48 protein-coding genes and 2 tRNA genes (1 of these 50 running past the window's edge) are annotated in these 57,530 nt (G+C 64.3%); 33 read left to right on the plus strand and 17 right to left on the minus strand.

From position 1 onward, the window contains the following. The 17 genes from ACODS0_RS23405 to ACODS0_RS23485 form a co-directional block, all read left to right on the plus strand. A partial coding sequence (locus ACODS0_RS23405) for an EF-Tu C-terminal domain-related protein (protein ID WP_019923558.1) occupies positions 1–149 on the plus strand: 149 nt, incomplete at its 5' end. Between the two features lie 14 nt (positions 150–163). Continuing rightward, positions 164–239: transfer RNA gene (locus ACODS0_RS23410), tRNA-Trp, on the plus strand. A 91-nt stretch (positions 240–330) separates the two neighbouring features. After that, positions 331–717 carry a preprotein translocase subunit SecE gene (secE, locus tag ACODS0_RS23415; RefSeq protein WP_121422025.1) on the plus strand — a complete coding sequence of 129 codons (387 nt, stop codon included), beginning with the start codon at positions 331–333 and terminating at the stop codon, positions 715–717. Next, positions 714–1,310, plus strand: coding sequence for a transcription termination/antitermination protein NusG (gene nusG, locus ACODS0_RS23420; protein ID WP_082437456.1), 597 nt, complete (start codon positions 714–716; stop codon positions 1,308–1,310). Before secE ends, nusG begins: the two co-directional genes overlap by 4 nt. Positions 1,311–1,473: 163 nt before the next feature. Continuing rightward, the gene (rplK, locus tag ACODS0_RS23425) at positions 1,474–1,905 is read left to right on the plus strand and encodes a 50S ribosomal protein L11 (protein ID WP_010467238.1); all 432 of its coding nucleotides are present in this window, start codon (positions 1,474–1,476) and stop codon (positions 1,903–1,905) included. Beyond that, positions 1,906–2,601, plus strand: coding sequence for a 50S ribosomal protein L1 (gene rplA / locus ACODS0_RS23430; RefSeq protein WP_055398510.1), 696 nt, complete (start codon positions 1,906–1,908; stop codon positions 2,599–2,601). Positions 2,602–2,834: 233 nt separating this feature from the next. Continuing rightward, positions 2,835–3,359, plus strand: coding sequence for a 50S ribosomal protein L10 (gene rplJ, locus ACODS0_RS23435; RefSeq protein ID WP_055398511.1), 525 nt, complete (start codon positions 2,835–2,837; stop codon positions 3,357–3,359). Positions 3,360–3,399: 40 nt separating this feature from the next. Further along, entirely contained in the window at positions 3,400–3,777 is a 378-nt protein-coding gene (rplL, locus tag ACODS0_RS23440) for a 50S ribosomal protein L7/L12 (RefSeq protein WP_008907085.1), read from the plus strand. A gap of 267 nt (positions 3,778–4,044) precedes the next feature. Then, complete coding sequence (gene rpoB, locus ACODS0_RS23445) at positions 4,045–8,157, plus strand: DNA-directed RNA polymerase subunit beta (protein ID WP_055398512.1); 4,113 nt, start codon at positions 4,045–4,047, stop codon at positions 8,155–8,157. A gap of 21 nt (positions 8,158–8,178) precedes the next feature. After that, positions 8,179–12,414 carry a DNA-directed RNA polymerase subunit beta' gene (rpoC, locus tag ACODS0_RS23450; RefSeq protein WP_055398513.1) on the plus strand — a complete coding sequence of 1,412 codons (4,236 nt, stop codon included), beginning with the start codon at positions 8,179–8,181 and terminating at the stop codon, positions 12,412–12,414. Between the two features lie 156 nt (positions 12,415–12,570). Continuing rightward, positions 12,571–13,155, plus strand: a complete 585-nt coding sequence (locus tag ACODS0_RS23455) for a LemA family protein (RefSeq protein WP_488837475.1) — start codon at positions 12,571–12,573, stop codon at positions 13,153–13,155. A 190-nt stretch (positions 13,156–13,345) separates the two neighbouring features. After that, a complete protein-coding gene (gene rsmB, locus ACODS0_RS23460; RefSeq protein ID WP_488837477.1) occupies positions 13,346–14,656 on the plus strand; it encodes a 16S rRNA (cytosine(967)-C(5))-methyltransferase RsmB in 1,311 nt (436 codons plus the stop codon). A 61-nt stretch (positions 14,657–14,717) separates the two neighbouring features. Beyond that, a complete protein-coding gene (locus tag ACODS0_RS23465; RefSeq protein ID WP_055398521.1) occupies positions 14,718–15,275 on the plus strand; it encodes a DUF4390 domain-containing protein in 558 nt (185 codons plus the stop codon). Next, on the plus strand, positions 15,272–17,569 hold the full coding sequence (locus ACODS0_RS23470) for a sensor histidine kinase (RefSeq protein ID WP_488837479.1): 2,298 nt from the start codon (positions 15,272–15,274) through the stop codon (positions 17,567–17,569). Before ACODS0_RS23465 ends, ACODS0_RS23470 begins: the two co-directional genes overlap by 4 nt. Before the next feature lie 39 nt (positions 17,570–17,608). Then, positions 17,609–18,292 (plus strand): response regulator, encoded by a 684-nt coding sequence (locus ACODS0_RS23475; RefSeq protein ID WP_121422031.1) that lies wholly within the window; start codon positions 17,609–17,611, stop codon positions 18,290–18,292. Positions 18,293–18,358: 66 nt separating this feature from the next. Beyond that, positions 18,359–18,434, plus strand: a tRNA-Phe gene (locus ACODS0_RS23480). Between the two features lie 223 nt (positions 18,435–18,657). Then, positions 18,658–19,914 (plus strand): Hsp70 family protein, encoded by a 1,257-nt coding sequence (locus tag ACODS0_RS23485; RefSeq protein ID WP_488837481.1) that lies wholly within the window; start codon positions 18,658–18,660, stop codon positions 19,912–19,914. Positions 19,915–20,046: 132 nt separating this feature from the next. Here the strand turns inward: ACODS0_RS23485 and rsmI are convergent, their stop codons facing one another. Next, complete coding sequence (rsmI, locus tag ACODS0_RS23490) at positions 20,047–21,006, minus strand: 16S rRNA (cytidine(1402)-2'-O)-methyltransferase (RefSeq protein ID WP_488837483.1); 960 nt, start codon at positions 21,004–21,006, stop codon at positions 20,047–20,049. Here rsmI and ACODS0_RS23495 point away from each other — a divergent pair. The 3 genes from ACODS0_RS23495 to ACODS0_RS23505 all read left to right on the plus strand — a co-directional run bounded on the left by ACODS0_RS23495 (position 21,006) and on the right by ACODS0_RS23505 (position 22,787). Continuing rightward, positions 21,006–21,416 (plus strand): YraN family protein, encoded by a 411-nt coding sequence (locus tag ACODS0_RS23495; protein WP_488837485.1) that lies wholly within the window; start codon positions 21,006–21,008, stop codon positions 21,414–21,416. The two genes, rsmI and ACODS0_RS23495, sit on opposite strands and share 1 nt — an antisense overlap. A gap of 100 nt (positions 21,417–21,516) precedes the next feature. Beyond that, positions 21,517–22,119, plus strand: a complete 603-nt coding sequence (locus ACODS0_RS23500) for an SIS domain-containing protein (RefSeq protein ID WP_121422035.1) — start codon at positions 21,517–21,519, stop codon at positions 22,117–22,119. Continuing rightward, a complete protein-coding gene (locus tag ACODS0_RS23505) occupies positions 22,116–22,787 on the plus strand; it encodes a BON domain-containing protein (RefSeq protein WP_055398400.1) in 672 nt (223 codons plus the stop codon). Before ACODS0_RS23500 ends, ACODS0_RS23505 begins: the two co-directional genes overlap by 4 nt. Positions 22,788–23,010: 223 nt before the next feature. Here ACODS0_RS23505 and ACODS0_RS23510 read toward each other — a convergent pair whose 3' ends face one another. The 4 genes from ACODS0_RS23510 to ACODS0_RS23525 all read right to left on the minus strand — a co-directional run bounded on the left by ACODS0_RS23510 (position 23,011) and on the right by ACODS0_RS23525 (position 27,037). Beyond that, positions 23,011–23,925: an NAD(P)-dependent oxidoreductase gene (locus ACODS0_RS23510; RefSeq protein WP_488837488.1), complete on the minus strand. Its 915-nt coding sequence runs from the start codon at positions 23,923–23,925 to the stop codon at positions 23,011–23,013. A gap of 167 nt (positions 23,926–24,092) precedes the next feature. Further along, positions 24,093–25,229: a PilT/PilU family type 4a pilus ATPase gene (locus ACODS0_RS23515; RefSeq protein ID WP_121422036.1), complete on the minus strand. Its 1,137-nt coding sequence runs from the start codon at positions 25,227–25,229 to the stop codon at positions 24,093–24,095. Between the two features lie 61 nt (positions 25,230–25,290). Next, the gene (locus ACODS0_RS23520; protein WP_055398403.1) at positions 25,291–25,926 is read right to left on the minus strand and encodes a Crp/Fnr family transcriptional regulator; all 636 of its coding nucleotides are present in this window, start codon (positions 25,924–25,926) and stop codon (positions 25,291–25,293) included. A 67-nt stretch (positions 25,927–25,993) separates the two neighbouring features. After that, on the minus strand, positions 25,994–27,037 hold the full coding sequence (locus tag ACODS0_RS23525) for a type IV pilus twitching motility protein PilT (RefSeq protein WP_055398404.1): 1,044 nt from the start codon (positions 27,035–27,037) through the stop codon (positions 25,994–25,996). Between the two features lie 37 nt (positions 27,038–27,074). Here ACODS0_RS23525 and ACODS0_RS23530 point away from each other — a divergent pair, with 37 nt between their 5' ends. Beyond that, entirely contained in the window at positions 27,075–27,794 is a 720-nt protein-coding gene (locus ACODS0_RS23530) for a YggS family pyridoxal phosphate-dependent enzyme (protein WP_488837490.1), read from the plus strand. A gap of 6 nt (positions 27,795–27,800) precedes the next feature. Here ACODS0_RS23530 and ltaE read toward each other — a convergent pair whose 3' ends face one another. The 3 genes from ltaE to ACODS0_RS23545 form a co-directional block, all read right to left on the minus strand. Next, a complete protein-coding gene (gene ltaE / locus ACODS0_RS23535) occupies positions 27,801–28,871 on the minus strand; it encodes a low-specificity L-threonine aldolase (protein ID WP_488837492.1) in 1,071 nt (356 codons plus the stop codon). A gap of 109 nt (positions 28,872–28,980) precedes the next feature. After that, the gene (locus ACODS0_RS23540) at positions 28,981–30,228 is read right to left on the minus strand and encodes a branched-chain amino acid ABC transporter substrate-binding protein (RefSeq protein ID WP_056745814.1); all 1,248 of its coding nucleotides are present in this window, start codon (positions 30,226–30,228) and stop codon (positions 28,981–28,983) included. Between the two features lie 53 nt (positions 30,229–30,281). Beyond that, positions 30,282–30,932 (minus strand): TetR/AcrR family transcriptional regulator, encoded by a 651-nt coding sequence (locus tag ACODS0_RS23545; RefSeq protein ID WP_121941770.1) that lies wholly within the window; start codon positions 30,930–30,932, stop codon positions 30,282–30,284. 144 nt (positions 30,933–31,076) lie between these two features. Here ACODS0_RS23545 and ACODS0_RS23550 point away from each other — a divergent pair, with 144 nt between their 5' ends. Both ACODS0_RS23550 and ACODS0_RS23555 read left to right on the plus strand, forming a co-directional pair. After that, positions 31,077–32,687: an AMP-binding protein gene (locus ACODS0_RS23550; RefSeq protein WP_488837495.1), complete on the plus strand. Its 1,611-nt coding sequence runs from the start codon at positions 31,077–31,079 to the stop codon at positions 32,685–32,687. An 87-nt stretch (positions 32,688–32,774) separates the two neighbouring features. Beyond that, positions 32,775–36,047, plus strand: coding sequence for an acetyl-CoA carboxylase family protein (locus tag ACODS0_RS23555; RefSeq protein ID WP_488837553.1), 3,273 nt, complete (start codon positions 32,775–32,777; stop codon positions 36,045–36,047). 28 nt (positions 36,048–36,075) lie between these two features. On the opposite strand, the gene ACODS0_RS23560 is transcribed toward ACODS0_RS23555, so the two are convergent. Then, the gene (locus tag ACODS0_RS23560) at positions 36,076–36,687 is read right to left on the minus strand and encodes a LysE family translocator (protein ID WP_488837496.1); all 612 of its coding nucleotides are present in this window, start codon (positions 36,685–36,687) and stop codon (positions 36,076–36,078) included. 98 nt (positions 36,688–36,785) lie between these two features. Beyond that, positions 36,786–37,592, minus strand: a complete 807-nt coding sequence (locus ACODS0_RS23565; protein ID WP_121422042.1) for an AraC family transcriptional regulator — start codon at positions 37,590–37,592, stop codon at positions 36,786–36,788. A gap of 90 nt (positions 37,593–37,682) precedes the next feature. On the opposite strand from ACODS0_RS23565, the gene ACODS0_RS23570 reads away from it, so the two are divergent. Both ACODS0_RS23570 and ACODS0_RS23575 read left to right on the plus strand, forming a co-directional pair. After that, positions 37,683–38,822 carry an aminotransferase class V-fold PLP-dependent enzyme gene (locus ACODS0_RS23570; protein WP_108498063.1) on the plus strand — a complete coding sequence of 380 codons (1,140 nt, stop codon included), beginning with the start codon at positions 37,683–37,685 and terminating at the stop codon, positions 38,820–38,822. Between the two features lie 33 nt (positions 38,823–38,855). Further along, the gene (locus ACODS0_RS23575) at positions 38,856–40,151 is read left to right on the plus strand and encodes a DUF445 domain-containing protein (RefSeq protein WP_431151625.1); all 1,296 of its coding nucleotides are present in this window, start codon (positions 38,856–38,858) and stop codon (positions 40,149–40,151) included. A gap of 421 nt (positions 40,152–40,572) precedes the next feature. Here ACODS0_RS23575 and ACODS0_RS23580 read toward each other — a convergent pair whose 3' ends face one another. The 5 genes from ACODS0_RS23580 to purU all read right to left on the minus strand — a co-directional run bounded on the left by ACODS0_RS23580 (position 40,573) and on the right by purU (position 45,287). Then, positions 40,573–41,007 carry a hypothetical protein gene (locus ACODS0_RS23580; RefSeq protein WP_488837499.1) on the minus strand — a complete coding sequence of 145 codons (435 nt, stop codon included), beginning with the start codon at positions 41,005–41,007 and terminating at the stop codon, positions 40,573–40,575. Positions 41,008–41,207: 200 nt separating this feature from the next. Continuing rightward, positions 41,208–41,732 (minus strand): hypothetical protein, encoded by a 525-nt coding sequence (locus ACODS0_RS23585; protein ID WP_488837500.1) that lies wholly within the window; start codon positions 41,730–41,732, stop codon positions 41,208–41,210. Positions 41,733–41,735: 3 nt separating this feature from the next. Beyond that, positions 41,736–43,241, minus strand: a complete 1,506-nt coding sequence (locus ACODS0_RS23590; protein ID WP_488837502.1) for an FAD-linked oxidase C-terminal domain-containing protein — start codon at positions 43,239–43,241, stop codon at positions 41,736–41,738. A 267-nt stretch (positions 43,242–43,508) separates the two neighbouring features. Continuing rightward, positions 43,509–44,417 carry a LysR substrate-binding domain-containing protein gene (locus tag ACODS0_RS23595; protein WP_488837504.1) on the minus strand — a complete coding sequence of 303 codons (909 nt, stop codon included), beginning with the start codon at positions 44,415–44,417 and terminating at the stop codon, positions 43,509–43,511. 21 nt (positions 44,418–44,438) lie between these two features. Next, a complete protein-coding gene (purU, locus tag ACODS0_RS23600) occupies positions 44,439–45,287 on the minus strand; it encodes a formyltetrahydrofolate deformylase (RefSeq protein WP_121507789.1) in 849 nt (282 codons plus the stop codon). A 52-nt stretch (positions 45,288–45,339) separates the two neighbouring features. Here purU and ACODS0_RS23605 point away from each other — a divergent pair, with 52 nt between their 5' ends. After that, positions 45,340–47,652, plus strand: a complete 2,313-nt coding sequence (locus tag ACODS0_RS23605; RefSeq protein WP_488837506.1) for a putative bifunctional diguanylate cyclase/phosphodiesterase — start codon at positions 45,340–45,342, stop codon at positions 47,650–47,652. A gap of 1 nt (position 47,653) precedes the next feature. On the opposite strand, the gene ACODS0_RS23610 is transcribed toward ACODS0_RS23605, so the two are convergent. Further along, a complete protein-coding gene (locus ACODS0_RS23610; RefSeq protein ID WP_488837508.1) occupies positions 47,654–48,538 on the minus strand; it encodes a ChaN family lipoprotein in 885 nt (294 codons plus the stop codon). 73 nt (positions 48,539–48,611) lie between these two features. Between ACODS0_RS23610 and ACODS0_RS23615 the strand changes: the two genes are divergently transcribed. The 4 genes from ACODS0_RS23615 to ACODS0_RS23630 all read left to right on the plus strand — a co-directional run bounded on the left by ACODS0_RS23615 (position 48,612) and on the right by ACODS0_RS23630 (position 52,581). Further along, a complete protein-coding gene (locus ACODS0_RS23615; RefSeq protein ID WP_488837510.1) occupies positions 48,612–50,597 on the plus strand; it encodes a type IV pili methyl-accepting chemotaxis transducer N-terminal domain-containing protein in 1,986 nt (661 codons plus the stop codon). Then, positions 50,594–51,364: a response regulator gene (locus ACODS0_RS23620; protein WP_488837512.1), complete on the plus strand. Its 771-nt coding sequence runs from the start codon at positions 50,594–50,596 to the stop codon at positions 51,362–51,364. The genes ACODS0_RS23615 and ACODS0_RS23620 overlap by 4 nt, the downstream gene beginning before the upstream one ends. Before the next feature lie 299 nt (positions 51,365–51,663). Next, positions 51,664–52,080, plus strand: a complete 417-nt coding sequence (locus ACODS0_RS23625; protein ID WP_488837514.1) for a globin family protein — start codon at positions 51,664–51,666, stop codon at positions 52,078–52,080. A 129-nt stretch (positions 52,081–52,209) separates the two neighbouring features. After that, positions 52,210–52,581 (plus strand): hypothetical protein, encoded by a 372-nt coding sequence (locus ACODS0_RS23630; RefSeq protein ID WP_488837516.1) that lies wholly within the window; start codon positions 52,210–52,212, stop codon positions 52,579–52,581. A 291-nt stretch (positions 52,582–52,872) separates the two neighbouring features. Here the strand turns inward: ACODS0_RS23630 and ACODS0_RS23635 are convergent, their stop codons facing one another. Further along, positions 52,873–53,880 (minus strand): helix-turn-helix transcriptional regulator, encoded by a 1,008-nt coding sequence (locus ACODS0_RS23635; RefSeq protein WP_488837518.1) that lies wholly within the window; start codon positions 53,878–53,880, stop codon positions 52,873–52,875. A gap of 384 nt (positions 53,881–54,264) precedes the next feature. Here ACODS0_RS23635 and ACODS0_RS23640 point away from each other — a divergent pair, with 384 nt between their 5' ends. From ACODS0_RS23640 to ACODS0_RS23650, 3 genes are all read left to right on the plus strand, one after another. Continuing rightward, entirely contained in the window at positions 54,265–55,203 is a 939-nt protein-coding gene (locus ACODS0_RS23640; protein ID WP_488837520.1) for an IPTL-CTERM sorting domain-containing protein, read from the plus strand. 210 nt (positions 55,204–55,413) lie between these two features. Further along, on the plus strand, positions 55,414–56,085 hold the full coding sequence (locus ACODS0_RS23645; protein ID WP_488837522.1) for an IPTL-CTERM sorting domain-containing protein: 672 nt from the start codon (positions 55,414–55,416) through the stop codon (positions 56,083–56,085). Positions 56,086–56,376: 291 nt separating this feature from the next. Next, positions 56,377–57,530 carry the 5' portion of an MFS transporter gene (locus ACODS0_RS23650; RefSeq protein WP_055398425.1) on the plus strand. 139 nt of this gene lie beyond the right edge of the window, so 1,154 of the gene's 1,293 nt are visible here — the first part of the coding sequence; the start codon lies at positions 56,377–56,379; the stop codon falls past the right edge of the window.

A 57,530-nucleotide genomic window follows, 5' to 3' on the forward strand; every position in this document is an offset into this window, starting at 1 on the left:
CCGACAAGGAAATGGTCATGCCTGGTGACAACGTGTCGATCACTGTGAAGCTGATTAACCCCATCGCCATGGAAGAAGGTCTGCGCTTCGCTATCCGCGAAGGCGGCCGTACCGTGGGCGCTGGCGTCGTGGCCAAGATCATTGCTTAATTAGCAAGGTATACAGGGGTATAGCTCAATTGGCAGAGCGTCGGTCTCCAAAACCGAAGGTTGTAGGTTCGATTCCTACTGCCCCTGCCACTTGAATGTGGCCCAAAACAAGCCCGCCAGACCCTGGCGGGCTTCGGTGTCTTAAGTGATGCCGTGCATCGGAAGCAGGAAATACTCAAAGATGGCCACCTCACAGGTTGAAACAGTCAATACAGGCGCAGACAAGGCCAAGCTCGCTGCGGTGGTGGCCCTGGTCATCGCTTCGGTTGCAGGCTTCTATTTGTTGGGAAAACAAGGCGCTGTGGTGCAGTGGGCTGCGCTGATCGTTGGGTTGGCTGCTGCTGCTGGCGTGTTCTTGGTGTCGGAGTCCGGTCGCCAGTTCGTTGCCTTTGCCAAAGACGCTTGGCGCGAGGTGAAGAAGGTCGTTTGGCCCACCCGCAAGGAAACCCTGCAGATGACGGCCTACGTATTCGCCTTTGTGGTGATCATGGCCCTTTTCCTGTGGTTCACAGACAAGACGCTGGAATGGGTCTTGTACGACTTGATTTTGGGCTGGAGAAAGTCATGACAACCGCTGCGGAAATCACTGGAGCAGAAGCTCCTGCAGGCGCTTCTGCTTCGGCAAATCCCGACCTGCGTTGGTACATTGTCCATGCCTACTCGGGCATGGAAAAGGCTGTGGAGCGCAACATTCAGGAGCGAATTGGTCGCTCGGGTATGCAGGACAAGTTTGGTCGCATTCTTGTGCCGACTGAGGAAGTGGTCGAAATGAAGAACGGCCAGCGCAAGACGACAGAGCGTCGCTTGTTTCCTGGCTATGTGTTCGTCGAGATGGTGATGGACGATGACACTTGGCATCTGGTGAAGCACACCAACAAGGTGACGGGGTTTGTAGGGGGGGCGAAAAATCGCCCTGCGCCGATTTCTGAAGAGGAAGTCCAGAAAATCGTCAGTCAGATGCAGGAAGGCACAGACAAGCCTCGCCACAAGATCGAATTCATGGTCGGCGAACTTGTACGTGTCAAGGAAGGTCCCTTCACCGACTTCAATGGTTCGGTTGAAGAGGTCAATTACGAAAAGAGCCGCGTGCGGGTCTCCGTGATGATTTTTGGTCGCTCCACGCCCGTCGAGCTGGAGTTTGGGCAGGTCGAAAAGACATAGGTCTTTCGGATAACACCTAAGTTCTCCCTGGCAAGCCCAGGGTAAGCAGTTGGATGCCGCACTTTTCGACTCGGTGCGAACATCGTGATAGCGAGTCGTTAACCCCGGGGAGCCAGTTGTTGCGTGGTGCGACAACAGCGTTATGACCCGTAAGGAGTAAAACATGGCGAAAAAAATCGTCGGTTTTATCAAGCTGCAAGTTCCAGCTGGTAAGGCCAATCCATCCCCACCCATCGGCCCTGCACTGGGTCAGCGTGGTCTCAACATCATGGAGTTCTGCAAGGCATTCAATGCGCAGACCCAAGGTGTGGAGCCAGGTCTGCCACTGCCCGTGGTCATCACGGCGTTCGCGGACAAGAGCTTTACCTTCATCATCAAGACGCCGCCTGCGACGACTCTGATCAAGAAGGCTATCAAGCTCGAAAAAGGTTCTTCCAATCCGCTGAAGACCAAGGTTGGCAAGATCACGCGCGAACAGCTCGAAGAAATCGCCAAGACCAAGATGAAGGACATGAATGCTGCGAATGTTGACGCTGCTGTCCGTACGCTGGCTGGTTCCGCTCGCTCGATGGGCGTGACGGTGGAGGGTTTGTAAATGGCCAAGTTGACAAAAAAGCAAAAGGCCCTGCAGGGCAAGGTTGACAGCACCAAGCTGTACGCCTTTGCAGATGCCGTGGTTCTGGTGAAGGAAGCTGCTACTGCTAAGTTCGATGAATCCATCGACGTGGCTGTTCAACTGGGCATTGATGCCAAGAAGTCCGACCAGGTGGTGCGTGGCGCTGTAGTGTTGCCCAACGGTACTGGCAAGACGACCCGTGTGGCCGTCTTCGCGCAAGGTGCCAAGGCGGAAGAAGCCAAGGCTGCTGGCGCTGACATCGTTGGCATGGATGACCTGGCTGCCATGGTGAAGGCTGGTGACATGCCCTTCGACGTGGTGATTGCTGCTCCTGACGCCATGCGCGTTGTGGGTACCCTGGGTCAGATCCTTGGCCCACGTGGCCTGATGCCAAACCCCAAGGTGGGCACGGTTACCCCCGACGTGGCTACGGCTGTGAAGAACGCCAAGGCTGGTCAGGTGCAGTTCCGTGTGGACAAGGCCGGTATCGTGCACAGCACTATTGGCCGCCGGTCGTTCGACAATGAAAAGCTGCAAGGGAACCTGGCTGCACTGATCGACGCTCTGAACAAGGCCAAGCCTGCTTCGAGCAAGGGTCTGTACCTGCGCAAGGTCGCTGTGTCCTCCACGATGGGCGTTGGCGTCCGCGTGGACACACAATCCATCGCAGCGTAATTGCGGTAAAAAATCTTCGGGCCTGCAAGGGCCTGATGTGGTGGGCTGGGGTGGTGCAACAACCATCTCCAGGTCATCCAAGACCGTTGGTGTGCAGCCTTGCACTTAATCCCTCCGGGGCCAACGCAGATGGCGATCCCGCTGCAGATGGAATTCATTCCGAAACAGTTGGTCGCTGCAACAAGAGCGTGTACGAGGGCGCAAGCCTGAATGCACAATTTAAGGAGTAGACCTTGAGTCTTAATCGCAGTGAGAAAGAAGCGGTCATCAGTGAAGTGACCAGCCTCGCCGCTAAAGCTCAAACGCTTGTGATCGCGGAATACCGTGGCATCACGGTCGCCGACATGACCAAACTGCGTGTGGAAGCTCGCAGCAAGGGCGTGAACCTGAGTGTTCTGAAGAACACTTTGGCCCGCCGTGCTGTGGCTGGCAGCGCGTTTGACGTGGTGGCTGACCAGATGACCGGTCCTCTGATCTATGGCTTCTCCGAAGACGCCGTGGCTGCCGCGAAAGTGGTGGCTGACTTTGCGAAAACCAACGACAAGCTGGTGATTCGCGGTGGCGCTTTCGGTGGTAAGGCCCTGGACGTGAACGGCGTTAAGCAACTGGCCAACATTCCTTCCAAGGAAGTTCTGCTGGCTCAGATTTGTGGCTTGCTTATGTCCCCCATGTCGCGTACGGCCGTTGTGCTGGGCGCACTGGCGGCGAAAAAAGGCGAAGGCGCAGCCGCACCGGCCGCCGAACCTGTTGCGGCTTGATAGCCCGGCAGACAACCAACACAATTGTTAGGAAATCAAAATGGCATTCGATAAAGACGCATTTTTGACCGCGCTGGACAGCATGACGGTTCTGGAACTCAATGACCTGGTGAAGGCCATTGAAGAGAAGTTTGGCGTGAGCGCTGCAGCCATGGCTGCTCCTGCTGCCGCTGGTGGTGGCGCTGGCGCTGCTGCTGCTGAAGAAAAGACGGAATTCAACGTGGTGCTGACCGAAGCTGGCGCCAACAAGGTGTCCGTCATCAAGGCAGTGCGCGAAATCACCGGCCTGGGCCTCAAGGAAGCCAAGGATCTGGTGGACGGCGCTCCCAAGAACGTCAAGGAAGGCATTGCCAAGGCCGACGCCGAAGCAGCCGTCAAGAAGCTGGTGGAAGCCGGCGCCAAGGCCGAACTCAAGTAATTCGGTCTTGCTCAAGGGCTGGAGTGCTCCTCAAAGGGCCTCCAGCCTTTGGTGCTTTCAGAGCGCACCCGAAAGCCGCCGTGCAAACGCTGGTTTTTGAGTGTCTTCTGACAACCCCGACAGCAGAAGACGCCTTGGTTCGGGTGATGTGCAACGCATCACCGTCCGCCATGGTTGGTAGTGGCCAACCGCCAAGCCCGTAAGGACAGCGCTCCTTGCGGGTCAGTCGTCGAAGACCCAGGACTCATGTCTTTGCCCGGAGATCTCATGGCCTATTCCTACACCGAACGCAAGCGAATTCGCAAAAGTTTCGGCACCCGCGATAGCGTGCTCGAAGTTCCTTATCTGCTGCAGATGCAGAAGGACGCCTACACCGCTTTCTTGCAGGCTGATAAAGCACCCCAGAAAAGAACCATCGAAGGCCTTCAGGCTGCATTCGACGCTGCCTTTCCTATCGTCTCCCACAACGGTTTTGTGGAGATGAAGTTCATTGAATACAACCTGGCCAAGCCGGCTTTTGATGTGCGCGAGTGCCAGACCCGTGGTCTGACTTTCGCCTCGGCTGTGCGCGCCAAGGTGCAACTGATCATTTATGACCGCGAGTCCTCGACCTCGCAGTCCAAGGTGGTCAAGGAAGTGAAGGAGCAAGAGGTCTACATGGGTGAAGTGCCCCTGATGACCGACAAGGGCTCGTTCATCATCAACGGCACCGAGCGTGTGATCGTGTCGCAGCTGCACCGTTCGCCGGGTGTATTTTTCGAGCATGACAAGGGCAAGACCCACAGCTCGGGCAAGCTGCTGTTCTCTGCACGCATCATTCCTTACCGTGGTTCGTGGCTCGACTTCGAGTTCGACCCCAAGGACATCCTGTACTTCCGCGTGGACCGTCGCCGTAAGATGCCGGTCACGATCCTGCTCAAGGCCATCGGCCTGAATCCAGAATCTATCCTGGCGAACTTCTTCGTCAACGATAACTTCCGTCTGATGGACAGCGGTGCACAAATGGAATTTGTGTCCGAGCGTCTGCGTGGTGAAGTGGCCCGTTTTGACATCACCGACAAGTCTGGCAAGGTTGTTGTGGCCAAGGACAAGCGTGTCACGGCTCGCCACACCCGCGAACTGGAACAGTCTGGCACGACGCACATTAGCGTGCCCGAAGACTTCCTGATCGGTCGTGTCGTGGCCCGCAACATTGTGGATGCGGACACTGGTGAGATCATCGCCAAGGCCAATGACGAGCTGACCGAAGCGCTGCTCAAGAAGCTGCGCAGCGCTGGTGTGCAAGACGTACAGTGCATCTACACCAATGAACTCGACCAGGGGGCGTACATGTCGCAGACCCTGCGCATCGACGAAACGGTGGACGAATTTGCTGCACGCGTGGCCATCTACCGCATGATGCGCCCCGGCGAGCCGCCAACGGAAGACGCCGTGCAGGCCCTGTTCCAGCGCCTGTTCTACAACCCCGACACGTACGACCTGTCGCGTGTGGGCCGCATGAAGTTCAACGCCAAGATTGGCCGCGACGAATCCACTGGTCCCATGGTGCTGTCCAACGAAGACATCCTGGCTGTGGTCAAGATTCTGGTGGACCTGCGCAACGGCAACGGCGAAGTCGATGACATCGATCACCTGGGCAACCGCCGCGTGCGTTGCGTGGGCGAACTGGCCGAAAACCAGTACCGCACGGGCCTGGCACGTATCGAAAAGGCCGTGAAGGAGCGTTTGGGCCAGGCCGAGCAAGAGCCGCTCATGCCCCACGACCTGATCAACAGCAAGCCGATTTCGGCCGCCCTGAAGGAATTCTTCGGTGCGTCGCAGCTGTCGCAGTTCATGGACCAGACCAACCCGCTGGCCGAAATCACGCACAAGCGCCGTGTTTCCGCCCTGGGCCCGGGTGGTCTGACCCGCGAACGCGCAGGCTTCGAAGTGCGCGACGTGCACGTAACCCATTACGGCCGCGTCTGCCCTATCGAAACGCCTGAAGGCCCTAACATCGGCCTGATCAACTCGCTGGCTCTGTACGCTCGGCTGAACGAGTACGGTTTCATCGAAACCCCTTACCGTCGCGTGGTGGATGGCAAGGTCACGAACGAGATCGACTACCTCTCCGCCATCGAAGAAGGCAAGTACGTGATCGCGCAGGCGAATGCCGTGCTCGACAAGGATGGCCGTTTGACGGGTGATCTGGTGTCTGCCCGTGAGAAGGGTGAATCCATTCTGTGTGGTGCAGACCGCGTGCAGTACATGGACGTGTCGCCCGCGCAGATCGTGTCGGTCGCGGCTTCGCTGGTGCCCTTCCTGGAACACGATGATGCGAACCGCGCGCTGATGGGCGCCAACATGTCGCGCCAGGCCGTGCCAGTGCTGCGTCCTGAAAAGCCGCTGGTGGGCACGGGCATCGAGCGCGTGGCTGCCGTGGACTCGGGCACCGTCGTGACGGCGACCCGTGGCGGTGTGGTGGACTATGTGGATGCGACCCGTATCGTGATCCGCGTCAACGATGCCGAAGCCGTGGCCGGTGAAGTGGGTGTGGACATCTACAACCTCATCAAGTACCAGCGTTCCAACCAGAACACCAATATCCACCAGCGCCCCATCGTCAAGAAGGGCGACATGCTGGTCAAGGGTGACGTGATCGCCGACGGCGCATCGACGGACTTCGGCGAAATCGCCATCGGCCAGAACATGCTGATCGCGTTCATGCCTTGGAACGGCTACAACTTCGAAGACTCGATCCTGATCTCCGAACGCGTGGTGGCCGAAGACCGCTATACCTCGATCCACATCGAGGAACTCGTGGTGATGGCGCGCGACACGAAGCTGGGCGCCGAAGAAATCACGCGCGACATTCCGAACCTGTCTGAGCAGCAACTGAACCGCCTGGACGAGTCCGGCATCATCTACGTGGGCGCCGAGGTGCAACCCGGCGATACGCTGGTGGGCAAGGTCACGCCTAAGGGCGAAACGACGCTCACGCCTGAAGAGAAGCTGCTGCGCGCCATCTTCGGCGAGAAGGCTTCCGACGTGAAGGACACCTCGTTGCGCGTGGACCAGGGCTCGTCGGGCACCGTGATCGACGTGCAGGTGTTCACCCGTGAAGGCATCCAGCGTGACAAGCGCGCCCAGCAGATCATCGACGATGAACTCAAGCGTTTCCGCCTGGACCTGAACGACCAGCTGCGCATTGTGGAAGCCGACGCTTTTGACCGTATCGAAAAGCTGCTGAACGGCCGTGTGGCCAACGGCGGCCCGCAGAAGTTGGCCAAGGGCACGAAGATCGACAAGGCCTACCTGTCGTCCGTAGAGAAGTTCCACTGGTTCGACATCCGCCCGGCTGAAGACGAAGTAGCTACGCAACTCGAGTCCATCAAGAACGCGCTGGAGCAGACGCGCCACAGCTTCGACCTGGCTTTTGAAGAAAAGCGCAAGAAGCTCACGCAAGGCGACGAGTTGCCAGCTGGCGTGCTGAAGATGGTCAAGGTGTACTTGGCCGTCAAGCGCCGTCTGCAGCCAGGTGACAAGATGGCCGGCCGCCACGGTAACAAGGGTGTGGTCTCCAAGATCGTTCCGGTCGAAGACATGCCTTACATGGCCGACGGCACACCTGCCGATATCGTTCTGAACCCGCTGGGCGTGCCCTCGCGGATGAACATTGGTCAGGTGCTGGAAGTCCACCTGGGCTGGGCCGGCAAGGGCATTGGCCAACGCATCGGCAACATGCTGCAGGAACAGGCCAAGGCCGCCGACATGCGCAAGTTCCTCGAAGAGGTGTACAACTCGCGCGGCCGCACGGAAGACCTGTCGCTGCTCAGCGATGACGACGTGATGGCCATGGCTGCCAACCTGACCAACGGTGTGCCTTATGCGACCCCCGTGTTCGATGGTGCTTCGGAAGAAGAAATCAAGGACATGCTCAAGATCGCCTACCCAGACGACATTGCAGAGCGCAAGGGCCTCACGCCCACCCGCACGCAGGCGTACCTGTTCGATGGCCGTACGGGCGAACGCTTCGAGCGTCCGACCACCATTGGCTACATGCACTACCTGAAGCTGCACCATTTGGTGGACGACAAGATGCACGCGCGCTCGACCGGTCCTTACTCGCTCGTCACGCAGCAGCCGCTGGGTGGTAAGGCGCAGTTTGGTGGCCAGCGTTTCGGGGAAATGGAAGTGTGGGCGCTGGAAGCTTACGGCGCCGCCTACGTCCTGCAGGAAATGCTGACCGTGAAGTCCGACGACGTGGTGGGCCGTACCAAGGTGTACGAATCCATTGTCAAGGGCGAACACGCCATCGAAGCCGGCATGCCGGAATCGTTCAATGTGCTGGTCAAGGAAATCCGTTCGCTGGGCCTGGACATCGAGCTGGAACGCTCCTAAGCAGAAAAGGAAAGAGTCACTATGAAATCGCTACTCGACCTGTTCAAGCAATTTACGCCGGACGAGCATTTCGATGCCATCCGGATCGGCATGGCTTCGCCCGAAAAGATCCGTTCGTGGTCTTTCGGCGAAGTGAAGAAGCCCGAAACCATCAACTACCGCACGTTCAAGCCCGAGCGCGACGGCCTGTTCTGCGCCAAGATTTTTGGTCCTATCAAGGACTACGAATGCCTGTGCGGCAAGTACAAGCGCCTCAAGCACCGTGGTGTGATCTGCGAGAAGTGCGGCGTTGAAGTCACGCAGACCAAGGTGCGCCGCGAGCGCATGGGTCACATCGACTTGGCCGCACCGTGCGCCCACATCTGGTTCCTGAAGTCGCTGCCATCGCGTCTGGGCCTGGTGCTGGACATGACGCTGCGCGACATTGAGCGCGTGCTGTACTTTGAAGCCTACGTGGTGACCGACCCCGGCATGACGCCGCTGAAGAAGTTCAGCATCATGTCCGAGGACGACTACGACGCCAAGCGCAAGGAATACGGCGACGAATTCATCGCCAAGATGGGCGCTGAGGGTATCAAGGACCTGCTGGAATCCATCGACATCGACATGTCGATTGAGCGCCTGCGTGGCGACCTGACCGGCTCTGAAGTCAAGGTCAAGAAGAACGCCAAGCGCCTGAAGGTGCTGGAAGCGTTCAAGAAGTCGGGCATCAAGCCCGAGTGGATGGTGCTCGAAGTGCTGCCCGTGCTGCCACCGGACCTGCGTCCGCTGGTGCCGCTGGACGGCGGCCGCTTTGCGACCTCCGACCTGAACGACCTGTATCGCCGCGTCATCAACCGCAACTCGCGTCTGCGCCGCCTGCTGGAGCTGAAGGCCCCTGAAATCATCGCCCGCAACGAAAAGCGGATGCTGCAGGAAGCGGTTGACTCGCTGCTGGACAACGGCCGCCGTGGCAAGGCCATGACGGGCGCCAACAAGCGCGCGCTGAAGTCGCTGGCCGACATGATCAAGGGCAAGTCCGGCCGTTTCCGCCAGAACTTGCTGGGCAAGCGCGTGGACTACTCCGGTCGTTCCGTGATTACCGTGGGCCCAACGCTCAAGCTGCACCAGTGCGGCCTGCCCAAGCTGATGGCGCTGGAGCTGTTCAAGCCTTTCATCTTCTCGCGCCTCGAAGCCATGGGCATCGCGACGACGATCAAGGCCGCCAAGAAGGAAGTCGAATCCGGCACCCCCGTGGTGTGGGACATCCTGGAAGAGGTGATCAAAGAGCACCCCGTGATGCTGAACCGTGCGCCTACGCTGCACCGTTTGGGTATCCAGGCCTTTGAGCCCATCCTGATCGAAGGCAAGGCCATTCAGCTGCACCCCCTCGTTTGCGCGGCCTTCAACGCCGACTTCGACGGTGACCAGATGGCTGTCCACGTCCCGCTGTCGGTGGAAGCGCAGATGGAAGCCCGCACGCTGATGCTGGCCTCCAACAACGTGCTGTTCCCTGCGTCGGGCGAACCCTCCATCGTTCCTTCGCAGGACGTGGTGCTGGGCCTGTACTACGCCACCCGCGATCGCATCAACGGCAAGGGTGAAGGCTTGGTGTTTGCCGATACCGGAGAAGTGCAACGTGCTCTGGACGCTGGCGAGGTCGAACTGGCCGCCAAGATCACGGTGCGCATGACCGAGTGGACCAAGAACAAGGAAACGGGCGAATTCGTTCCGTCCACCTCGCTCGTGGAAACCACGGCCGGCCGTGCGCTGCTGTCCGAGATTCTTCCCAAGGGCCTGCCGTTCTCCAACATGAACAAGGCGCTCAAGAAGAAGGAAATCTCGCGCCTGATCAACGTCTCGTTCCGCAAGTGCGGTCTGAAGGAAACGGTCGTGTTCGCCGACAAGCTGCTGCAAAACGGCTTCCGTCTGGCCACGCGCGCCGGCATCTCGATCGCCATTGATGACATGCTGGTGCCGCCACAAAAGGCCGGCATCATCGAGCGTTCCGAGAAGGAAGTGAAGGAGATCGAACAGCAGTATGTGTCCGGTCTGGTCACCTCTGGCGAGCGCTACAACAAGGTGGTGGACATCTGGGGCAAGGCCGGCGACGAAGTGTCCAAGGTGATGATGGCCCAGCTGTCCAAGCAGAAGGTCATGGACCGCCACGGCAAGGAAGTGGACCAGGAGTCCTTCAACTCCATCTACATGATGGCCGACTCTGGCGCTCGCGGTTCTGCAGCCCAGATTCGTCAGGTGGCCGGTATGCGGGGTCTGATGGCCAAGCCAGACGGCTCGATCATCGAAACGCCTATCACCGCGAACTTCCGCGAAGGTCTGAACGTGCTGGAGTACTTCATCTCCACCCACGGTGCCCGTAAGGGTCTGGCCGACACGGCGCTGAAGACCGCCAACTCGGGTTACCTAACCCGCCGTCTGGTGGACGTGACGCAGGATCTGGTGGTGACCGAAGAAGATTGCGGCACTTCCAATGGCTCGCTGATGCGCGCCATCGTCGAAGGCGGTGAAGTGATCGAATCGCTGCGCGACCGTATCCTGGGCCGCACGGCGGCTGAAGACGTGCTGCACCCCGAGAACCGCTCGGTGCTGGTCTCGGCGGGTGTCATGCTCGACGAAGACCTCATCGAAGAACTCGAAGCGGCTGGCGTGGACGAAGTGAAGGTTCGCACGGCGCTGACCTGCGAAACCCGCTACGGCCTGTGCGCCAAGTGCTACGGCCGCGACTTGGGCCGTGGCGGCCTGATCAACCTCGGCGAAGCCGTGGGTGTGATTGCTGCCCAGTCCATCGGTGAACCCGGCACGCAGCTGACCATGCGCACGTTCCACATCGGAGGTGCGGCATCGCGCGCTGCCATCGCATCGAGCGTGGAAGCCAAGTCCAACGGCGTGATCGGCTTCAACGCCACGATGCGCTACGTGAGCAACACCAAGGGTGAGCTGGTGGTGATTGCGCGTTCGGGTGAAATCATCATCCACGACGAGCATGGCCGCGAGCGCGAACGCCACAAGGTTCCTTACGGTGCAACGCTGACGGTCAAGGCCGACCAGACCATCAAGGCTGGCACCATCCTCGCCAACTGGGATCCGCTGACGCGCCCCATCATCACCGAGTTCGCCGGTCAGACCAAGTTCGAGAACGTCGAAGAAGGTCTCACGGTGGCCAAGCAGGTCGACGAAGTGACCGGCCTGTCCACGCTGGTGGTGATCGATCCGAAGCGCCGTGGTGCTGCCAAGGTCGTGCGTCCGCAGGTGAAGCTGATCGACGCCCAGGGCAACGAAGTGAAGATCCCTGGCACCGACCACTCGGTGACCATCGGCTTCCAGGTGGGCGCTCTGATTCAGGTGCGCGACGGCCAGGATGTGGGCCCCGGCGAAGTGCTGGCGCGTATTCCGGTCGAAGGTCAGAAAACCCGCGACATTACCGGCGGTCTGCCCCGTGTGGCCGAGCTGTTCGAAGCCCGTACGCCGAAGGACAAGGGCACGCTGGCCGAGATGACCGGTACCGTGTCGTTCGGCAAGGAAACCAAGGGCAAGGTCCGCTTGCAGATCACTGATCCTGAAGGCCATGTGTTCGAAGAACTCGTGCCCAAGGAAAAGAACATCCTGGTGCACGAAGGCCAGGTGGTGAACAAGGGCGAATCGATTGTGGACGGCCCGGCCGACCCACAAGACATCCTGCGTTTGCTGGGTATCGAAGAGCTGTCGCGCTACATCGTTGATGAAGTGCAGGATGTGTACCGCTTGCAGGGTGTGAAGATCAACGACAAGCACATCGAGGTGATCGTTCGCCAGATGCTGCGCCGCGTCGTGGTCGAGAACGTTGGCGAGTCCAACTACATCGCCGGTGAACAGATCGAGCGTTCCGAGATCCTCAACACCAACGATGCGTTGCAGGCCGAAGGCAAGATCCCCGCGACCTACAGCAACCTGCTGCTGGGTATCACCAAGGCTTCGCTGTCGACCGACTCGTTCATCTCGGCCGCTTCCTTCCAGGAAACGACCCGCGTGCTCACCGAGGCTGCCATCATGGGCAAGCGCGACGAGCTGCGTGGCCTGAAGGAAAACGTGATCGTGGGTCGCCTGATCCCGGCCGGTACCGGCATGGCCTACCACCAGGCACGCAAGGCCAAGGACGCCATGGACGACGCCGAGCGCCGCGCCATTGCTGAAGCCGAAGCCGCCGAGATGGAAGCCCAGGGTGAAGCAACGGAAGTCGAGGGCAGCACCTCCACCGCGACCGACGCAGCCGCTGACTAAGCCTTCGGGCCGCCTCTGAAAAGCTCCCGTCCTGTCCCTGGCAGGCCGGGAGCTTTTTTCTGGAACCCGCACTTCGATCTTTCGTAGTCTTCGCCTTTCTCCCTTATTTCCTTATCGGGCCGTAACGCGTGGTGCACGCGAGGACGGCAACTGTGCATGTGGTCATCGCCCCTTTTCTGGATTGTTTTTGCCATTGCCGCTTTTTGGGCGCTGGGCGCCTACAACCGCCTGATGCGGCTGCGCTCGGCCGTTGTGCAGGCGTTTGGCAGCTTTGACGCTCACATGGTGCGCCAGCTGTCTTTGATGGGTGAGTATGGTGCGGCGCAAGCCGTACAGCAGGCCCCCTTGGCATGTGGCACGGAGCCAGAGATGGCGGCACTCCAAGGCGCCACCACCCAGTTGAGCGCATCCTTGGCCATGGCGCGGGCGCGTCCCTTGCAGCCAGATGCGGTGGCCGCCTTGGCGGCAGCGCGCGAGGTGCTCCATGCGTCCTGGCAGAAGGCCACACACAACAGTGGGCAAGCGACCCGGGCGCAGACGTCTGTGGCTACCGCCGCTGCGGACGCGCCGCCCGTTTCCCCATCGCTGTGGCAGGTTCGGTGGGACGAGCATGTTCTGCAGAACGACCAGGCGATGCGTGTTTTCAACGAAGCGGTGCTGCACTACAACGCTGCCATTGCCCAGTTTCCAGCCAACCTGCTGGCCTGGGTGTTCGGATTCAAGGCCGCCCGCAGGCTGTAGAAAGGTTGCCAGGACCACAATGAACCCACCCGCACCAAGACAACAACCCCCACGCCCTGCGTCCCGCCCCGGGCCTAACAAGCGAGCCGACAGAGCCAACAATGCGCCAGCCCGTGACCGGACGCTTTCCGGCCCGGTCGGTGCCAGTCGCCCGGGGGCGGGCAGCCAGCCCGTAGCGTTATGGCAACAGTTGGAGGCTGTGGCCAGTGCCTTGCAGGCCATTCGCGCCGGGCAGTCGGGCACCGCAGCACTGGCGGCGGTAGACACAGCTCTGCGCCCTGGGGTGCAGTCTCTCCTGTTCCAGGTGCTGCGCCAGGCCGGACGGGCCGAGGCGTTGCGTCGCCAGATGGTTGCACGCACGCCTCCACCGGCTGCGGATGCGCTGTTGTGTACGGCGCTGGCGCTGTGCTGGAACCCTGAGGAGTCGCCGTACGAGCCGTTCACCTTGGTGAACCAGGTGGTGGAAGCGGCCAAACGCAGCGCGTCCACGCGTGCGCAGGCTTCATTCCTCAACGGTTGCTTGCGCCGCTTTCTGCGCGAACGCGAAGCGCTGGTTGCCCGCACCGATGGCGATCCGCTGGCCCGTTGGAACCATCCGGTGTGGTGGGTCGAGCGCCTGCGCAAGGACCATCCCCAGCACTGGGAGCAGATTCTGCAGGCCAACAATGCCCACGCACCGATGACGCTGCGGGTCAATGCACAAAAAAGCAATCTAGCGCTTTACCAGAAAGCGCTGAAAGCTATCAATTTAGAAGCAAATCCGTCTGGGAGTGTAGGGCTGGTATTGCAGCACCCCGTGCCCGTGCAATCGCTGCCGGGGTTTGAGGAGGGCTGGGTCTCGGTGCAGGATGCCGCAGCCCAGATGGCTGCGCCCCTGTTGCTTGAAGGTCTGGACCTCACCCGGCCTGTGCGGGTGCTTGACGCCTGTGCGGCGCCCGGGGGTAAAACCGCCCACCTTCTGGAATGGGCGGGCGCTGGTGCTCCGATACAGGTCACTGCGCTGGAGATCGATGCCACCCGCAGCGCGCGCATTGGTGAGACCTTGCAGCGCCTGGGGCTGCGCGCTCAAGTGGTGGTGGCTGATGCGGCGCGTCCGCAAGACTGGTGGCAGCAGCATTGCGATGGTGCGCAGTTCGATGCCATCTTGCTGGATGCGCCCTGCACGGCCTCGGGCATCGTGCGCCGCCATCCGGATGTGCGCTGGCTGCGCCGCGAGAGCGATATTGCGCAGCTTGCAGGCCTGCAGGCCCGGTTGCTCAAGACCCTGTGGCCGCTGTTGCGCCCTGGCGGACGGCTGCTGTATTGCACGTGTTCCGTGTTCCGTGCCGAAGGCGACGACCAGGTGCAAACGTTTCTTGCACACAACACCGATGCGCAATTGCTGCCGTCGCCGGGTCATTTAATTCCCGCCAACGGGGACAAGCCCGGAGCTGTCCCGGACAATCAGTCGGGTGACCACGACGGATTTTTTTACGCACTGTTGCAAAAATCGCCGCAATGAGTTCCGTGGGGCTCATTGGGTGGCGATCTGTGCGCTCTATCTCTTGGTGGCATGGGCCGCAATGGTGCAGTCGGCCATCGCTGGCCAGCCGGTGGACCCCGAGGTGGGCGAACTTCGGCTGGACCGTGCCGAGGATGGCCTCTACCTCAGCGCCACACTGCAATTTGTGCTGCCGGAGCTTGCCGAGGATGCGCTGTACAAGGGCATTCCCATGTTCTTCGTGGCCGAGGCCCAGGTTTTGCGAGACCGCTGGTACTGGTCTGACCGCCAAGTGGCTGAAACCACCCGCTATCTGCGGCTAAGTTACCAGCCGTTGACGCGACGTTGGCGTCTGAACATCTCCCCGGTACCTTTCACCAACAGTGGCCTGGGTGTGGTTTTGGGGCAGAATTTTGACAGTTATGCCGATGCGTTGTCGGCCATTCAGCGCATTTCGCGATGGAAGATCGCAGAACGCGATGTCATTGAGTCAGACGCCGTCCATACGGTCAATTTCCGGTTCCGGCTTGATATGTCGCAGTTGCCCCGACCCTTCCAGATCGGTGCCGTGGGGCGCTCGGGCTGGAATCTCCTGGTGTCCCGCAGCCAACGCCTGGCTGCAGAGACCGTCGCCAAGTGAGCCCTCCAGAGTCTTCCCAGACGGGAGCTTCCGCGTCGGCCCATGCTGCCGCACGCCAGTCGCGCGCCGTGCGCTGGGCCGTGGGGGTTGGGGCAGCCATCATGTCGGCTATCGGCATGGTGCTGTTGTTCCTGCTCACCCTGGCCACCAACAACCGCGCGCTGTACGAGCGCAACTACGCCTGGCTCTTTGGCGTGAACGTTTTGGTGGCCGTGCTGCTGCTGGCCGTGCTTGTGTGGGTGGCGGTGCGCCTGGGCATGCGCTTGCGCAAAGGGCGCTTTGGCAGTCGACTGCTGGTCAAGCTTGCGGCCATCTTTGCGCTGGTGGGTCTGATGCCGGGGCTGCTGATCTATGTGGTGTCCTACCAGTTTGTCACGCGGTCCATTGAGAGCTGGTTCGATGTGAAAGTGGAGGGCGCTCTTTCAGCGGGGGTGAACCTGGCCCGTGTGTCGCTGGATTCGCTGGCCGCCGACATGGCCTCAAAAGCGCGCAATGCCAGTGCCCAAGTGGCGCAGGTGCCTGATGCCGCGGCTGGTCTGGTGCTGGAGCGCATCCGCGACCAGCTGGGAGCCACCGACGTCGTGCTCTGGAATGCTGCGGGCCAGGCGGTAGCCAGTGCAGGCCAATCGCGCTTTAGCCTGAACCCCGATCGGCCCGGCGTGGCGTTGCTGCGCACCGTGCGGCAGCAGCGCGCCACCGCGCAGATCGAGGGCCTGGACGATATTTCGGACCCTGCCGCAGCACAGAATGCGCGCGTGAAAGTGCTGGCGCTGGTCAGCAGCCCCAGCGTCGGCTTGCTCGTGGAGCCCCGATACCTGCAGGCCACATTGCCCCTGCCGCCTGCGCTGGTGGCCAACGCCATTGCCGTGCAGGAGGCCAACCGCGAATACCAGGAGCGAGCCTTGGCCCGTGGGGGACTGCGGCGCATGTATGTGGGCACGCTTACGCTGAGCCTGTTCCTGGCTGTCTTTGGCGCCGTGTTGCTGGCGGTATTGCTGGGCAACCAGCTGGCCCGCCCGCTGCTGGTGCTGGCCGAGGGGGTGCGCGAGGTGGCGGCTGGCAATCTCAGCCCCAAGGCTGCATTGCAGGGCAAGGATGAGCTGGGTGGACTCACACGCTCTTTTGCACTGATGACCCAGCAGTTGTCTGACGCCCGCCATGCCGTGGAGCAGAGCATGGGCGAAGTCGATGCCGCACGCGCCAACCTGCAGACCATCCTGGACAACCTCACGGCGGGGGTGATCGTGTTGGATGCCCAAGGTTTGATCCGATCGTCCAATCCGGGGGCCACCCGCATCCTGCGGGCACCGATGGCGGCTTATGAGGGGCGACCCCTGTCGGAAGTGCCCGGGCTCGCCGAGTTTGCGGCGTCGGTGCAAGGGCACTTCGACGCTTTCCTGGGCGACCACGAACGCCATGGACTGGACCACTGGCAGCAGCCTTTTGAGCTGCATGCGTCTTCTGGCGGCGTCGGGCAACACGCTACCAGCCTCGTCGCGCGGGGAGCGGAACTGCCCGATTCGGCCAGACTGTTGGTTTTTGACGACATTTCGGAAATTGTTTCCGCCCAGCGCGCGCAGGCTTGGGGTGAGGTGGCGCGGCGCCTGGCGCACGAAATCAAGAACCCGCTCACACCCATCCAGCTGTCTGCGGAGCGGCTGGAAATGAAGCTCTCTGGCAAGCTGCCCGACACTGAACAGGCCATCCTCGCCAAGTCCGTCAAGACCATCGTGGACCAGGTCGATGCGATGAAGCGGCTGGTCAACGAATTCCGCGATTACGCACGCTTGCCTGCTGCAGAACTCCATGCACTGGACCTCAATGCCCTGGTGGCCGACGTGCTCCATCTCTACGGCGAAGAGAACGCCGCCGTGCGCGTAGAAGCCGAGCTGGACCCGCGCTGCCCCTCTATCGCAGGCGATGCGCAGCAGCTGCGGCAGGTTGTGCACAACCTGCTGCAAAACGCGCAAGACGCCACCGAGCAGGCGCGCGCTGGAACCTCGGAGCCCGTGCCCCCGGTACGCATCAGCACGCGCTGGAGTGAGTCCTCGCGCCGCGTGCGGCTCACGGTATCCGACAGTGGTGGGGGCTTTCCTGCGCACATCCTGCAGCGTGCCTTCGAGCCCTACGTCACCACCAAGCCCCGGGGCACCGGCCTGGGTCTGGCCGTGGTCAAAAAGATTGCCGATGAGCACGGTGCGCGCATTGACTTGTCGAATCGGACCGAAGATGGCGTAGTGCGGGGGGCCCAAGTGTCGTTATCATTCGCCCCTGAACCAGCGGTGGCGTCATAACAACACCGCCCCGCAGTACCCCAAGGCGCTTCAACACACATGGCAAACATTCTGGTGGTCGACGATGAGCTCGGCATTCGTGATCTGCTGTCGGAAATCCTGAACGACGAAGGTCACAGCGTAGACCTCGCAGAAAACGCCACCCAGGCGCGCACGGCCCGGGCAGGCAACACCTACGACCTCGTGCTGCTCGACATCTGGATGCCGGACACCGACGGGGTTTCGTTGCTCAAGGAATGGGCCACAGCGGGCGTGCTGACGATGCCCGTGATCATGATGAGTGGCCACGCCACCATCGACACCGCCGTAGAGGCCACCCGGATCGGCGCCTTCTCGTTTCTTGAAAAACCCATCACCCTGCAAAAGCTGCTCAAGGCGGTGGAGCAGGGCCTGGCACGCAACGCTGCCCACCAGTCCGCCCCGGTGGCTGCGGCCCCAGCGCCCGTCCATACCCCGGCCGACCCCACGTTTTCGCAACTGCCTGCTGTGTCGGCCATCATGGCTGGCGTCGAGGCTGGCCCGCACGCGCACCAAGGGTTTGACCTGGACCGCCCCCTGCGCGAAGCGCGCGATGGTTTTGAAAAAGCCTATTTCGAATTCCACTTGGCCCGCGAAGGCGGTTCCATGACGCGCGTGGCCGAAAAGACGGGCCTTGAGCGCACGCACCTTTATCGCAAGCTGCGCCAGCTAGGGGTCGATCTCGGCCGGGGCAAACGCGGGTAGGCTTGCAAGAAATTATTGGCGGTTTCGCCAAAACGGCCTTTTTTTCTGGTTATAATTTGAGGCTCAGGCCCGGTAGCTCAGTCGGTAGAGCAGAGGATTGAAAATCCTTGTGTCGGTGGTTCGATTCCGCCCCAGGCCACCAAACAAAAGCCCTTGATTTTTGCTAATCAAGGGCTTTTTCCATTCTGCATGCGGTGTCCACGGCGCTGGGTCGTGCCTCGGAGGGGCTTTGGACGGGTCTCCTGTCGCGCCACCAAGCTGCCCAGAGCATTCTTCTCGCCGCAGCGCCGCATCCGATGTTTGCGTTCACCGAGGCTGTGGCCGGTGTGCGTTGAACACTTCCTCATCGCTTCGACACTTCACCCATGCCCCTCCTGAAGGACACCACCCTCGGTATCGACTTTGGCACTTCCAACTCCGCGATGGCCGTGCGCCAGGGGGCGGGGTTGGCGCGGATGATTGCGCTGGAAGGGAGTGCGCACACACTGCCCACCGCACTGTTCTTCAACGCAGAGGATCACCGCACGCACTTTGGTCGCGATGCCGTGGGCCAGTATCTGGCAGGCACCGAGGGGCGCCTGATGCGGTCTCTCAAGAGCCTGCTCGGCAGTGCGCTGCTGCAGGACAAGACGGCGGTGCACAACAAGATGGTGAGCTACCAGGACATCATCAGCCTCTTCTTGCGCATGTTGGTGCAAAAGGCGCGCGATGAACTGGGCGGCATGCCTGCCCGGGTGGTGATGGGGCGGCCGGTGCATTTTGTGGATGGGGATGCCGACCGCGATCAGCAGGCGGAAGATGCGTTGCGCCAGGCTGCGCTGGATGCGGGGTTTGCCGAGGTGTCGTTCCAGCTGGAGCCGATTGCCGCAGCGCTGGACTACGAACAGCGCATCGCGCACGAGTCGCTGGTGCTGGTGGTGGACATTGGAGGGGGTACCTCGGACTTTACAGTGGTGCGGTTGGGGCCGGAGCGCATGGCGCGCGCCGAGCGCGGCAGCGATGTGCTGGCCACCACCGGCGTCCACGTGGGTGGAACCGACTTTGACCGGCGGCTGAGCCTGGACCTGTTGATGCCCTTGCTCGGGTTTCGGCACACCGGGCCCACGGGGCGCGAGGTGCCCAGCCGGGTGTTTTTTGACCTGTCCACCTGGCACCTGATCCAGTGGCTGTACTCGCCGCGTGCACTGCGCGATGCGCAGAACCTGCGCACCGACTATTCCGATGCGCGGCTGCACGCGCGGCTCATGCGGGTGCTGCACGAGCGCCTGGGGCACCGCATGGCCAACACGGTGGAGCAGGCCAAGATCGCCGCGTCGCTGGCCGATGCCGACGCGCCCATGCCGCTGGACTGGATCGAGGCAGGGCTGGGCGCCGCCGTCACGCCCGAGGGGCTGGCGCAGTTCCTGTTGCAGCCCCTCGAACAGGTGGTGGCCTGCGCGCAGGAATGTGTGCAGCTGGCGGGCTTGGGTGTGCAGGGGCTGGATGCGATCTATCTCACCGGGGGCTCGTCGGCCCTGCGGCCGCTGCGGCAGGCGCTCAAAGCGGCGTTTCCCGACATTCCCCAGGTGGAAGGCGATTTGTTTGGCGGTGTGGCGGCCGGGTTGGCGGTGTCAGGGCGATAGATCCGGAGGGGGCTGCGGCACCAGGGCCGGTGGTGGATTTGCTGTGGTGGATGAAATGCTATTAAAAATATAGCTATCAGCGCTTCTCCATCAAGCGCTAGGTGCCAATTTGGCCTGAAATTCGAGGTGCTATCAGCTCCCGGCGTCGCCTGCTTCGTCCTCATCTTCACCGCTCGAGCCGCTGCGCTTCCACGCCAGGGCCGTGTCGTACAGCACATTGCGCGATGCACCCGTGATCTCGGCAGCCAGGCGCACGGCGGTTTTCAGCGGCAGCTCCTGCACCAGCAGGCGCAACACCCGCAGGCTGGCGCCATCGTCGCTGGCCACCGCCACCGGGTGCAGCAGCACCACAAACTCGCCGCGCGAGCGCTGGGGTGCGCCGTCCAGCCAAGCTGTCAGCTCCCGGGCGGGCCGCGTGGTCACTTCCTCGAACTGCTTGGTCAGCTCCCGTGCCAGCGTTACCGGACGATCACCCAGCACCGCCAGGGCCTGGGCCAGCTCGTTGATGCGGTGGGGGGCTTCAAGCAGCACCACGCAGCGCGGCTCCGGGGCCAGCTGCTGCGCAATCACCGTGGCGCGTTCGGCGTTCTTCACGGGTAGAAACCCTGCGAACACAAAACCGCCATGTTCAGTGCTGTGGGCCACTGCGCCTGCCACACTCAGCGCTGTGGTGATGCTGCTGGCGCCGGGCAGGGGCACGGCCCGCAGGCCCGCCGCCTGCACGGCGGCCACGAGCCGGGCGCCAGGGTCACTCACTCCGGGCGTGCCAGCGTCACTCACGTAGACCACGCGCTGGCCCAGCTGCAGCCGCTGCACCACGTTCTGCGCGGCTTCGGCCTCGTTGTGCTGGTGCACGGCCAGCAGCTGGGCGGCACCTTTGTCGATGCCGTAGGCGCGCAGCATGGACTGCGTGTGGCGCGTGTCTTCGCAGGCCACGGTGTCGGCCATTTGCAGCACGTGCAGTGCGCGCAGGGTGATGTCGGCCAGGTTGCCGATGGGCGTGGCCACCACGTACAAGGCGCCCTCGGGATAATGTTGCGCAGCCGCCGCTTCGCGCGCGGCGCCCTGGGCTGAAGCGAAAGATGCGCTCAATGAAATTCCTTGGAAAGAGAAAACCGGCGGGGGGCTCTGGCCCGGCTGCCCCCGCCGCCACCACGCGCGAACGCGGCAATGTGGCGGAGGACCAGGCCTTGGCCCATCTGCAGGCGGCTGGCCTGCAATTGGTGGTGCGCAATTATCGGACGCCCGGGCGCGGCGGTGGCGAGATTGACCTAGTGATGCGAGAGCGGGATGGCACGCTGGTGTTTGTGGAGGTGCGCAGCCGGGCGGGCAGCGCGTTCGGCGGCGCGGGGGCCAGCATCGGTGCAGCCAAGCAGCAGCGCATCATTTTTGCGGCCCGGCACTACCTGCTGCGCCTGCCATCGCCGCCGCCCTGCCGCTTTGATGTGGTGCTGGTCGAGGCTTCGGTGCAGTGGCTCAAGGCTGCCTTTGATGCGCAGTGACCCCATCCGTTCCCTGTCCCCCATTCGGGCTCCAAAGCAATGCCAGTGACTACGGTTTGCTACAAAAGCTGTAACACGCGGCGGGTATCATCGAGCCCTCATGCTTGAGCAACGCATCCAACAGCATTTCATCGACAGCGCCGACCTGAAGTACCAGGCCGCGCAGGTTTTGAGCCATCCCATCGCCGCCGCCGTGCAGGCCGTCCTGGCCTGTGTGACCAGCGGCGGCAAGGTGCTGGCCTGTGGCAACGGTCCCTCGGCCGCGGAGGCGCAGCAGTTCGCTGCGTTTTGCGTGGCGGGTTTCGAGCGCGAACGCCCCGAGCTGGCAGCGCTGGCCCTGACCTCCGACAGCACGCTGCTGACGGCCGCCACAGGAGGCAGTCACGACGCCGCCCAGCAGTTTGCCCGCCAGGTGCGTGCGCTGGGCCAGGCCGGTGACGTGCTGCTGGCCCTGTCGGTGTCCGGCAACGACGCCAACCTGCTGGCCGCTGCCGAAGCCGCCCACGAGCGCGACATGACCGTGGTGGTGCTGACCGGCCGCACCGGCGGCAAGCTGGCCGCCATGCTGCGCGAAACCGACGTGTTGATCAGCGTGCCCCACGACCGCGCAGCGCGCGTGCGCGAAGTCCATGCCCTGGTGCTGCATTGCCTGAGCGATGGTGTGGACGCCCAGTTACTTGGTGAACAGGAGAATCCGCTATGAAGCAAACAACCATGAACCGTACCCAGCGCACGGTGTGCACCGTGCTGGCCGCTGCCGCCCTCGCTGCAGGCCTGTCGGCCTGCGCGCCGCTGATCGTCGGGGGCGCCGTGGTGGGTGGCGTGATGGCCGTGGACCGCCGCACGGCGGGCACCCAGATCGAGGATGAAGGCATCGAACTGCGCGCGGCCAACCGTATCCGCGAGACGTTTGGCGACCGCGTGCACGTGAACGTGACGAGCTACAACCGCCAGGCCCTGCTGACGGGCGAAGTCCCCAATGCGCAGGAGCGCCAGGCCGTCGAGCAATTGGTGTCGCAGGTGGAGAACGTGCGCTCGGTGGTGAACGACCTGACCATCACCACCTTCTCCAGCACCCTGAGCCAGCGTTCCAACGACACCTTCATCACCGGCAAGGTCCGCGCCAGCCTGGTGGACGCGCAGGACATCTCGGCCAATTCCTTCAAGGTGGTGACCGAGCGCAACGTTGTCTACCTGATGGGCCGTGTGTCGCAGCGCGAAGCCAACCGCGCCACCGAGATTGCGCGCGGGGTGAGCGGCGTGAGCAAGGTGGTGCGTGTGTTCGAGATTGTCTCGGAAGAAGAACTGCGCCGCATCGCTCCGCAGCCTGCACCCGTCACCACGGATGACACCAAGCCCTCTGGGGGCTGAAGGCCGTTTAGCAGGCTTGGCGGCCAGCACAGCCAACCACCCGTGCAGCAAAAATCCCGGCCCGCATCCTGCGGCCCGGGATTTTTTCTTGGGGATTTTGCCCCGCGCGCTGCGGCGTGAAACCGGCGCTGCACAAGCCAGCGCGCCCGTGGAACCGGCTTTGCCGGGCCACCGGGTGCGTCCCCCCTCAGGGGGGAAGGCGCGAAGCGACTCAGGGGGGAGCCTATTTCAACCGCTGGATGAGGGACGATGTATCCCAGCGGTTGCCTCCCATTTTCTGCACATCGGCATAAAACTGGTCCACCAGGGCCGTCACCGGCACGCGTGAACCGTTGCGCTTGGCCTCATCGAGCACCAGGCCCAGGTCCTTGCGCATCCAGTCCACGGCAAAGCCAAAGTCGAACATGCCGTCCACCATGGTCTTGCCACGGTTGTCCATCTGCCAGCTTTGGGCGGCGCCTTTGCCGATCACGTCGAGGACCTGTTTCATGTCCAGCCCCGCGTTCTGGCCAAAGGCCACGGCCTCGGACAGGGCCTGCACCAGCCCGGCAATACAGATCTGGTTGACCATCTTGGCCAATTGGCCCGAGCCACTGGCACCCAGCAGCGTAAAGGCACGCGAGAACGCCATGGCCACGGGTTGGGCTGCCTCGAAGGCTGCGGCATCGCCGCCGCACATCACGGTGAGCAGGCCGTTCTGCGCGCCGGCCTGGCCGCCCGACACGGGGGCATCCACAAACTGCAGGCCCAACGCCTGGGCGGCGGCGTACAGCTCGCGCGCCACCTCGGCCGATGCCGTGGTGTGGTCCACAAAAATCGCACCCGGCTTCATGCCCGCAAAGGCGCCGTCCGCACCCAGCGTCACAGAGCGCAGGTCATCGTCGTTGCCCACGCAGCAAAACACGATGTCCGCGCCCGCGGCGGCTTCGCGCGGCGTTGCAGCATGTTTTGGCGCCTTGGCGCTTGCATACTCTGCGCACCAAGCTATTGATTTGGTAGCGGTCCGGTTGTAAACCGTCACCTCATGCCCGGCCAGCGCAAGGTGTCCGGCCATCGGGTAGCCCATCACACCCAAGCCCAGAAAGGCGACCTTGCGGGAAGGGGTGGCGTCGTAGTTGCGGGGGTTGGTGCTTGGCATGGAAATGGTTCTTGTGAGAAAAGGACGCCATGTCGACGGCGTTTGAAACTGGCGCGGCCTGGGCCAGCGGACGCCGTGGGACTGGCTTTGCCAGGCCACTGGCGTCGTCCCCCTTCCCGCGCGCCGCGCGAGAGAAGGGGGAAGCGGCGCAGCCGCTCAGGGGGTTGTCACACGATCGCGAAATGCTCGGTACCCGAAGCCAGGTCTGGCGACTTGGCGCGCTGGCTGTTGAGCTTGATCTGCAGGCGCAGGTCATTGAGCGAGTCGGCGTTGCGCAGCGCGTCTTCGTAGCTGATCACGTGTGCCTCGTACAGGTCGAACAGCGCCTGGTCAAAGGTCTGCATGCCCAGGTTGCGGCTCTTTTTCATGATCTCCTTGATCTCGGAGACATCGCCCTTGAAGATCAGGTCGGAGATCAGCGGCGTGTTCAGCATGATCTCCACCGCAGCCGCACGGCCCTTGCCGTCCTGCTTGGGGATCAGGCGCTGCGAGACCATGGCGCGCAGGTTCAGCGACAAATCCATCAGCAGCTGCGCGCGGCGCTCTTCAGGGAAGAAGTTGATGATACGGTCCAGCGCCTGGTTGGCGCTGTTGGCGTGCAGCGTGGCCAGGCACAGGTGGCCGGTTTCGGCAAAGGCCACGGCATGTTCCATGGTCTCGCGGTCGCGGATTTCGCCCATCAGGATCACGTCGGGCGCCTGGCGCAGCGTGTTCTTGAGGGCCGCTTCCCAACTGTCGGTATCCAGCCCCACTTCGCGCTGCGTGACCACGCAGTTCTTGTGCGGGTGCACGAATTCCACCGGGTCTTCCACCGTGATGATGTGGCCGAACGAGTTCTCGTTGCGCCAGTCCACCATGGCGGCCAGCGTGGTCGATTTGCCCGAGCCCGTGGCACCCACCAGGATGCACAGGCCGCGCTTGGTCATCGTCACTTCCTTGAGCACCTGCGGCACGCCCAGGCCGTCGATGGTGGGCAGCGTGAGCGGAATCGTCCGCATCACCATGCCCACGTGTCCTTGCTGGATGAAGGCGTTGACGCGAAAGCGGCCGATGCCGGAGGGCGAGATGGCGAAGTTGCACTCCTTGGTGCGTTCAAAGTCGGCCACCTGCTTGTCGCTCATGATGGCGCGCGCCAGCGTGAGCGTGTGGTTGGGGGAGAGGGGCTGGGGCGACACCTTGGTCACCTTGCCATCCACCTTGATGGCGGGTGGAAAGTCTGCGGTGATGAACAAGTCGCTGCCGTTGCGGCCCACCATCAACTTGAGCAGGTCATTGATGAATTTACTGGCCTGATCGCGTTCCATCAGAAGTTCTCCCGGGGCTGTTCGTCGGCTGGACGATCATTGATCTTGTCGTGGCGCATCATTACTTGTGGTTGTCGCTCAGGCGCGCACTCACCACACGCAGGCGCAGCGACAGCTTGCGGGCCAGCAGTGCAATCAGGCTGGCTGCAAGCTGCGGGTCCTTGGTCATCATGTCGTCCATGGCTTCGGCGCTCAGCACGGCGATCTCGCAGTCAGTGAGCGTGGTGCAGGCCGAAAAGCGGATGCCACTGTCGAGCAGCGACATCTCGCCCAGGATGTCACCGGGCCGCGTCTCGGCCAGGCGCAATTGCTCGCCCCAGGGCTGCACACGGTCCACGGCGATGGTGCCCGTGAGCAGCACCACCATGAAATTGCCGTACTCGTCCTGGCGGATCACATCGCGGTTGGACGGGATGGCCGCAAATTCGAAGAAGCGCTCCATGCGCTCCACGGCGTCCTTGTCCAGGTGCGCCATGTATTTGTCTTTGGCCCACAGACCTTGCAGCAGCTTGCCGCCTCGGCTGGTGGGCAGGCGTTTGGCGCCTACTTCCACGGCACGTGCCTCCCAGGGCACCAGCATCGAATCGTCTACGCCCTGGCCTGCAAAGGCCGTGGAGAACAGCACGGAATCCGTGTGGTCTTCCGCAGGCTTGCCGCCCCGGGTTTTCATTTTCAGAAGGCTCAGAATGCCTTTCATATCGGGCTCCGGTATGCGGCGCCTGCAGGGGCCGCAAAGTCGTTCATGGGTGTGTGCTGCGGGGGGCTCAGCCAGGGAAGTTCTCGGGGATCTTGGCCTTGCTGCGGGCCTCGGCCGGGCTGATGATGTTGCGGCGCACGAGGTCGGTGAGGTTCTGGTCCAGCGTCTGCATACCCACGCTGTTGCTGGTTTGGATGGTGGAGTACATCTGCGCCACCTTGGCCTCGCGAATCAGGTTGCGGATGGCGCTGGTGCCCAGCATGATCTCGTGCGCGGCCACGCGGCCCGAGCCATCCTTGGTCTTGCACAGTGTCTGCGAGATCACGGCCTGCAGCGACTCGGACAACATCGCACGGACCATTTCCTTTTCTTCGGCGGGGAACACGTCGATGATCCGGTCAATCGTCTTGGCAGCGCTGGAGGTGTGCAGTGTGCCAAACACCAAGTGGCCCGTTTCCGCCGCCGTCATGGCCAGGCGGATGGTTTCGAGGTCGCGCATTTCACCCACCAGAATGGCGTCCGGGTCTTCGCGCAGTGCGGACTTCAGCGCGGCGGCGAACGACAGCGTCATCGGCCCCACTTCGCGCTGGTTGATCAGGCACTTCTTGGATTCGTGCACGAACTCGATCGGGTCTTCCACCGTGAGGATGTGGCCGTATTCGGTTTCGTTAAGGTAGTTGACCATGGCGGCCAGCGTGGTGGATTTGCCCGAGCCCGTAGGTCCGGTCACCAGCACCAGGCCGCGCGGCTTGAGGGCCAGGTCGCCGAAGATCTTGGGTGCGTTGAGCTGCTCCAGCGTCAGGATCTTGCTTGGAATGGTCCGGAACACGGCGGCGGCGCCCCGGTTCTGGTTGAAGGCGTTGACGCGAAAACGTGCCAGGCCTTCGATTTCAAACGAGAAGTCGACTTCCAGAAACTCTTCATACGTCTTGCGCTGCGCGTCGCTCATGATGTCGTACACCATGGCATGCACCGTCTTGTGGTCCAGCGCATCGACGTTGATGCGCCGCACATCGCCGTGGACCCGGATCATGGGCGGCAGGCCTGCGGAGAGGTGCAGGTCGGAGGCCTTGTTCTTGACGCTGAACGCGAGCAGTTGGGTAATGTCCACGGAATCCCTCTATCGTTTGGTACGCTTGCCAAACATTATGACCACGATTGCTAACAACCTCCAACAGGTTCTGGGCAGGATGGCGCAGGCGTGCAAAGCCGCCGGGCGCGATCCGGCCAGCGTTTCCTTGCTGGCCGTTTCCAAGACCTTTGGCGCCGATGCGGTGCTGGAGGCCGTGGCCGCCGGCCAGCGCGACTTCGGCGAAAACTACATCCAGGAAGGCGTGGACAAGATTGCGGCTGTGCGCGCTGCCTTGCCCGATGTGGCGCTGCAGTGGCACTGCATAGGCCCCATTCAGAGCAACAAGACCCGCCTGGTGGCCGAGCACTTTGATTGGGTGCATACGGTGGACCGGCTCAAGATCGCCGAGCGCCTGTCGGCCCAGCGGCCCGATCACCTGCCGCCGCTGCAGATATGTATCCAGGTCAATATCGATGGAGGCCCCACCAAGTCGGGTGTGGCTCCTGCCGAAACGCTGGAGTTGGTGCGGGCTGTCGCAAAACTGCCACGGCTGGTGGTGCGGGGGCTCATGAGCATTCCGGACCATGCTCCTGAATTTGAAGCGCAACTGGCAATCCACACCAGCGCCAAGAGGCTTTTTGACCAAATATCTGCCTTGGGCGGACCGGGCCTGGGGAAGTTCGACACCCTGTCCCTGGGCATGACGGCCGACCTGGAGGCAGCCATTCAGGCAGGCAGCACGCTGGTGCGCGTGGGCACCGGTGTGTTTGGTGGACGGATCTACCCCGCCGCCTGAACGGGTTCAGCCCGGCAGCGTGAAGCGCGCCACGCAATCCAGCGCTGCCGTCACGTCCGCTTCGCTCACATCCAGGTGCGCCACCCAGCGCAGCCGGGTGGCGCCGCCATACAGGCTGCTGGTCACGCGCACGCCGTGCTGCGCCAGCCAGGCGGTGAACGCGGGGGCCACCTCTGCATGCAGGTCGGTGAAGAGGATGTTGGTCTGCCACGGCAGCACGGTGAGCTTGCCCTGCAGCACGGGGTGGCTGCGGTTGGCTTCGGCCAGCCCTTGGGCCAGCCGGTCCAGGCGGGCGTGGTCTTCCGCCAGGCGCCGCACATGGTGCTGAAGCGCGTAGTGGCCGGCAGCCGCCAGGACACCCGCCTGCCGCATGCCACCACCCAAAATCTTGCGGGTGCGGCGCGCCTGCCGGATGAAGTCGCGCGAGCCCAGCACCAGCGAGCCCACAGGCGCGCCCAGGCCCTTGCTCAGGCACAGCGATGTGGAATCAAAGTGGCTGCACAGCGCGCGCGCTTCCGCATACACATCGGTGCCGTTGCGCGCGGCATTGGCCGTGGCAGCGTTGAACATGCGTGCGCCGTCCAGGTGCATTGCCAGCCCCCGGCTGCGCGCCAGCTGTGCCACCTCGGCGATGTAGGCGGGGGGCAACACCTGGCCGCCGGTCGTGTTCTCCAGCACCACCAGGCGGGTGCGGGCAAAGTGCGGGTCGTCGGGCTTGATCGCGGCGGCGATGTCGGCCAGACGCAGGGTGCCGTCAGGCTGCGTTTCCACGGGCTGGGGCTGGATGGAGCCCAGCACCGCCATGCCGCCCGCCTCCCAGCGGTAGGTGTGCCAGCTCTGGCCCACGATGGCCTCGTCGCCGCGCTGGCAGTGGCCCCACAGCGCAATCAGGTTGGTCTGCGTGCCCGAGGGGGCGAACAGCGCGGCCTCGAAACCCAGCAGCTCGGCAGCATGGTCCTGCAGTGCGTTCACCGAGGGGTCGTCGGCAAACACATCGTCGCCCAGCGGCGCCTTGAACATGGCCTCGCGCATGGCGGGCGTGGGCTGGGTGACGGTGTCGCTGCGAAAGTCGGGCATGGGCGCGGTCCTTGTGGGTCGGGTCAATGAATGCAATGACCGGCCATGGTAGCGGCGGCCTGTGGCGGTTGCCGCTGTGGGGATTTCGGCGCCCTTCGGCGCCGTGGCATCAAGGCCGCGTCATCTTGCACTCGGTGCCTTGGGCTATTTCATTGCCGGTGTAGGCCGCATCGGTGCGAAAGCCATAGTTGGTGCCTTCCCAGCCCACCTTCACGGCCTTGCCGTCCACCGGCGCGATGGTGTTGACCACCTGGGGCAGCAGCAGCTGGTGGTCTTCGCCGCGCATGCGCACGGGGCCCACCACCGAGTCGAGCGTCAGGTCTTCCAGCGCACGGGCCACCTTCACCGGGTCGGTGGACTGGGCCTTGTTGATGGCGGCGGCGAGGAAGCGCGGCGTCATCTCGATGCGTGGCGCAAGGAAGTCCTTGCCCGTCTTGGCCTTGTAGGTCTTGGCCAGTGCGTCCACCTTGGGGGTGTCGGCCTGGCCGGGGTGCCATTCGGCCACCCAGGTCAGCTGGCCCTGCTTGGCCTGCGACACCGCCAGCACCGTGCCGGGGATGGAGCCCGCGCTGTGGTTGAAGTAGCGCAGGTTGTAGCCCGCGTCACCCGCCGCCTTGAGCAGCAGGGTCATATCCTGCCCCCAGTTGCCGGTGATGACCGAGTCGGCCTCCGTGCTCTTGACCTTGGCGAGGTAGGGCGCAAAGTCCTTCACGCGCCCGATGGGGTGCAGCGCCTCGCCCACAAACTGGATGTCGGGCCGCGCCAGGCCCACCATCTCGCGGCCGTAGTGCGCCCACTGCTTGCCATGGGCGTAGTCCTGGTTCAGCAGGTACACCTTCTTGATGTCCGGCTGCTTCTTGATGTAGTTGGCAATGGCCTTCATCTTCATGGCCGTGTTGGCCTCGAACTGGAAGTGCCAGAAGTTGCAGGCCTTGCCCGTGAGTTCGGGGTCGATGGAGGAGTGGTTCAGCACCAGGATCTCCTTGCCCGGATTGCGCTGGTTGTGGCGCGCTGCCGCTTGCACCAGTGCTGTGACCACGGAAGAGCCCGAGCCGCCCGTCACGATGGCCTTGGCCCCCTGGTCAATGGCGGCCTGCAGCGCGCTCTGGCTCTCTTGCGCCGAGAGCTTGCTGTCGAACTGCAGCAGCTGCAGCTTGGTGCCCTTGAGTACGCCGCCCTTGGCGTTGATGTCCTCGATGGCGTACTGTGTGTGGGTGAGCATCAGCTCACCCACGTTGGCGAACGGGCCCGACAGCGGATCGATGTAGGCGACCTTGAAGGTCTCCTGCGCGCTGGCGGCCGTGCCGATGAGTAGTGCCGCCGCAGCGGCCAGGGGGGTGAGGAACACGGTTTTCATGGGTTTTGTCTCCGGTGGTTGTTGTGCTTGGTGTAGGGGTGCTGCGATGCGCGTCAGGCTGGGTTGCGCTTGCGGGTTCGCCGCAGCCCCAGCACACGCCAGGCCAGCTGCGCCAGCTCCTGCGCCACCTCGTCTTGCGACAGGCGGCCGTCAGGGCGGTACCAGTTGTAGAGAAAGCCGGGCAGGCTGCAGGCGGCCAGGGCGGTGATCTTGGTGTCGTTGAACTCGAACATGCCGTCCTGGCGGCCCTGTTCGAGCAGTGCACACAGCCGGTCGTAGAAGTGGTTCGCCAAATCCTTCTGCGCCGCCAGGTACTCGGGCCGGTACACCTGCGGCTCGCGGTACGGGAAGAAGGCCGAGGGGTGGTGCTCCAGCGTGGCGCGGATCAGCCGCTCGATGCCTTCCGTCACCTTCACATGGGCAGGCCGGTCATCGTCCGCCGCAAAGTCCATCGCAGTGAAACACGCCACGGCAGGCGCCCAAGACAGCGTCTCGAAGATCTCCTGCTTGTTGCGGAAGTAGTAGTACACAAAGGGCTTGGTCACGCCCAGCTGCTGCACGATCTGCTCGATGGTGGTGTTGGCGTAGCCCTGCGCATCGAACAGCGCCTCGGCCGCGCGCAAGATGCGTTCGCGCTTCTCGTCCGACCCGGCCGTGGCGGCCTTCTGGCGGCCGCTGGCCTGCACGGGGGGCTGCTGGTTCATCGGTGTCCTTTGCGCGACGTTGAAGTTATACCCATGGGTAGCATTGTTCTACCGAGCGGTATATATTGGCAAGACGCTGGCGGGTGTGAGCACCTAGCAAAAACCCCAAGAACCAGCGATTCCAGACACCTTGGAGACAACGCCATGCCTTCTGCCGCACCGCAGCTGCCGCTGCACGAACACCTGCGCCGCCACGCGCGCGAAACGCCCGACCGCATCGCCTACCTCTGGTACGGCCAGCCCCTCACGTGGGCGCAGCTTGATGCGGCCAGTGATGCATTTGCCGCGCGCCTGCAGGCGCTGGGTGTGGCCAAGGGCGAGCCCGTGGCACTGTTCATGAATAACTGCCCCCAGTACGTGATGGCGCACTACGGCATCCAGAAGATCGGCGCCATCGTCTGTCCTTGCGGGCCGCTGAACAAGGAGCATGAGCTGGAGTACCAGCTCACCGACCTGCAGGCGCGCGTGATCGTCGCGGCCGATGTGCTGCTGCCCGTGGTGGACAAGGTGCGCGCCAAGACCGCGCTGCAGCAGGTGTTTGTGGTGCGCTATGCCGAGCTGCTGCCCGAGGGCTCGCCCAGCATCGACGTACCCGCCGAGCTGCTGGCCATGCGCGCCGCCTTGGCGCCGGTGCCTGCGGGCTGCGAAGACTTCCTGGCCGCCACCCGAACCGGTGCGCGGCCTGCGCCCGTGGCGCTGTCGATGGATGACATCTCGCTCATGACCTACACCTCGGGCACCACCGGGTTACCGAAGGGCGCGATGCTGAGCTACGGCAACGCCACGTTCAAGACCGCTGCATCGGCGGACTGCAATGGCATGACACCGCACGAAACGCTGCTGGCCGTGGCACCGCTGTACCACATCGCCGGCATGGTGATGGGCGTGAACCTGCCGGTCTACACCGGCGCCACGGCCGTGCTGCTGTACCGTTTTGACCCGCTGGGCGTGGCCCAGGCGCTGGAGCGCCACCGCGTGACCTGGTGGTACAGCATCGCGCCCATGAACGGCGCGCTCATGCAGGTGCCCGGCGCACGCGAGATGGACTGGAGCGCGCTGCGCCGCAACCCGGTCACCAGCTTCGGCATCACCTTCACCGAGGCGCTGGCCCAGCAGTGGCAGCAGTTCGCACCCAACTGCATTGCGCACGAGGCGGCCTATGGCCTGTCGGAAACCCACACGGTGGACACCGCCATGCCGGTGGACGCGATCCGCTGGGGCACCCAGGGCAAGCCCGTGCCGGGCAACACCCTGCGCATCGTCGACCCCGACACCGGTGCGCCGCTGGCCGTTGGCGAGGTGGGCGAGATCACCATACACGGCCCCGGCAACTTCAAGGGCTACTGGAACAAGCCCGAGGCCACGGCCAAGACCCTGCGGGACGGCTGGGTCTACACCGGCGACATGGGCAAGATCGATGCGGACGGCTATCTCACCTTCATCGGCCGTTTCAAGGAAATGATCAAGGTTTCGGGCTACAGCGTGTTCCCCGAAGAGGTCGAGACCCTGCTCATCAAACACCCTGCCGTGGCACAGGCCGCCGTGATTGGCGTGCCCGATGCAGAAAAGGGCGAGGTGGTGCGCGCCTTCATCGTCAAGAAGCCCGGCCAGGATGTGGACGCCGCCGGCCTGGTGGCCTGGTGCCGCGAGAACATGGCGCCCTACAAAGCCCCGCGCGAGGTGCGTTTCATCGACGCACTGCCCGCCACCGGCGCTGGCAAAGTGCTGCGCCGCCTGCTTCGGGATATTGCGTGATTGAATGAGAAATTGGCTGCTGGCGCCTGATGAATATGCGCTGGTAGCTATACAAAACATAGCGACTGCCCTATGCCATCTTCTGTTCTGTTCACCAAAGTGCTGGTTGCCAATCGGGGCGAAATCGCACTGCGCACTGTGCGCGCCCTGCACGACCTAGGCATCACCAGCGTGGCCGTGTATGCCGACGATGACGCCACCAGTCCCCATGTGCACGCAGCCAGTGTGGCCGTGGCGCTGGGCACCACCGGCCCGGCGGCGTACCTGGACGGTGCGCGCCTCATCGCCATTGCCCAGGCGCAGGGCTGCGATGCTGTGCACCCGGGCTATGGATTCCTGAGCGAGCGTGCCGACTTTGCCCGTGCGTGTGCCGAGGCGGGGCTGCGCTTCATCGGCCCCACGCCCGCACAGCTGGCGCTGTTCGGTGACAAGGCACAGGCCCGTGCACTGGCGCAGCAGCAGGGTGTGCCGCTCATGCCCGGCACGCAGACGGCGGTGACGCTGCAGGAGGCGCAGGCCTTCTTTGCGCAGCATGCCCATGCCGGCATCGTCATCAAGGCCATCGGCGGCGGCGGTGGGCGCGGCATGCGCGCGGTGGCGTCGGCCGATGACTTGCCCGCTGCCTACGCGCGCTGTCGCAGCGAGGCGCAGGCCGCCTTTGGTGTGGACGGCGTGTACGTGGAGCGCCTGATGGGCAATGCCCGCCACATCGAGGTGCAGGTGCTGGGCGATGGGCGCGAGGTGATCGCCCTGGGCGAGCGCGAATGTACGCTGCAGCGGCGCTTTCAGAAGGTGGTGGAGATCGCGCCCAGTCCTTCGTTGCCTGCGCCGCTGCGCGAGCGCATCACCACCGCCGCACTGTCCATGGCGCGCGCCGTGGCCTACGAGGGCCTGGGCACGTTCGAGTTTCTGGTGGACCTGGCCTCGAACGACCTGCCGTTTGTGTTCATCGAATGCAACCCACGCCTACAGGTGGAGCACACCATCACCGAAGAGGTTACCGGCGTGGACCTGGTGCAGGCGCAGATCGCGCTGGCCGCGGGCCGCACGTTGCAAGACATCGGCCTCGACCCTGCCGCACCGCCCACCGTGTTGGGCTTTGCCGTGCAGTGGCGCATCAACGCCGAAACGCTGGACGCACAGGGCAACGCCACCCCAGGCAGCGGCACGCTCAGCCGCTTTGACCTGCCCGCAGGCCCAGGCGTGCGCGTGGACACGCACGGCGCAGCAGGCGCCACGCCGTCGCCGCACTACGACACGCTGCTGGCCAAGCTCATCGTGCACACGCGCAGCCCGCGTTTTGCCGATGCGCTGCGCCGCTCGCAGCGCGCGTTGGCCGAGTGCCGCATCGAGGGCGTGGCCACCAACCTGGCGCTGCTGCAGGCGCTGGCAACACGGCCTGAGATGGAGAGCCAGCAGGTGCACACACGCTGGCTGGAGTCGGTGCTGCCCCAATTGCTGAGTGCTATTAAAAATATAGCTATAAGCGATTATCCAGAGCGCGGATACGGCCAAAATGCCTTGGAATCTACAGCTCCCGTGCCTCATGGCGCGGTGCTGGCCCCCATGCCCGCGCGCCTTGTGCAATTCAGCGTGGCCGAAGGCGACGTGGTCGCTGCCGGCGCCGAACTGGCCGTGCTCGAAGCAATGAAGATGGAGCATGTGCTGCTGGCCCCGCACGCGGGCCGCGTCTGCGCGCTGCTGGCCGTGGCCGGTGGCTACGTCGCGCAGGGGCAGCCGCTGCTGGTGCTGGAGGCTGTGGACGATGCGGCCGATGTCGAAGTGCAGGGCAGCGCTGCGCACGACCCCGACCACATCCGCGCCGACCTGCAACGCGTGATCGACCGCCACGCCTTCACGCTCGACGCCGCGCGCCCCGACACCATGGCCAAGCGCCACGCCCAAGGCGGCCGCTCCGCGCGCGAGAACATTGCCGACCTGTGCGACGACGGCAGCTTCATCGAATATGGTGCCCTCGCCATCGCCGCGCAGGCCCGCCGCCGCAGCAAGGAGGACCTGATTGCCAACACGCCCGCCGATGGGATGGTCACGGGCATCGGCGGCATCAATGGCACACTGTTTGGCGACGAGAAATCCCGCGCGGTGGTCATGTCGTACGACGCCACCGTGCTGGCCGGCACCCAGGGCGTGCGCAACCACGCCAAGACCGACCGCATGCTCGGCATCGCACTGGCGCAGAAGCTGCCCGTGGTGCTGTTCGCCGAGGGCGGCGGCGGGCGCCCGGGCGACACCGACATGCCCGTGGTGGCGGGGCTGCATGTGCACACCTTCGCCAGCTACGCGGCGCTGTCGGGCCAGGTGCCGGTGATCGGCATCGCCGCAGGGCGCTGCTTTGCGGGCAACGCGGCGCTGCTGGGCTGCAGCGACGTGATCATCGCCACGCGTGCCAGCAACATCGGCATGGGCGGCCCGGCCATGATCGAAGGCGGTGGTCTGGGCGTCTTCAAGCCCGAGCAGATCGGCCCGAGCCGCGTGCAGCATGCCAACGGCGTGATCGACGTGCTGGTCGATGACGAGGCCGGGGCGGTGCAGGCCGCGCGCCACTACCTGTCGTTCTTCCAGGGCCGCGCATCGCAGTGGTCTGCACCCGACCAGCGCCTGCTGCGCGCCGTGGTGCCCGAGAACCGCCTGCGCGTGTACGACACCCGCACGGCGATGGCCGGCCTGGTGGACGAAGGCAGCCTGCTGCTGCTGCGCACCGGCTTCGGTGCGGGCATCCACACCGCGCTGGCGCGCATCGAAGGCCGCCCCGTGGGCCTGCTGGCCAACAACCCGCAACACCTGGGCGGCGCCATCGACGCCGATGCGGCCGACAAGGGCGCGCGCTTCATGCAGCTGTGCAACGCGCATGGCCTGCCTATTGTGAGCCTGGTGGACACGCCCGGCTTCATGGTCGGCCCCGAGGTCGAAGCCACGGCCCAGGTGCGCCACGTGAGCCGCCTGTTCGTCACCGCCGCCAGTCTGCGCGTGCCCACCTTCAGCGTGGTGCTGCGCAAGGGTTACGGCCTGGGCGCCATGGGCATGACGGCCGGGGGTTTCCATGCGCCCGTGTTCACTGTCGCCTGGCCCACGGGCGAGTTCGGCGCCATGGGGCTCGAAGGCGCCGTGCGCCTGGGCTTTCGCAAGGAGCTGGAGGCGCTGCCCGAGGGCGCCGAGCGCGACGCGCTGTTTGCCAAGCTGCTGGCCAAGTCCTACGCCAACGGCGAGGCGATGCACATGGCCGCTACGCTGGAGATCGACGCGGTGATCGACCCGGCTGACACCCGGGCGTGGCTGGCGCGGGGGTTGGCATCGGCGCAGGTGGCGCCGCTGGGTCCACGTTGCATCGATACCTGGTGAAGCAGCACGGCACCTGACACGGTGGTGCCTATCGGTGCATCAGGGCGAGCTTTGCGCCGAGCCCGACAAACGCGGCCGCAAAGCCGCGGCGCAGCCACACCAGCGTGCCGGGGCGCTGCAGCACCTGGTCACGAAACCGGGCGGCAAAGACGCCATAGCCCAAGAACACCACAAAGGTCATGGCCATGAAGACCAGCGAGAGCTGGAGCATGCGCCACGCGGGCTGCGCTTCACCCGGTGCGATGAACTGCGGCAGAAAGGTGAGGAAGAACAGCGACAGCTTGGGGTTGAGCAGGTTGATCAGCATGGCTTCCGCGACACGCCCACTGGCAGCGCGTGTGGGCGCGTCAGTGCGAACCTCCAGTGTGGCGGGCGAGCGCCACGTGGCCCAGCCCATGTAGACCAGGTAGGCGACCCCCGCGTAGCGCAGGACTTCGAATGCCGTGGCGCTGGCGTTGAGGAGCGCGGCCAGCCCGGTGATCGCCGCCAGCAGGTGCGGCACGATGCCGAGCGTGCAGCCCAGCGCCGTCACGGCGGCGGCCCGCGCGCCGCCCGAGAGTCCGGCCGCCACGGTCAGCAGGGTTCCTGGCCCCGGCGAGACGACCACGATGAGCGAGGTGATGAGAAATTCGATGCCCATGGCGAGAGGCCGCGCGGCGGCGGCGTGAAGTGGCGATGCCCGCAGCATCCGCCAACCCCCGCACAACGGTCTTGAACGAAATTGCAGGGGCCGGGCTGTCAGCCGCGTGCGCGAACGTAGGCGCCCGGTGTGATGCCAAAGCTGCGCGTGAAAAGGCGCGTCAGGTGGCTTTGGTCGGCAAAGCCACTCGCTGCGGCGACATCGGCGAGGGGCGTACCCGCACCCATCAGATGGCGCGCAAGCTGCAGTCGGCGCTGCAGCAGGTAGGCGTGTGGCGTGAGGCCCGTGGCCTGGGCAAATTGGCGCACAAGCTGGTAGCGGCTCAAACTTGCTGCATCGGCCAGTTGCGCGAGACTCCAGGGCGCGGTGGGATCGTCGTCCATCATGGTGCGAGCCCTGGTGATGGTCGCGGCGGATTGTTGGTGGCCCTTCGGCCGCAGCAGGCCGCCCAGCACCTGCAACAAGCATTCCTCCACATGCAGCGCTGCGGCCGAGTGGTTGGGGCGGTGGGTGGCCGCGTCGAACAGCGCCAGTACCTGGGCCGCCAGCCGCGCATCGCGCATCGTCGGAGCATGGAATTCGAAAGCGGAGCCGAGCGGGCCCGGATGCACCTCGGCCGCCAATGGCGCCACCAGGGCAGGCTCCAGGTAGAGCATGCGCCAGGCGCGTCCACGCTCGTCCAGCGGCATGCCATCGTGGACTTCGCCGGGGTTGACCGTGATGGTGTCGCCTGGGCCCGATTCCACAATCCCCCGGCCGCTGGCCGATTTCTGCGCACCCCGCTCGATCACGCCGAGGCCGAACTGCAAGTGCATGTGCCTGCCGAAGACGAGGCGGGAGTCGGCCTGCATTGCTTCGATGCCGGGCAGTGCGGTGGGCAGGAATCGGAAGGGTTTTTGCTGCATGGCGCGCGGCCTTTGGGTGGCGCGGGGCCATGATAAGCTGACCTGATCGTCCCTTTTTCCTACCCCAGTTTCACACGCGGAGACTCCCCTATGCCCGGCCTTTTGCCCGATATCGACCCCGATGGTTTGCTCGAATTTTCGGTGGTCTACACCGACCGCGCGCTCAACCACATGTCCAAGCGCTTCACCGGCGTGGTGCAGGACATCCTGGGCACGCTGAAAGAGGTCTACCACGCCCACACGGCCGTGCTGGTGCCCGGCAGCGGTACCTTCGGCATGGAGGCCGTGGCGCGCCAGTTTGCCAACAAGGAAAAGGTGCTCATCGTGCGCAACGGTTGGTTCAGCTACCGCTGGACGCAGATCTTTGATGCCGACAAGGGCCTGGGGGGTGGTTCCGTGGTGTGCAAGGCGCGCCAGCAGGGCAGTGGCCCGCAGGCGCCCTGGGCACCATGCCCCGCTGAAGAAGTCGCCGCCACCATCCGCGCTGAAAAGCCCAAGGTGGTGTTTGCGCCCCATGTGGAAACGGCCAGCGGCATCATCCTGTCCGACGACTACATCCGCACGCTGACGGCGGCTGCGCATGAGGTGGGCGCGCTGTTTGTGCTGGACTGCGTGGCGTCGGGCGCGATGTGGGTGGACATGCAGGCCACGGGAGTGGATGTGCTCATCAGCGCGCCGCAAAAGGGCTGGAGCGGATCGCCCTGCTGCGCCATGGTGATGCTTTCCGAGCGTGCGCGTGAAGCCATCGAGGGCACCACGAGCAGCAGCTTCTCGTGTGACCTCAAGAAGTGGATGCAGATCGCCGAGGGCTACGAAAAGGGCCAGCACGCGTACCACACCACCATGCCCACGGATGCGCTGGTGCGCCTGCGCGAGGTGATGGCCGAGACGCGTGAATATGGATTTGCCAAGGTGCGTGACGAGCAGATCGAATTGGGCGCCAAGGTGCGCGCGCTGCTCGAATCGCGCGGCTTCCCCAGCGTGGCGGCCGACGGCTTCAAGGCGCCCGGCGTGGTGGTGAGCTACACCACCGACCCCGGCATCCAGAACGGCAAGAAGTTCATGGAAGTGGGCCTGCAGACGGCTGCGGGTGTGCCGCTGCAGTGCGATGAGGGGCCGGACTTCAAGACCTTCCGCATCGGCCTGTTTGGCCTGGAGAAGTGGCACAACGTGGACCGCACCGTGGGCCATTTGTCGAAGGCGCTGGACCAGATTGCGGCGGCAGCCTGACAGGTTGCGGTCCAGGTCGGCGGGCTTGCTCGGATGAACGCCGAGACTGAAAGCGCAACCCTCACCTTGCGCCGGGCCAAGCGCCAGGCACTGGGCCTGTTGTTGCTCGTGACGGCCGTGTTCATCGCCACCAGTGTGGTCGAACGCGGCCTGCTGCTCAACTGCGTGAAAGCCATGGCCGAGGCCGCCATGGTGGGTGCGCTGGCCGACTGGTTTGCGGTGGTGGCGCTGTTCCGGCGCCCGCTGGGCCTGCCCATTCCGCACACGGCGGTCATTGCGCGCAACCAGGCGCGCATCGGCCGCAACCTCGCCACCTTTGTGCGCGACAAGTTCCTGGACGTGCCTTCGCTCGTGTCGCTGATCCGCCGGCATGACCCGGCCGAGCGGCTGGCGCAGTGGCTTACGGCGCCAGGCAACGCCGCGCTGCTGGGGCACCATGCCACGCGCCTGGCATCGGCCGCGCTGGAGACGGTGCAGGACGCGCAGGTGGAGCGCTTCATCCACAAGGCCGCGCGTGCCTTGATCGGGCAGGTGGATATGTCGCGTGCCCTGGCGGCGGTGCTCGACACCCTCACGCACAACGGCCGTCACCAGGCGCTGCTGGACGACGTGCTGGCCAAGCTCATCGAACTGCTGCAGAACGAGCAGACCCGTACCTGGGTCGCGCAGTCCATCGTGGCCTGGCTCAAGAAGGACCACCCGCGCACCGAGAAGTTATTACCCAGCGACTGGCTGGGCGACAAGGGCTCGGCCCTGCTGGCCCGCGCGCTGGAGAGCCTGATGGCCGATGTGGCCGCCAACCCGCAGCACGCACTGCGTGCGCAGTTTGATGTGGCGGTGCAGCGCTTTATCGAGCGCCTGCGCAGCGACCCGGAATGGGAGCGCAAGGGCGAGGAGATCCGCACCTGGCTGCAGACCGATGCCACCGTGGCAGGTTATGTGCAGACCTTGTGGCTGGATCTGCGCGGTGCGTTGCAGCGTGACCTGGCCGATGCCGATTCGGTGCTGGCGCGGCAGGTGGGCAAGCTGGGGTTGTGGCTGGGTGAGTCGCTGGCGGGCGATGCGGCGTTGCGGCAGTCGTTCAATGACCGGCTGGAGCGGTGGGTGGAGGGGCTGGCGCCGGATGTGTCGGCGTTCATTGCTCAGCACATTGAGGAGACGGTGCGGCGGTGGGATACCGAGGAGATGACACAGCTGATTGAGCTGAACATTGGGAAGGATTTGCAGTACATCCGTATCAACGGCACCGTGGTGGGCGGGTTGATTGGGCTGGTGCTGTTTGCGGTGTCGCACGCGGGGGAGATTTGGCGGGCGGTGGTGGGCAGCTGACCACTCGTTCGGGCTCAGTCTGTCGAAGCCTGGGCTTGTGCGCTGATTTCAGCGGCGTGCCTGTGCAAAGGGCGGAAGCCGGGACTCGCCCCGGCGGGCGAGGTACTTGTTCTTTGCTTCGCCAAAGAAAAGTACCCAAAAGAAAGGCGACCCCCAGTCTGCGACCCCCACGCGGTGCGTGGGGGCAAACCTGCGTCGGGGCGGTTGCGGGGTGCGCCGTGGAACTCGCTTTGCGCTGGCGCGCGCCGCTCGGACAACCACGGCGAGTCAGATCACGAGGCATGGGCGCTTCGACGCCCATGCTCACCCCGTAACCGCCCCGCCGCAGGCGCAGCCAGCAGGGGGATGGACAGCCGAACATCCAACAGCCGAACAGCCACACGGGCCATCGCGTTGCTCGGCCGCGGCGGGGCTGCTTCAGCTAGCGTGCCGCTTGATCCGCCGCCATGTTGGCCGCGTGTTCTTCCTGCAGATGCTGCGCAATCTGCGCCCAGGCCTGCTTGGCGTCCGCGTCTTGCGCCCAGGCGTAGCAACTGGCGATGTGCATGGCCGTCACCGCATGGTGCGGGTCGAGCGCAAAGGCCACCTCGCACTGCAGTGCCGCCTGGCGCCACATCTCCGTCGCATCTTCTGATCCTTCTTTCTGCAGTGCATGGGCCTCGGCCACCCACGCCTGCCCCAGACGAAATGCCGCAGCATGTTGCGTGGGGTCGGCTTCGTGCGCCCGTTGAAACAACACGCCCGCCTCCCGCCACAGCGCCCGCGCTGCGGCAAAGTCTTGCGTGGCCACGGCTTGCGCTTGGGCTACGAGGGCGTTGCCGGATTGGAGGAGGGTGGTGGGGGAGTCGCTGGGCATGAGGTCGGATGAAAGAACGCGAGGACCTGCAGATTGTCGGGGTTTTGCAGGGCGCAATTGTCCAGCGGAGCCGGTGGCTGCTATGAAATTGGACGCTCAGCGTTGGCAGTGAAATGCACGAAACGGCTTGGTACTGCGAGGCATGCGATTGCCAGCACCTCGCGGGAGCCAAGCTGTTGCGTGTCGGTCTCGACCATTCGTCATTTCCGCGTTTCGAGTTCGTTAAGGAAGTGAGGCATTTGGCGCAGCAGATAGTGGGCCCATTCATCCACATGTTCAGCGGTGTAGTACCGCATCCACGTATCGTGCTTTGGATTGATCGAAGGCACTGGTACGAACTTTTCCAGATACCAATCTTTCGTTTCTGTATCAAGGTCTCGTACGCGCTCGTGGTCGTAGGGAGGTGCGGTCAGTGAGTTGATTACGCGATTTTGTATTAGGCGCAGCTCTTCCCGCTGAGCGTCGGTTAGCAAGTAACAAAATCGAAAGCACCGATTTTTCAGATCGTCGTTCCCTGGCCTTCCAATCTGGAAATCCAAAACAAACTGAGATCCTGCAAATTGATCCCAATAGTCCCTGCGCGCAACGCCGAAACCAAAAATTAAGGCCACACTACCGTGAGGCCGACTCCAAGAGACGCCTCGCTCTAATGGGCTAAATCCATGCATCTTGGTCCAAGCGCCGAAATGGCCTTTCAGTCGCTTGTATACGTCGGCGGCTTTCATTCTTTAAAACCTCGGCAAATCCGGATGCTTGATCGCCCCCCCGCGCACCAGCATCTTCCCGTACTCCGCACACCGGTTCAGCGTAGGAATCACCTTCCCTGGGTTCAGCAACCCCGCCGGGTCGAATGCATGTTTCAGTCCAAACATCTGCGCGTTTTCCTCGGCCGTGAACTGCACGCACATGCTGTTGAGCTTTTCCACGCCCACGCCGTGCTCGCCCGTCACCGTGCCGCCCATGGCTACGCTGGTCTCAAGGATGTCCGCGCCAAACAGCTCGCAGCGGTGCAGTTGGTCGGCATCGTTCGCATCAAACAGGATGAGAGGGTGCAGGTTGCCGTCGCCCGCGTGGAACACGTTGGCGCAGCGCAGCTGGTATTTCTTTTCCATTTCCTGGATGGCGAGCAGGATGTCGGCTAGGCGCTTGCGCGGGATGGTCGAGTCCATGCACATGTAATCGGGGCTGATGCGGCCGCTGGCGGGGAAGGCGTTCTTGCGACCGCTCCAGAAGCGCAGGCGTTCGGCCTCGTCGCGGCTCACGCTGATGGCGGTGGCGCCCGCAGCGCGCAGCACCTCGCTCATGCGGCCGATTTCTTCTTCCACCTCTTCGGGCGTGCCGTCGCTTTCGCACAGCAGGATGGCTTCTGCGGTCAGGTCGTAGCCCGCGTGCACAAAGTCTTCGACGGCGGCGGTCATGGGCTTGTCCATCATCTCCAGCCCGGCGGGGATGATGCCCGCCGCGATCACCGCAGCCACCGCGTCGCCCGCCTTGCGCACGTCGTCAAAGCTGGCCATGATGCAGCGCGCCAGCTGGGGCTTTGGGATGAGCTTGACCGTCACTTCGGTGGTCACGGCCAGCATGCCTTCGCTGCCGATCACGGCGGCCAGCAGGTCGTAGCCGGGGGCGTCCAGCGCCTCGCTGCCAAATTCGACGGGCTCGCCTTCCACTGTGAAGCCTTTCACCTTGAGCACGTTGTGCACGGTGAGGCCGTATTTGAGGCAGTGCACACCGCCCGAGTTCTCGGCCACGTTGCCGCCGATGGTGCAGGCGATCTGGCTGCTGGGGTCGGGTGCGTAGTACAGGCCGTAGGGCGCGGCCGCCTCGCTGATGGCCAGGTTGCGCACGCCGCACTGGACCACGGCCGTGCGGCTTTCGGGGTTGATGTCGAGGATGCGGTTGAACTTGGCCAGCGACATCGTCACGCCCAGGGCGTGGGGCATGGCGCCGCCCGACAAGCCCGTGCCTGCGCCGCGCGCCACCACGGGCACCTGCAGCCGGTGGCACACCTGCAGCACGGCCTGCACCTCGTCGTAGGTTTCAGGCAGGCACACCACCAGCGGGCGCTGGCGGTAGGCGGTGAGGCCGTCGCATTCGTAGGGCGTGGTGTCTTCGGTGTGCCAGAGCAGTGCGTGGGCGGGCAGCACGCGGCCCAGGGCCAGGACAACCTCGGCCTGGCGCGCGGCGCGTTCGGCGGGTGTCGGGAGCGGGGCGGAAGAAGTGGCGGTGATCATGGCCGCCACTGTAGGGGATGGGGACGGGCGGGGTGTGAGGTTTTCTGCAGGTGTTTGTGAAAAACACCGAAATGCTCACTAATTGATAGCTTCTAGCGCTTGATGGACAAGCGCTGGGGCTGATTTTTGCCTGAACTTGGTGGAGGAGGGCGCGGCTCGGGCGAGGGCAGCCGAGCAAGGGCCGCCCGCAGCGAGGGCGGCGTCCCCCTTCCGGCGCAGCCGAGAGAAGGGGGAAGGCGCCAAAGGCGACTCAGGGGAATGCCTCTACTACGCCATGGTTTTGCGCAGCCACTCGGCAAACGCCGCGCATTCCCACCGGTCCATGGTGCCGGTGCGCCAGCACAGGTAGTGGGCGTGGGGGCTGGCAGTGTCGGTGTCAAACAGGCGCACCAGCGTGCCGTTCTCCAGCCACGGTGCGCCCAGCTTCAGGCGCACCAGCGCCACGCCCATACCGGCAGCGGCGCCGTCGCACATCAGGCCGATGTCGTTGAACTGCGAGCCCTCGCTGGGCTCGGCCCAGTCGAGGCCCGTGGCAGCAAACCAGGTGCGCCAGGGCTCCAGCGGACTGCGCAGCAGGGGCACGCCTTCCAGGTCTTCGGGGCGGTCAAAGGGGCCGTGCTCGCGCACGAACGCGGGCGAGGCCAGGGGGGTGACCACGTCGCGCGCCAGCTCCACATGTTCCACGTCGGCATAGTGGCCGGGGCCAAAGCGCACCATCAGGTCGGCATCCTCGGCCACCACGTCCAGCAGCGGGATGGAGACTTGCAGGGCCAGGTCGATCTCCGGATACGCCTCGGTGAACTGGCGCAGGCGGGGGATGAGGATGGTGCGCGCGAATGTGGGCGTCACGGCCAGCTTGAGCCGCCGCCGCCCGGGCGCGGCCGCCTGGCCCGGAAAGCGCTGCAGCGCACCCAACCCCTCGCGCACATGGGCCAGGTAGGCGCTGCCCTCGGTGGTCAGCGAAAAATCGGCCCGGCCAAACAGCCGCACGCCCAGGATCTGCTCCAGTTGCTTGACGCGGTGGCTCACGGCGCTGGGCGTGACGCACAGCTCGTCAGCCGTCTGCGTCACGCTGCGCAGGCGGGCCAGGGCCTCAAAGGTCAGCAGGCACTGGATGGGCGGAATGCGCCGGGCTGCGCTACTGAGGAAGGAGGAGGGCGGGGCTGCCGTGGCCATGGGGCAGAACGGGTTAGCGGGTTAGCGGAAGACGACGGTCTTGTGGCCGTTGAGCAGCACGCGGTGCTCGCTGTGCCACTTCACGGCGCGGGCCAGCACCTGGCTTTCGGTGTCGCGGCCCCGGGCCGTGAGGTCTTCGACCGTGTCGGTGTGGTCGGCGCGGGCCACGTCCTGCTCGATGATCGGGCCTTCGTCCAGGTCGGCCGTCACATAGTGGGCCGTGGCGCCGATCAGCTTCACGCCCCGGTCATGGGCCTGGTAATAAGGCTTGGCGCCCTTGAAGCTGGGCAGGAAGCTGTGGTGGATGTTGATCGCCCGTCCGGCCAACTTTTGACATAGGTCAAGAGAAAGTATCTGCATGTAACGGGCCAATACCACCAACTCGGCCCCTTCGCCCTCGATAATCTCAAGCTGCTTGGCTTCGGCCTGGGCTTTGGTGCTGCCCGTCAGCGGGATATGGTGGAACGGCACGTTGTAGCTGGCCGCCAGCTGGTAGAAGTCGCGGTGGTTGCTGATGATGGCGCGGATGTCGATGGGCAGCAGGCCACTCTTCCAGCGGAACAGCAGGTCGTTGAGGCAGTGGCCCTCCTTGCTGACCATGAGCACGGTTTTCATGGGCGCAGCTGTTGCGTGCAGGCGCCAATGCATGTTGTAGGGTTCTGCAAACGTGGCCAGGCGGGCCTTGAGCGTTGCGTGATCGTGCTGGTCGCAGGCAAACTGAACGCGCATGAAGAACAGGCCGGTGGCGTGGTCGTTGTACTGCGCGGCTTCTTCGATGTTGCCGCTGTGCTCCAGCAAAAAGCCCGAAACGGCATGCACCAGCCCCAGGCGGTCGGGGCAGGACAGGGTAAGGATGTAGGCGTTGGTCATAGCGGTGCGATTGTCGCAGCATGGCCTGAGCGCTTGTCGAACAGGGAAATCAATGACCAATCCGGGCGATGCGTCGCGTATTGTCCCCTGGCGGGGAATGCTGCTGTACCTGGTGCTGGGGGTGGCCTGGGTGTTCGTGGGCGACGCGCTGCTGGCCCGGTGGGTGAGCGACCCGGTGCTGCTCACGCGCTTTCAGACCTGGAAGGGCTGGGGTTACGTGCTGCTGACCAGTGGGCTGGCCTGGTGCCTGCTGCGCAGCATGCGCCACGCCGAAAAGGTGCGCCTGGCCATGGCCAGGGAGCTGTCGCAGATCGTGCGCCACGTGCCGGCAGGTATCGCGCGCGCGGCGCCAGACGGGCGGTTCCTGTGGGCCAACACCCGCCTGTGTGATCTGCTCGGCGCGCCGCTGGAGCGGGTCTGCAGCCTGAATGTTCGCGATGTGCTGATGGCGCCCGACCGTGACCGGGTGGCTGCCCAGTTGTCGCGCCTGCTGGCGGGCGAGATCGACCACTATGTGGGTGAACACGAATGCCTTCGTCCGGGCGATGGGCGCAAGGTGGCCGTGCTGTGCACGGTAGCGCTGGTCCCCGAGGCGGATGCCGAGCCCGCCCATATGGTCTGCGTTCTGCAGGACCTGGACGAGATCAAGGCCGCCCGCGCCGCACTCAAGAACAGCGAGGCCCGCCAGCGGCTGGCCGCCACGGTGGTGGACAACACCATGGAGGGCGTGGTGGTGACCGATGCGCAAAGCCGCATCCTGTCGGCCAACGCCGCCGTCACCCGCCTGCTGGGCTATACCGAGGAGGAACTGCTGGGCCAGACGCCGCGCGTCTTCAAGTCGGGGCGGCATGACAAGGCGTTTTACGAGGCCATGTGGGGCACATTGCGCCAGACGGGCCACTGGCAGGGCGAGATCTGGAACCGCCGCAAGAACGGCGAGGTGTTTCCAGAGCACATGTCCCTGTCGGCCGTGCGCGACCCTGCGGGTCAGATCACGCACTACGTGTGCATGTTCACCGACATTTCTGAAGAAAAGGTGCAGCAGCAGCGGCTGGAGTTCCTGGCGCACAACGATGCGCTCACGGGGCTTTCCAACCGCGCGTGGTTCGGCCACCAGCTGGAGCAGGCCGTGTTGGAGGCGCGAGCCAGTGGCGAGCACATTGCTGTGTTGCTGCTCAACCTCGACCGTTTCAAGGACGTGAACGACAGCTACGGCCATGCCACCGGTGACGAGGTGCTCAAGCACATCGCGCGGCAGGTGCAGTCAGCCTTGCGGCCGGGCGACGTGATGGGGCGGCTGGCGGGCGACGAGCTGGCCGTGGTGGCGCGCCACCTGCGCCATGCCGACGGCGCCGCTGCCGTGGCGCGGCACCTGATCACGGCCGTGGCCGAGCCCTGGCGTTCGCCCGATGGCTTTGAAGTGGTGGCGGGTGTGAGCGTGGGCATCTGCATGTTCCCTGAGCACGCGAACACCACCGAGCTTCTGCTGCAGGGAGCCCATGCGGCGGTCTATGGCGCCAAGGCGCGCGGCCGGGGGGCGTGGTGTTTCTTCCACGAGGCGATGACCCAGGCTGCGCGCGAGCGGCTGGCGCTGGAGTCGCGCCTGCGCCTGGCGCTGGCGCAGGGCCACCTGCAGATGTATTACCAGCCGCAGGTGGACATTGCCACCGGCCGCATCCAGGGCGCCGAGGCGCTGGTGCGCTGGAACGACCCGGTGGAGGGCCTGATCTCGCCCGCGCGCTTTATCCCCGTGGCCGAAACCTCGGGCGTCATTGGCCCGCTGGGCGAATGGGTGCTGCGCGAGGTTTGCCGCCAGGGCCAGGCCTGGCGCCAGGCAGGCCTGCCCGACCTCACGCTCGCCGTGAACGTGTCGCCGCGCCAGTTCCACCTGACGGACCTGGCCGGTTGCGCGTCGGGCGCGCTGGCCGATTCGGGCTTTCCGCCCGAGCTGCTGGAGCTGGAGATCACCGAAACCGCCCTGGCCGAGCGCACCGAAGAGGCGCGCCAGGTGCTGATGCGCCTGCGCGCGCTGGGCCTGCGCATTGCGGTGGATGACTTTGGCACAGGGTATTCGTCGCTCGCGCAGCTCAAGCGCTTTCCGATTGACGTGCTCAAGATCGACCAGGGTTTCATCCGCGACATTCCGCAAAGCGAGGACGACATGGCCATCAGCGCCGCCATCATCGCCATGGGGCACAGCATGGGGCTGTCGGTGCTGGCCGAGGGGGTGGAGACCGACGGCCAGTTGGCCTTCTTGCGAGAGCGGGGCTGTGATGCGTACCAGGGCTACCTGTGCAGTCGGCCCGTGCCCGCCGATGACTTCGCAGCGCTGCTGCGGGCACAGCCCGTGACTGTGGCACCGTAGGTCAAGGTGCTGGGCGCGCCGGGCGCCACTTCTCGCGCAGTTCTGCACAGGCATCGCGGGGTGGCAGGGCAGGGGTTTCAATCACCGCTTCCGCGTCGCCTGGTTTGTTTGCTCCATTTTTGATAGCTGTCTGCGCTTTACCAGATTGCGCCAGGGCCACTTTTGACACCAAACCGGCTGGCCAGTGGGTGGGCACTCCCAGGCTGCGCAGCACATGACCGCCCCCGGCCACCAGCAGCACCGTCTGCCCGGGGCGCAGGGCCTGCTGGGCGGTGCGCGCCATGCTCGCGTCGCAGGCGATCTGGATGCGGGCCATGGGGGCAATTTGCGATTCCGGCAGCAGGCCGCAGTGGCCCTCGCGCAGCGCCTGGTGTTGCTGTGCCAGTGCGGGGGCGGGCAGGTGCTGGTCCCAGCGGGCCTCGCCCATCGCGGCGCGCATCTGGGCGCGCGGCAGGTTGCCACCCAGCACCGGCACGCCAGCAGCCACGGCGGCCATCACCACGGGGCCATAGGCTTTCCACGGCCAGGCGGCGTCGTTCCATTGCAAGGCGGCCTGGGCCTGGGCGTCGGTGGCGTCGCCCGGCAGGGCCTGCGTGCTGTGGCCGCTCTCGGCCATCTCCATCACCACGGCCGCCAACTGGCCTTTTGCGGCCAGCCACAACACGGTCTCGCGCTGCAGGCGCTGGTGGTCGGGCGCATCGTGCTGTTCGCCGAGCAACAGCACATCGGTGGGGAGCAGGGCCTGCAGGCGGTCGGGCCACGCAGCGAGTGGGGTGCTGGGGGGCGTGGTGCCCGTGCTGGCACAGCCTGCCAGTGCTCCCGTGGCTATCAGGGCTCCGGCCAGCAGCAGGCGGGAACAGAGGTGGGTGTCGGGTGGTCGTTGCATGGCGCCATGCTACGCGGGTGAGACTTGACCCAGGTCAAGAGTCGGCGCAGGCTCGGTGCCTACACTGCCCTGCATGCGCACCAAGCCCACCCTGTCCACCAAGCTCCTGGCCATGGGCGCGGGTTTTTTGCTGGTGGCGCTGGCCTCCATCAGCCTCACGCTGTGGGTAACCTGGAAGCTCGAAGGCGGCGCCGCCGCAGTCAACGAGGCCGGCCGCCTGCGCATGAACATGCTGCGCATGGTGCTGGTGCTGCAGACCGAACCCACCGAGGCGGTGCAAGAGCGTGCCCGCCTGTTCGATGCCAGCCTGGACCTGCTGCGCACGGGCGACCCCTCACGCCCGCTGTTTGTGCCCTGGAGCGACGAGACCCGCTCGCGCTTCGAGGCCATACGCACCCAGTGGGCCCAGGCGCGCAGCGGCTGGGTGACCACGTTGCCCCCCGATCGCGCGCAGACCTTGGCGCAAGCCGATGCGTTTGTGCAGCAGGTCGATGGTTTTGTGGATGCCATCGAGATCCAGATTGCGGGCTGGACGGCGGCGCTGCACCTGTTCCAGCTGTTCATGATGGCGCTGGCCATTGTTGCCGCCGTGACCTTCATGGCCGCAAGCTATCTGCTGGTCATCAACCCCGTGGCGCGCCTGCAGCAGGCCCAGGCCCGGCTGCGCCAGGGCGAGCTCGGCACCCGCCTGCCGGTGGATACGGATGACGAGTTCGGCCAGCTGTCGGCGGGCTTCAACCTCATGGCGCACGCATTGCAGGCATCGCACGACGACCTGGAACACAAGGTGGTGGAGAAAACCGCAAGCATCGCCGTGCAGAACCAGCGCCTCGCCGCGTTGTATGAGGTGAGCGCGCTGGCTTCTACCGCCAGCAGCCTGGAGCTGCTGGCCCAAGGCTTTGTGCAGCAGATCCGGCGCGTGGCCGGGGCCGATGCTGCGGCGGTGCGCTGGTCCAACGAGGCCAATGAACGTTATGTGCTGCTGGCCGGTGACGGCCTGCCCCGCACCATGGCCGAGGGCGAGCACTGCCTGCACACCGGCACCTGCCTGTGCGGCCAGCCCCAGGCCCAGGCGCGCACGCGGGTAATTCCCATCACGCCATCAACCACCGTCGCCTTGCCACATTGCCGCGAGGCGGGTTTTGAAACCATGGTGACCATCCCGGTGCAGATGCAGCAGCGCTTGCTGGGTGAGGTGGACCTGTTCTTCCGCTCGCCCATTGAGCTGACCGACGAACTGCGCGATTTGCTAGAAGCCATGACGCGCCACCTGGCCAGCGCCATGGAAGGCCTGCGCGCCACAGCCCTGGAGCGCGAAGCCGCCGTGGCCGAAGAGCGCAGCATGCTGGCGCGCGAGCTGCACGACTCCATCGCCCAGTCGCTGGCCTTCCTCAAGATCCAGACGCAGTTGCTGCGCGACGCCGTGAACCGTGGCGACGAGGCCAAACGCGACCGCAGCATCAGCGAGCTGGATGTCGGCGTGCGCGAGTGTTATTCCGACGTGCGCGAGCTGCTCGTGCACTTTCGCACCCGCACCAACGACGAGGATATTGAATCGGCCCTGCGCGCCACGCTGTCCAAGTTCGAGCACCAGACCGGCATGGCCACCACGCTGGGCATGGTGGGCCATGGCCTGCCGCTGGCGCCCGATTTGCAGATCCAGGTGCTGCACATGGTGCAGGAAGCGTTGTCGAACGTGCGCAAGCATTCGGGCGCCACGCGGGTGGACCTGCTCGTGCACCGGCATCCGCGCTGGCGCTTTGAGGTGCAGGACAACGGCAAGGGCTTCGACGTGGCCACCGTGCCGCCCGATTCGCTACATGTGGGCCTGGGCATCATGCGCGAGCGTGCCCACCGCGTGGGTGCCGTGCTGCAGGTTGAATCCACCCCGGGCCAGGGCACCCGCGTGTGCATCGAGCTGCCCACGGTGACTGCTGCCACCACCATGCCCTCCCAGTCTGCACCTCCGTCCGCAGCGGCCATAGCCCCCCAAGGCGCGGTTTCTGGCGAAGAACTCACACCCGCCATGGCCGCAGGCCGGGTGGCCACCACCGCATGACCATCACCACCGCCATCCCCTTGGCCCCCCCCGCCGGTGTGAGCCACCAACCCCCCGCAGAGCCGCCTGTGACGCTGCTGGTGGTGGACGACCACACGCTCTTCCGCAGGGGGCTCATTGCACTGTTGGGGCAGGACGCGGGCCTGCTCGTGGTGGGCGAGGCGGGCGATGCCGCCGAGGCCCTGCGCCTGGCGCCGCAGCTGTTGCCCCAGGTGATCCTGCTGGACAACCACCTGCCCGGCGTGATGGGCGTGGACGCCATCCGGGGCCTGCGCGAAGTCTCGCCCGCCTCGCGCGTGCTCATGCTCACCGTCAGCGAAGACGGGCAGGACCTGGCCGCCGCACTGCGCAACGGCGCGCAGGGCTACCTGCTCAAGACCATCGACGGCGATCTTTTGGCCCAGGCCATCCGCCGCGCGGCCCGGGGCGAGCCCGTGGTGAGCCCCGAACTCATGGGCAAACTGGTGGCCGCGTTCCAGTCGCAAGGGGTGGCTGAAGCGGCAGCGCTCATCGCCCCAGCCGGGCCTGCCGGGGCGGGTGCGTCCACGCAGCCGCCCGAGGCTGCCAACAACGGCGCCGCGCCCCTGTCCCCTCGTGAGGAAGACGTGCTGCGCGAGATCGCGCGCGGTGCCAGCAACAAGGAAATCGCGCGCACACTCGACATCGCCGAGACCACGGTCAAGATCCATGTGCAGCACATCCTGCGCAAGCTGGGCCTGAGTTCGCGCGTGCAGGCGGCGGTCTACGCATCGGACCGCCAGCGCTAGTGTGCAACACCACACTAGGAGTAGCGCGGCAGTGCAACCGCCGTGGTCGGCCAGGGATTTGCCGTTGACCACCCTGCGCGCGAGCCGGTGCACCTGCACAAGCGCGCCCTGCGCGAGGCCCGGCGCATGAAGCCGTCACGCCCGCTACATCGCAAATCGCACATAGCGCGTCGCCCATAGCGCATAGGGCCTGTCGTCATGCAACCCCTGGGGGTGGGGCGCAGCGCGGGGGAACTTCATAGACTTCTTTCCAGTGTTCTACCTGCCACTGGCCAACGGCCGCATTGCTGAGGAAGCCTTTGATCTCCCCCGAACAAATCCATCTGGTTCGCCAGAGCTTTGCGCAGGTTGCTCCTGTCGCCTCGAAGGCGGGTGCGCTGTTCTACGCCAAGCTGTTCGCCCGCGATCCCGCTATCAGCGGGCTGTTCGCCTCGTCCGACATGAACGAACAGGCGCGCAAGCTGCTGGACATGATCGGCAGCGCCGTGCGCATGCTCGGCCAACCCGAGCAGCTGGACGCCGCACTGCGCGCACTTGGCAAACGGCACGCGGGCTATGGCGTCGAGGCCGCGCACTACGACACGGTGGGCGCGGCGCTGCTCGACACACTGGCCGAAGCACTTGGAGGCGCCTTCAACCCCGCCACGCGCGAGGCATGGGGTGCCTTATATGCCCACGTGGGCACCACCATGCGGGCGGGGGCCGCAGGGGCGTAGCGTTGCAGCGTGGGCGGTTTGCTTGCCCAGGTGACCGATCCTTGTCTGGTTGCACGCCCCGGGGCATGATGCTTTTGTCAGCACCCGGTGCCGGGGCGCTGGCCCCCATCGATACAGGAGCAACAACGCATGAAAATCACCTCCTTGCGCCGCTTCGGCGCAGCCGCAAGCCTGGCAGCAGTCTCCCTTGCTACCGTCTTCGCCTCTGTCACTGCCATGGCCGACACCACCAAGCCGCTGCTGTTCAAGATCGTTACGGTCAAGGACGATGTCATCGTTGCCGTGCCGCCGGACGAGGCCGGTGCCCCGCGCCCCGAAGCCGCCGCCATTGGCCAGGCCCTGGCCGCCAAAGGCGCGCTCACCTTCTGGCAATACGCCACACGCAAGGCAGCCGACGGCGCACTGGAAATGGCCCCCCGGGCCAAGATCAGCGTGCTGGCGCACGACAGCCTGCGCGTTGAGCCCTACACACCAGCGGTGCGGGTTGTGCCGGTGCCGTAGTGGCGCTTAACTGGCCTAGGAGTGTGGGCAGCAGAAGGAGCACCGGCTGCGACGCGCGATAAACCGGTCTCGCGCGGTACTACCTCCTGCGCCCAGGGGCCCGCCCTGGGCTTGTGGGCAGCACCACGCGGTCCTCGGTTTTCGCACGTTTCGCTTCGATGCCTTCTGCCGCCCACACTCCTAGCTGGACCTGCCCTGATCGGGCTGAAAAGCCGAAGGGAGCGAAGCCCGGGTGTTTCTTCATGAAGCCCCTTTTGACCGGGCTCTTACCCTCGCCCCACCGGAGGCTCCTCAACGGGGCGCCAGCAGACGGGCTTGCAGCTCCTGCCGGTTTTGCACCCCCAGCCGCGTGTAAATCTGGCGGCGGTGGTAGGTGGCGGTGTTGGCACTGATCCCCATGCGTTCGGCAATCTGCGCCTCGGGCAAGCCCCGCGCCAGCCAATAGGCCAGCTCGTGCTGGCGCTGCGGCAGCCCCAGCGCGCGCAGGCTGAACCAGCCGCTGGCGTTGTGCAGGTCCAGCTGGGGCAACGCAGGCGCAGGGGCACTGCGGCTGTCACTATGGCGCCCCGCAAAATGCAGGCGCTGCAGCAGCGCCTGCAGCGCCGGGGGCAGCTCAGAGCGGCGGTGCCAGCTGGGACCAAAGGCCTGCGCCAGCAGCTGATTGGATTTTTGTGACGTCCACAGCAACCTCCCCTGGGGCGTGGTCACCAGCATGGCACTGTCATGCACCACGCTGTCCTGCGTGTCCAGCTCCCCGGGCTGCAGAATCCGCGCCAGCCACGGCTCCAGCCGCCCGAGCATCGTCAAGTCTCGCACCCCAAAGCGCGACGAAGCCATGCTGCGGTACAGCTTGATCGTGCCCAGACCCTCGCCCTGAGGCGTGCGCAGCACCAGGCTCAGGCAATCAAACACTTCCGCAGGCAGAAGCGTCAGGTTGTAGAAATCGCTGCGCAGCAACTCGCTGACGGGCACGGCCAAAAGTTGCTCCAGCACTTGTGGTCCATGGTCAAAGCGCACGGCCTCTGCAAATTGATGGCCGCTGCGGCGCATCACTTGGCGCTCACTGGCCATCACTTCTGGCTCGAAGTACATGTGGATCGTGGCGCTTCCGACGGATGGCTCCAGATACGCATCCATCCCCCCACTGCCACCCGGATAGAAGTACGCGCCCGAGTCAAAGCCAATGAGGTAGTGCAGCTCGTGCAATACGGATTCAATGAGCTGGGGCCCGTTGAAATCAAGACAAGCCATCTGCTGCAGGCGCGCAATGGCCCGCTGCTGAACGCGGGTGAGAGGCATGAATGGGGTGGAGGTTTTTGCTGCAGCGCATTAGTGCAATGCGTGTGCCACAACGTACCACATCGAATGTGTCGTTGCCCAACCCCTGGGGGTGGGGCGCAGCGCAGAGGCGCTCCATAGACTGCGTTGCAGCCTAGCCATCCTCTACTGCTAGCTTCTGTGCTCTCGATGGGATAGCACACCTAGAAGCCAGCCCACTTGATCGCGTCATGAAAAAAACCTGCGTTTTCCTTGCCCCGGCCTGCCACAAGGAATTTTGTTCGGGCGCGCGGGCGGCTGGGGCTGTGAGGCACCACGGGCGCACTTGCTCGTCAAAAGATAGCTGATAGCGCTTGCTAGATAAGCGCTAGAGCCGTTGTTTCAAATCTGCTGATGGACTCTCCCATGAAAAAATATCTTGCACTCTTGGCTACAGTCCTTCTCCATACCGGTGCCTGGGCTACCACTTACACCTTCACCGGGCCCCTCTACAACAACCCAAGTCTGTTCACGGCTCCGTGTGCCACACCCACCTGCGAAAACTTCACCACGGCCATGCAGCAGACGGGAAGCTTCACCACTGCGGCACCCTTGGCCTCCAACTTGGCCAGTGCAAATATCGCAGCCTTGATCCAGTCGTATTCCTTCAACGATGGCATCACGCAGTACGACAGTGCGGACCCCGAGACCCGGCTGGCGTATGCATTCGTTTCGACCGATCCGGTGGGCAACATCGTGAACGAGAACATTGGGTTGAGCCGCTGGCAGTCAGTGAACCATGGCGTCAATGACCGCCTCAACTCTATGTCGGTCAACATTCTCAGCAATTCCAATGTGTACTGCCAGCAAACGGGCGGTCTAGGTACCTGCGTTCTTGTGAACGGAGACGCTTCTACCAGCACTGCCTTTGCGCACATCGGCAGTGGCGGGTGGCAGACATCGGTGTCCCCGGTGCCGACGGCCCCTACCATCACCAGTGCCATACCGCCCGGTGGCACGGTGGGCGTCCCCTACCACTTCAAGGTGGTGGCCACGGGCACGGCTCCCCTGGCCTTCACCGACGCGGGAACCCTTCCGCCGGGGCTTGTCATCGACACCAACACGGGCGCTGTCACCGGCACGCCCACCAGTGCGGTCAGCCAAAGTGTGACTATCACGGCCAATAACGGCGTGATGCCCAGCGCAGCGCAGACGTTCACGATGGCCATCGCACCAGCCGCCGCAGGCGTAACGGCTGTGCCCACGCTGGGCGAATGGGGCCTGCTGCTGATGGCCTGCCTAATGGGTGGCGCAGGCTGGTGGCAGGTGCGGCGCCGCACCGCATCGCGTTGGCCTGCGGCATGAAAACGTACGCACACCTTCGGCTGCGGGGGAAGCACCGCCAGCCCTGCGCTGCTGGGTAGCAGATCGCCACGTGTCTGCTAGGCGGCGCACGGCCCTGCTGGCTCAAAATGCTACAAAAAATATAGCTTTCAGCACTTGTCAAATAAGCGCTGAAGGCTATTTTCATCAAAAAAACGCATCGGCTACTTCACTCACTTGGCGAAAAACACAATGAAAAAATACCTTGTATTCCTGGCTGCGGCCCTTTTGCAGGCAGGCGCCTGGGCTGTCACTTATACCTATACAGGCCCTGCCTACAACGCTTCTGAACTGCACAACTTCACGGCTTGCCCGCCGGGCATGGGCAATTGCGGGGGCTATACAACGGCAATGGCACAGACAGGCTCTTTCACCACGGTCGTTCCGTTGCCTGCGAATCTCAATAACCAAGACATTGCGGCGCAGGTCACCTCGTTTTCCTTCTCCGACGGTCTGACCGTTTACGCCAGCGGCGACCCGCAGGTGACGCTCCACAGCATATCGGCCACGACCACTGGAGGAGGGCTTCAACTCACTGTGGTGCTGCTGCGCTGGCAAACGCCTGGACCCCATGCGGCGGGAGATCATCTTGATTATTTGTTGGTGGGTGAAGGCGGGCAGCACAACGCGGTGTGCAGCAATGTTGAGTCGATTCCGCTGGGGGACAAATGCTATGCCTCTAGTGCGGGAGGCGTGTTTTCCAGTTGGCGCGATGAGAGTGCTACCGACGGCACCTGGACCGTCACAGGCCTTCCGCCCGTGGCCGCCAACGCAGTTCCCACACTGGGCGAATGGGGCCTGTTGCTGCTGGCGTTGGTGATGATCAGCGTGGGCTGGATGACGATGAGCCGCCGCCGCATGTGAGTGCCGCGCTATTGGGCGCTGGGCGGAGTCAGCGCCTTTCTCAGATTTCCTACGGATCTTCGGCCCTTGGGCCGCTCCATGGCGGGCAAGCGCAGCCTGATCAGGTGGGGTAGGCATCCAAGCGCCATCCCGGGGCTGCAGGGGCTGCCCGGGGGGCATAGTTCTTTCGAGCGATAGACCCAAGCCGCGCACTAGTCCTTCTGCCGCCCCTCGTGCTGGTCGAGCGAAGGATGTGCAAAGGTCGCCACAAACGCGACCATTCCTCTCATGCAAAAAGAGAGGAACCGCGCAATGGCACATACCCCTTTGCCCCCGGGCGACAGCCCACAGCGCACCCGCCAGGCCTGGTCGGTGCTGATCGTCAGCACCTTCGCTTTCACGGTCTGTTTCATGGTGTGGATGATGTTCGGCGTCATCGGCATCCCTATCAAGAAGATGCTGAACCTGAACTCCACGCAGTTCGGGTTGCTCATGTCCATGCCTGTGCTCACGGGCTCGCTGGTTCGGGTGCCGTTGGGAATCTGGACCGACAAGTTCGGCGGCCGCATCGTGATGGCCGCCGTGATGGCCACCACCGTGCCCGCCATCTGGCTGATGGGCTACGCCACGGAATACTGGCACTTCCTGACCATCGGCCTGTTTGTGGGCCTGGCGGGGGGCTCGTTCTCGGTGGGCACGCCCTATGTGGCGCGCTGGTTCCCCAAGCACCGCCAGGGCACTGCCATGGGTGTGTATGGCGCGGGCAACTCGGGCGCGGCGGTGAACAAGTTCGTCGCACCGGTGCTGCTGGTGGCATTTGGCTGGACCATGGTGCCGCAGGTGTATGCGGCCATCATGCTCGGCACGCTGGTGCTGTTCTGGTTGTTCAGCTACAGCGACCCGGCCCACCTGGTGCCCAGCAACGTCAAGTTCACCGACCAGCTCAAGGCGCTCAAGGACCCCAAGGTGCTCAAGTACTGCCAGTACTACAGCATTGTGTTTGGCGGCTATGTGGCACTGTCGCTGTGGATGGTGCAGTACTACGTGGGCGAGTTTGGCCTCGACATTCGCGTGGCGGCACTGCTGGCCGCGTGCTTCTCGCTGCCCGGTGGTGTGCTGCGCGCCATCGGCGGCATGCTCTCTGACAAGTACGGCGCCCACAGCGTGACCTGGTGGGTGATGTGGGTGAGCTGGATCTGCCTGTTTTTGCTGAGCTACCCGCAGACCGACTTCACCATCGTCACCGTCAACGGCCCCAAGACCTTTCACATCGGCCTGAATGTGTACCTGTTCACGGGCCTCATGTTCCTGCTGGGCATTGCCTGGGCCTTTGGCAAGGCCAGTGTCTTCAAGTACATCAGCGACGACTACCCCCAGAACATCGGTGCCATCAGCGGCATTGTGGGCCTGGCCGGTGGCATGGGCGGCTTCATCCTGCCCATCCTGTTCGGCGCGCTGATGGACCT

The organism is Acidovorax sp. FG60 (assembly GCF_057808995.1).

Bases quoted from the DNA above. Each gene is read 5' to 3' on its own strand.
- secE (WP_121422025.1), top strand. From the start codon at position 331: ATGGCCACCTCACAGGTTGAAACAGTCAATACAGGCGCAGACAAGGCC.
- nusG (WP_082437456.1), top strand. From the start codon at position 714: ATGACAACCGCTGCGGAAATCACTGGAGCAGAAGCTCCTGCAGGCGCT.
- rplK (WP_010467238.1), top strand. From the start codon at position 1,474: ATGGCGAAAAAAATCGTCGGTTTTATCAAGCTGCAAGTTCCAGCTGGT.
- rplA (WP_055398510.1), top strand. From the start codon at position 1,906: ATGGCCAAGTTGACAAAAAAGCAAAAGGCCCTGCAGGGCAAGGTTGAC.
- rplL (WP_008907085.1), top strand. From the start codon at position 3,400: ATGGCATTCGATAAAGACGCATTTTTGACCGCGCTGGACAGCATGACG.
- rpoB (WP_055398512.1), top strand. From the start codon at position 4,045: ATGGCCTATTCCTACACCGAACGCAAGCGAATTCGCAAAAGTTTCGGC.
- rpoC (WP_055398513.1), top strand. From the start codon at position 8,179: ATGAAATCGCTACTCGACCTGTTCAAGCAATTTACGCCGGACGAGCAT.
- ACODS0_RS23455 (WP_488837475.1), top strand. From the start codon at position 12,571: ATGTGGTCATCGCCCCTTTTCTGGATTGTTTTTGCCATTGCCGCTTTT.
- ACODS0_RS23465 (WP_055398521.1), top strand. From the start codon at position 14,718: ATGGTGCAGTCGGCCATCGCTGGCCAGCCGGTGGACCCCGAGGTGGGC.
- ACODS0_RS23475 (WP_121422031.1), top strand. From the start codon at position 17,609: ATGGCAAACATTCTGGTGGTCGACGATGAGCTCGGCATTCGTGATCTG.
- ACODS0_RS23485 (WP_488837481.1), top strand. From the start codon at position 18,658: ATGCCCCTCCTGAAGGACACCACCCTCGGTATCGACTTTGGCACTTCC.
- ACODS0_RS23495 (WP_488837485.1), top strand. From the start codon at position 21,006: ATGAAATTCCTTGGAAAGAGAAAACCGGCGGGGGGCTCTGGCCCGGCT.
- ACODS0_RS23500 (WP_121422035.1), top strand. From the start codon at position 21,517: ATGCTTGAGCAACGCATCCAACAGCATTTCATCGACAGCGCCGACCTG.
- ACODS0_RS23505 (WP_055398400.1), top strand. From the start codon at position 22,116: ATGAAGCAAACAACCATGAACCGTACCCAGCGCACGGTGTGCACCGTG.
- ACODS0_RS23510 (WP_488837488.1), bottom strand. From the start codon at position 23,925: ATGCCAAGCACCAACCCCCGCAACTACGACGCCACCCCTTCCCGCAAG.
- ACODS0_RS23515 (WP_121422036.1), bottom strand. From the start codon at position 25,229: ATGGAACGCGATCAGGCCAGTAAATTCATCAATGACCTGCTCAAGTTG.
- ACODS0_RS23520 (WP_055398403.1), bottom strand. From the start codon at position 25,926: ATGAAAGGCATTCTGAGCCTTCTGAAAATGAAAACCCGGGGCGGCAAG.
- ACODS0_RS23530 (WP_488837490.1), top strand. From the start codon at position 27,075: ATGACCACGATTGCTAACAACCTCCAACAGGTTCTGGGCAGGATGGCG.
- ltaE (WP_488837492.1), bottom strand. From the start codon at position 28,871: ATGCCCGACTTTCGCAGCGACACCGTCACCCAGCCCACGCCCGCCATG.
- ACODS0_RS23540 (WP_056745814.1), bottom strand. From the start codon at position 30,228: ATGAAAACCGTGTTCCTCACCCCCCTGGCCGCTGCGGCGGCACTACTC.
- ACODS0_RS23545 (WP_121941770.1), bottom strand. From the start codon at position 30,932: ATGAACCAGCAGCCCCCCGTGCAGGCCAGCGGCCGCCAGAAGGCCGCC.
- ACODS0_RS23550 (WP_488837495.1), top strand. From the start codon at position 31,077: ATGCCTTCTGCCGCACCGCAGCTGCCGCTGCACGAACACCTGCGCCGC.
- ACODS0_RS23560 (WP_488837496.1), bottom strand. From the start codon at position 36,687: ATGGGCATCGAATTTCTCATCACCTCGCTCATCGTGGTCGTCTCGCCG.
- ACODS0_RS23565 (WP_121422042.1), bottom strand. From the start codon at position 37,592: ATGCAGCAAAAACCCTTCCGATTCCTGCCCACCGCACTGCCCGGCATC.
- ACODS0_RS23570 (WP_108498063.1), top strand. From the start codon at position 37,683: ATGCCCGGCCTTTTGCCCGATATCGACCCCGATGGTTTGCTCGAATTT.
- ACODS0_RS23575 (WP_431151625.1), top strand. From the start codon at position 38,856: ATGAACGCCGAGACTGAAAGCGCAACCCTCACCTTGCGCCGGGCCAAG.
- ACODS0_RS23580 (WP_488837499.1), bottom strand. From the start codon at position 41,007: ATGCCCAGCGACTCCCCCACCACCCTCCTCCAATCCGGCAACGCCCTC.
- ACODS0_RS23585 (WP_488837500.1), bottom strand. From the start codon at position 41,732: ATGAAAGCCGCCGACGTATACAAGCGACTGAAAGGCCATTTCGGCGCT.
- ACODS0_RS23590 (WP_488837502.1), bottom strand. From the start codon at position 43,241: ATGATCACCGCCACTTCTTCCGCCCCGCTCCCGACACCCGCCGAACGC.
- ACODS0_RS23595 (WP_488837504.1), bottom strand. From the start codon at position 44,417: ATGGCCACGGCAGCCCCGCCCTCCTCCTTCCTCAGTAGCGCAGCCCGG.
- purU (WP_121507789.1), bottom strand. From the start codon at position 45,287: ATGACCAACGCCTACATCCTTACCCTGTCCTGCCCCGACCGCCTGGGG.
- ACODS0_RS23605 (WP_488837506.1), top strand. From the start codon at position 45,340: ATGACCAATCCGGGCGATGCGTCGCGTATTGTCCCCTGGCGGGGAATG.
- ACODS0_RS23610 (WP_488837508.1), bottom strand. From the start codon at position 48,538: ATGCAACGACCACCCGACACCCACCTCTGTTCCCGCCTGCTGCTGGCC.
- ACODS0_RS23615 (WP_488837510.1), top strand. From the start codon at position 48,612: ATGCGCACCAAGCCCACCCTGTCCACCAAGCTCCTGGCCATGGGCGCG.
- ACODS0_RS23620 (WP_488837512.1), top strand. From the start codon at position 50,594: ATGACCATCACCACCGCCATCCCCTTGGCCCCCCCCGCCGGTGTGAGC.
- ACODS0_RS23630 (WP_488837516.1), top strand. From the start codon at position 52,210: ATGAAAATCACCTCCTTGCGCCGCTTCGGCGCAGCCGCAAGCCTGGCA.
- ACODS0_RS23635 (WP_488837518.1), bottom strand. From the start codon at position 53,880: ATGCCTCTCACCCGCGTTCAGCAGCGGGCCATTGCGCGCCTGCAGCAG.
- ACODS0_RS23640 (WP_488837520.1), top strand. From the start codon at position 54,265: ATGAAAAAATATCTTGCACTCTTGGCTACAGTCCTTCTCCATACCGGT.
- ACODS0_RS23645 (WP_488837522.1), top strand. From the start codon at position 55,414: ATGAAAAAATACCTTGTATTCCTGGCTGCGGCCCTTTTGCAGGCAGGC.